Origin of the sequence: Mitsuaria sp. CC2 (genome assembly GCF_048957715.1) — a bacterium.
Lineage (GTDB): Bacteria > Pseudomonadota > Gammaproteobacteria > Burkholderiales > Burkholderiaceae_C > Roseateles.
The window spans coordinates 114,504-171,341 of the sequence record NZ_JARVXN010000007.1 but is presented as its reverse complement, the minus strand read 5'-3'; the positions used below and the strand labels follow the sequence as shown (position 1 = coordinate 171,341).

The following is a 56,838-nucleotide window of genomic DNA, read 5'->3' as shown; positions in this document are numbered from 1 at the left end:
GAGTTCCTGGAGGTCTCGATCGATGACGGCCGGTACGACGCGGGCATCGGCGCGGGCGTCGGCGACTTCGCCTCGCGCGGCGCGCACCGGCCGCTGCGCCTGGTGATCCAGGGCCGGCTGCGCCACGACCCGGTGCCGCTGACGCTGTGGATGGCGGCGGAGCTGGACCTGGCCACCGGCCAGGCGCGGCTGCGCGACCTGCGCGGCTGAGGCGGCCGACGAGGCCCTTCCAGGAGACCCACGTGCATCCCCGACTGCTGCAGTACTACAACCAGGAGCTGCGCTACCTGCGCGACCTCGGCCAGGAGTTCGCCGAGGCGCATCCCAAGGTCGCCGGCCAGCTCGGCCTGGGCGCCGCCGCCCAGGATCCCTACATCGAGCGCCTGCTGGAAGGCAGCGCCTTCCTGGCCGCGCGCGTGCAGCTCAAGCTGGACGCCGAATTCCCGCGCCTGTCCCACCGCCTGCTGGACATGGTCTATCCGGGCTTCAACGCGCCGCTGCCGGCGATGCTGGTCGCCCGCATGCAACCGGCGCCCGACCCGCAGCTGCTGGCCGGTCACCGATTGCCGCGCGGCTCGGCGCTGCACGGCGCGGCGCCCGCGCTGACCGGCACGCGCTGCGAGTTCCGCACCGCGCAGGACACCGTGCTCACGCCGGTGTCGGTCGCCGAGGCGCGGCTGGTCCGCGAGCACGCCGCGCTGGACGCCCTCGGCGGTCTGCCCGGGGAACGCCCTCGCGCCGCACTCGTGCTCAGCCTGCGGCTGCCGGACGGTCAACGCTTCGATCAACTCGGCGTCGACCGTCTGCGCTTCTTCCTGACCGGCGCGCCCGACGTCGCGGCCTCGCTGGTGGAACTGACGCTGTCGCGCTGCGCCGCCGTGCTGGCGGGCGCGTCCGGCCGCGTGCAGCGCCTGCCGACGTCCTCCGTCGCCCCCGTCGGATATGCCGACGACGAGGCCCTGCTGCCGGCGCTGCCGCGCGGCTTCGGCGGTCTGCGCCTCCTGCAGGAGACGCTGGCCTTCCCCGAGCGCTTCCAGTTCTTCGAGGTGGACGCGCTGTCGGCGGCGTTCTCGCGCACGGCGGGATCCTCGATGGAGCTGGTGCTCGCGCTGACGCAGGCCGACGACGCGTCCCTGGGCGCCGTGTCCGCCGCGAACGTGCTGACCAACTGCGTTCCCGCGATCAACCTTTTCCCCTGCCGCGCCGACCGGCTGCTGCCGGGGCCCGACCGGCACGAGTTCCACATCGTCGTCGACCGCAGCCGGCCGCTGGACCACGAGGTCTACGCGGTCACCGGCATGACCGCCCACGACGCGGACGGCGGATCGCGGCGCTTCGAGCCGCTGCACGGCACCGCGCGCACGGGGTCGGGGCCGGTCCGGCGCGTCTACTCGACGCGCCGCGAGCCGCGCCGGCCCAGCGAGCGGGTGCGGCGGGAAGGCGCGCGATCGTCGTACGCAGGCACGGAGGTCTTCCTCTCGTGGTCCGACGGCTGGGAGGCCGAGGCCGGCAGCGAGCTCCGCGGCGAGGGCGACGGCACGGCCGGCGCCTCGGCATCCGCGGCATCCTCGGCATCGGCGGTGTCCTCCGCCTCCACCGTCTCCGCGGTCGCCGTTCAACCCTTGCCGGACCAGGTGGCGCTGGAGGTGCTCTGCACCAACCGCGACCTGCCGCTGTTCCTGCGCGGCGGCAACGCGCCGCTGACGCTGGACGCGGGCATCGCGCTCACCGACGTGCGCGCCGTGGCCGGGCCTTCGCGCCCCCTGCCGGCGCCGGCGGAGAGTTCGGCCGCATGGCGGCTGCTGAACCTGCTGTCCTTGAACTACCTGTCGCTGATCGACGCCGGCGCGGACGCGTTGCGCGAACTGCTGTCGCAGTTGCCGCAGGCCGGCGACGCCGACGTGAGCCGCCAGATCGGCGCGCTCACCGGGCTGAGCGCCGCCGTCGTGCACCGCCGCCATCCGGCGCCGGGCCCCATCGCGTACGCACGCGGCGTGGAGATCTCGATCACCCTGGACGAGCAGCGGCTGGGGGCCGGCAGCGGCCACAGCGCCTACCTGCTCGGGGCTGCGCTGCACCACTTCCTGTCGCGGCATGTCTCGCTGAACAGCTTCGTCGAGACGGTGCTGCTCTCGACGACGCGCGGCGAGATCGGCCGCTGGGCGCCGCGCGCCGGCGCGCGTCCGCTGCTGTGAGGAGGCTGTCGTGACGAATGCCGCCCCAGCAGCCACCGCCGCCTCCTTGCCGGACTGGCTGCTCGATGCCGTCGCCCATCCGAAGCGGCAGGACCTCTTCGCGCTGCTGAGGCGCTGGGAATCGGCCCATCCGTCGCTGCCGCGACTGGGCGACGCCGCCCGCCCCGCGCAAGAGCCGATCCGCGTCGGCCAGCCGGCGGAGCTGGACTTCGCCCCCGCGCCGGTGCAGGCGGTCACGGTGCAAGACCCGACCCCGCGCGTGCGGCAACGCGTGTTCGGCCTGACCGGGCCCAACGGTCCGCTGCCGCTGCACCTCACCGAACTGGCCCGCGAGCGCGAGCGCCATCACGGCGATCCGGCGATGCAGGACTTCCTGGACCTGCTGACGCACCGCTTCGCGCTGCTGTTCCATCGCGCGTGGGCGCAGGCCCAGCCGGTGCAGGCGATGGACCGCCCCGACGACGCCGGCCAGGGCGGGCGCCTGGGCGCGCTGGCCGGCCTGGGTCTGCCGGCCTTGCGCGAGCGCGACGCGCTCGGCGACGCACCGAAGCTCGCCTTCCTGGGACGCCTGTCGCGGCAGGTGCACGACGCGGACGGCCTCGCGGCCTGGTGCGGCGAAGCCTTCGACGTGCCCGCGCGCGTCGAGCCGTGGACCGGTCACTGGCTGCCGCTGGCGCCCGAGCTGCGCGCCCGCGCCGGCGGCCTGCCGGCCCGCGCAGGCGAACAGGTCGGCCTCGGCCAGGGGCTGGCGCTCGGCGCCGCCACCTGGGACGTGCAGCACAAGTTCCGCGTGGTGCTCGGTCCGATGAGCTGGGATCGCTATCGCGAGTTCCTGCCGGACGGCGCCGCCCTGCCCCGTCTGCGCGCGCTGGTGCGGCAGTGGGTCGGGCTGGAGCTGGACTGGGAAGTGCGCCTGGTGCTCGACCGCCGAGAGCTGCCGCCGCCCCGCGTGGGCGCGGACGCGCCCGCCGCGCTGGGCCGGGGCCTGTGGATCGGCACCGCCCCGCGCGAGCGCGACGGCGACGACCTGCTGCTGCCCGCCGAGGCCAGCGCCACCCTGTAACCGCTGCTTGCATCTGCGCCTGCATCCGGATCGCCCCCCGCTTCCGTATCTCCTTCAACGACCCATGACTTCCACGGCGTCGATCCCGACGACGACTTCCGCATGACCACGATCCGCCGCGCCGACCTGTTCGGCAAGCTTCATCCGCTCCCCTACGGCGCCATCGAGAGCGCGACCGTGCTGTGCAAGATGCGCGGCAATCCCTACGTCGAGCTGTCGCACTGGTTCGCGCAGCTGATCCCCGACGCGCGCAGCGACCTCGCCGTCATCCTCCACCACTACGGCATCGACGCCGCGCAGCTCGCGCGCGACGTGACCCAGGCCATGGACCGGCTGCCGCGCGGATCGACCGCGGTGTCCGACTTCTCCGAGCACATCGAGGCCGCCATCGAGCGCGGCTGGGTGCAGGCCTCGCTGCGCTTCGGCCAGGACCGCGTGCGCACCGGCGCGCTGCTGCTGGGCCTGCTCGAATCCAACACCTTGCGCCACGCGCTGCTGGCCGTGTCGCGCCAGTTCGAGCGCATCCGCGCCGACGACCTGGCGGAGCGCCTGCCCGCGCTGTGCCGGCGCACCGGCGAGGCGCCCGCGCAAGACGCGTCGCCGGGTGCGGACGCGGCATCGGCGGGATTGACTGCCGGGACCACCTCGGGCGCGACGGACGCCGCCACCGCCCTGATGGGCCGTCGTCAGGCCATCGCCGCCTACTGCGTGGACCTGACGGCCAAGGCCCGCGCGGGCGAGTTCGATCCGGTCACCGGTCGCGACGACGAGATCCGCCAGCTGGTCGACATCCTGATGCGTCGCCGCCAGAACAACCCGCTGCTGGCCGGCGAGGCCGGCGTGGGCAAGACCGCCGTGGTCGAGGGCCTGGCGCAGCGCATCGTGTCGGGCGACGTGCCGCCGGCGCTGCGCGACATCGAATTGCTGGGGCTGGACCTCAGCCTGCTGCAGGCCGGCGCCGCGATGAAGGGCGAATTCGAGCAGCGCCTGCGCGCGCTCATCGACGAGGTGCAGGCCGCCGAGCGCCCGGTGGTGCTCTTCATCGACGAGGTGCACACGCTGATCGGCGCGGGCGGCACGGCCGGCACCGGCGACGCGGCCAACCTGCTCAAGCCGGCGCTGGCGCGCGGCCAGCTGCGCACCATCGGCGCCACGACCTGGGCCGAGTACAAGCGCTTCATCGAACCCGACCCGGCGCTGACGCGCCGCTTCCAGGCCGTCACCGTGGCCGAGCCGGACACGGACACCGCGCTGGCCATGCTGCGCGGCCTGGTGGCCGGGCTGGAGGCGCATCACCGCGTCGAACTGACCGACGAGGCGCTGCAGGCGGCGGTGCGGCTGTCGCAGCGCTACATCCCCGCGCGGCACCTGCCCGACAAGGCGGTCGCGCTGCTGGACACGGCCTGCGCGCGCGTCGCGGTCAGCCAGCACGCAACGCCGGCGGCCGTCGAGGACGCGCGACGCCGCCTGGAGGTCATGGCCCTGGAGACCGACATCCTGGAGCGCGAAGCCGCCCTGGGCGGCGAGGTCGCCGAGCGCCTCGAAACACTCGCCCGACGGCGCGAGGAGACCTCGTCCGAACTCATGTCGCTGAGCATGCGCTGGGACGAGGAACGCGTGGCCGTCACCCGCCTGCTCGCGATGCGCGAGGACCTGAGGTCCCCGTCGCGCAGCCCAGAGGCGATCGCCGATCTGCGCCAGGCGCAGGCCGCGCTGTCGACGCTGCAGGGCGAGTCGCCGCTGGTGCTGCCGGTGGTGGACGCGCAGGCGGTGGCGGCGGTCGTGGCCGCGTGGACCGGCGTGCCGGTCGGGCGCATGGTCGCCGACGAGCGCGACGGCGTGCTGCGCCTGGGCGAGACCCTGGGCAGCCGCGTGCTGGGCCAGCAGCCGGCGCTGGACATGATCGCGCGCCGCCTGCAGACCGCGCGGGCCGGCCTGCAGGATCCGGACAAGCCGCTGGGCGTCTTCCTGCTGTGCGGCACCTCCGGCGTGGGCAAGACCGAGACGGCGCTCGCGCTGGCCGAGGCGATGTACGGCGGCGAGCAGAACGTCATCACCATCAACATGAGCGAGTTCCAGGAGGCGCACACCGTCTCCACGCTCAAGGGCGCGCCGCCCGGCTACGTCGGCTACGGCCAGGGCGGCGTGCTGACCGAGGCGGTGCGCCGCCGGCCGTATTCGATCGTGCTGCTCGACGAGATCGAGAAGGCCCACCCCGACGTGCACGAGCTGTTCTTCCAGGTCTTCGACAAGGGCCGGATGGAGGACGGCGAAGGCCGGTCCGTCGACTTCCGCAACACGGTGATCCTGCTGACCTCCAACGTCGGCAGCGAGCTGCTCATGCGCCTGTGCGCGGACGAGGCGCTCACGCCCGAGCCCGACGCGCTGGCGCAGGCGCTGCAGGCGCCGCTGCTGCGCGTGTTCCCGGCGGCCCTGCTGGGCCGCATGGTGACGGTGCCCTACCGCCCGCTGTCGCCCGAGCTGATGGGGCGCATCGCCCGCCAGCGGCTGGCGCGCATCCAGCACCGCGTGATGGAGCGCCACGGCGTTGCGGTGAACTTCGATCCCGACTTCGTCGCGGCGCTGATGGCGCGCTGCGACCAGCCGGAGTCGGGCGGCCGCGTCATCGACCGCGTGCTCTCCGACACCGTGCTGCCGCGCATCTCGCTGGAACTGCTGAGCCGGCTCGCGGACGGCGCGACGTCGACGCCTGCGCTGAGCGCGATCCGCGTGGGCGCCGCCCAGGGCGCCTTCACCTACGCCTTCGACTGAGGAGCTTGCCGTGACCCTTGCCGCGCCCATCGAGCCCGCGCTTCACGTGCCGTCCCCGACCGCCACGCCGTCCGCCGCCAGCGGCGCGCCGACCGCGGCCACGCCGCTGTCCACCGCGCCGAACGAGGCGCGCTTCCTCGGCCCGCTCGCCGGCGAGGAACTGCTCTTCCGCCGCCTGCAATGGCGCGAGGAACTCGGCCGGCTGCCCGAGCTGCGCCTGGAGCTGCTGCGGTCCAGCCAGAAGGCGCCGCTGGCCGCGGACAAGCTGCTCGGCCAGCCGGCGGCGGTGGGCCTGCGCCAGGACGACGACACGGAGCGTTTCCTGCACGGGCTGGTCACCCACGTCGAGCGCGGCGGCTACCTCGGACGCTTCGACATCTACCGCGTGCACCTGCGACCGTGGCTGTGGCAGCTCACGCTGGGCGCGGACTGCCGCATCTTCCAGGACCGCACGGTGCTGGAGATCCTGGACGAGGTCTTCGCCGCCTACCCCGGCGCCGGACCGGTCGAGAAGCGGTTGCGCAACGCCAGCTTCGCGCGCCGGCCCTGCACGGTCCAGTACAACGAGAGCGACTTCAACTTCGTCGCCCGGCTGATGGAGGACGAAGGCCTCTACTTCTTCTTCCGCCATGAGCGCGAGCGTCACGTGCTGGTGCTGTGCGACTCGCCGTCCAGCCATCGCCCGGCACCGGTGCCGCTGCGCTGGAACGAGGCGCAGGGCGAAACGATGCTGCGCGAGGACGTGATCCTGCAATGGACCCGCGCGCAGTCGCTGCAGCCGCTGAGCGCGACGGCCACGGACTTCGCGGCCGAGCTGCCCAACGCCGACCTCCGGCGCGACGCGACGCGCCGGCCCGTCGGCCTCACCGCGGGGCGCCTCGAGCGCCACGTCTATCCGGGCGGGCACGACGACCTGGCCATGGCGGGGGACCTCGGGCCCAAGCGCACGGCCGGGACGGCGCGCATGCGCCGGCAGGTCGACCGCTTCGAGAGCCAGGCGGTGGTGGCGCAGGGCACGACGCCGTACCGCTCGCTGAGCGTGGGCCAGACCTTCGACTTCGCCGGCCATGACGACGCCGGGAAATGGCTGGTGACCGGCGCGATCGCCGACATGGAGTTCGCCGGCTACGAGGCCAACGGCGACGCGCGCAGCACCAGCTATGTGTGCCGGTTCGCCGCCGTGCCCGCGACCGTCGACTACCAGCCGCCGCCGGCGGCGTGGCTGCCGCGCGTGCAAGGCCCGCAGACGGCCGTGGTCACCGGCCCGGCGGGCGAGGAGATCCACGTCGACCGCCACGGCCGCGTGAAGGTGCAGTTCCACTGGGACCGGCTCGGACGACGCGACGAGCGCAGCTCCTGCTGGGTGCGGGTCAGCCATCCGTGGGCCGGCAAGGGCTTCGGCATGGTGGCGCTGCCGCGCGTCGGGGACGAGGTCATCGTCGAGTTCCTCGACGGCTGGCCGGATCGGCCCGTCGTCACCGGCCGGGTCTACAACGGCGCGCAGCCGGCGCCGTATGCGCTGCCCGCGCACGCCACGGTGAGCGGCGTGCGCACGCGGTCCAGCAGGAACGGCGCGCCCGACAGCGGCAACGAACTGCGCTTCGAGGACGCGCGCGGCGCCGAGCACCTGTGGATGAAGGCGGAGCGCGACCTGCATCACTGGGTCGGCCGGGACCAGGTCGACACGGTCAAGCGCGATGCGCGCACGGACATCGGACGCGATGCGGGCCTGCAGGTCGGCGGCGGACTGTCGGTCGCGGTGGAGAAGGACACGCGGCTGAAACTGGCGGGCGACACGCACGCGACGCTGGGCGCGGACCTCCGGGTCGGCGTCGGCGGCAAGGTGGACGCCTCGATCGCGGGGGGTCTGACGCTGAAGGCCGGCGGGCCCGTGTCCATCGACGCCGACGGGCCGGTGCAGGTCGCGCTCGGCCAGGGCGCGCGCGTGACGGCGACCGGCCAGGTCAGCGTCCAGGCGATGGCGTTGACGCTGGAAGCGCAGGCGACCCTCAGCCTGCGCGTGGGCCTGTCCTTCATCACCATCGGGATGGAGGGCGTCTCGATCTTCGGGCCGCAGATCAAGCTGTTCTCGGGCACGCCGCCCCTGCCCGCGATTCCAGCCGTGCCCGGCGTGCCCGCCACGCCCACGGCGCCGGACGCGATGCCGGCGCACGTGGATCCGCTCGGACCGAACGGCGGTGCGCGATGAGCGAGACCCCCGAGGTGCGCGTGGGGCTGAGCCGCCCCGCGGCCGCGCGCGCGCCGCGGCGTTACGTCCACGACGCCGACGGTTGGCGCATCGTGTCGGGCTCGCAGGACGAGGACCCGCTCTGGCGCTCCACGGACGGGGTCGCCCTGCCGGAGCGGCTCCACGCGCTGGCACCGTCCGACGGCGCCGCCGTGGCGAGCTGGCGCGCGCAGGTGCAGGGACCGCAGGTGCAGGGACCGCAGGTGCAGGAGACGCAGGACAAGGCCTCCACCACCCTCACCCTGATGGGCATGACCGGGCCGACGCGACGCGAGCGCGGCGCGACGCTCGACATCGAGCATCCGCTGGCGGTGCCCGCCTTGCTGCCGCCGGGCATCGCGGCATCCGCGCCGCAACAGTTCGCGCGGCTGTCGATCGATTGGACGGCCGACGACCGGAGCGCCGATGGTCACAACAGAAGCAACGGCAACGGCAACGGCAACGGCGGCGATGGCAAGGCCGACAGCTGGCTCATCACCTTGCCCGACGAGCAGCGGTTGCTGGTCTGGGCCCGCTCCGGACAGGACGGCGGTGCCGCACCGACACCGGCACCCTTGCAGACCCGGGTGCGGGTCGAGTCCGACGGCCGGGTGCTGGATCCTGGTTCGTGGCGGGCGGGCTTCGCGGCGCTGGACCGTGGGATCGCCGAGGCGATCGACCGGCTCGGCGAGCGCTGGCGGTCGGCCGAGGCCGTCTCGTCGACGCGTATCGCCGCGCGCCCCGCGCTGCTGGCCGCGGAGAGCGGCGTCGCCTGGGGCTATCGCGCGGGCGCCTCGCTGGACCTCGCCCCGACGATGCACATGACCGGTCACCTGCAGGGAATCCTGTGCCGCTGGGACCTGTCGTGGCACGGTGTCGTCGACATCGCCGGAGCGCGTGCGCGTGTCCGCATCGACGTCGTCGACGATCCGGCGCTGGCGGATTTCCACCGTGACTGGGATCTGCCGTGGTCCCACGACGCCGACCCCGCCGTGCTCCCCTGGGTGCCGATGCGCCTGCCGCTGCGCCTGACGTTCGAGCCGCTGGCGAGCGCCACGGGCGCATTCGTCTCCGACATCGACTGGGCGGGCAAGCCGCCGGCTCTGGTCGGCGGCGTCGGCCTTCGACCTTCGGCGCGGGGCAACGGCCTCGAATGGGCGTTCACCGCAGCGCTCGAACCCGTCGTCGTCCGGGTCGGGCTCAGCGCCCCCTGGTCCGGCCGACGCGAGCAGATGCTGGACTGGCTGCCCGCGCTGACCCTCTTCGACTGGCGGTGCGACGCATGAAGCGCCTGCTGACCCTGCATCTGCGGACGAACGACTGCGCGGCGGAAGCCGCGTTGAACGGCGTCGCACTCGCGCGAGTGACCGCGTCCGGCGCGACCGCCCTCCCCGTGCACGAGTTCCTGCTGCGCGGCGTCAATCGGCTGACGTTGCGCGTCGACCCAGCCTCGCTGAACGGCGTCGACGGTGACACGGAAGCTGCCATCGACGCCACACCGGCGAGCGCCGTCGTGGAACTCCGCCTTGCCGGCACCGGCGACCGGGTGCTCGCCCGCGCCGACTGGACGATGCAGACGCCCGTCGACATCGATGTCGACGTGGACCTGCCGATCGACTTCCCGCGCTGGCGCTGGCTCGACGCGCCGTCTCTGCCCGTGGCATCGCAGGACGCCATGCGCGCCCGCGCGCTGCAGTGCGCGCGGGAGCGCGTGCTCGAGTTCCGCCGCGGCGTCGCCGACGGCTGGTTCGCGCTGACGTGCCTGGCGATCGAGGAGTGCGCCGTGGCCTACGGCGGCGACGTGCGCACGGCGCAGGCCGCGTTCCTCGACCACCTCCGCGCCGCGCCGGACGGCCGCCCCTGGTCCTGGGCCTGGCCCTCGGACGAGGACTTCGTCCTGTGGCCCGACGCCGACGGCCGGCTGCTGAGCTGCCTGCGCCGCGCGGGCGGTCCCGCGCTCGAGGCGCGCTCGCGCGACGGCCGCCACGCGTGGTCCCTGCCGCTGCGGCTGGCCTGGATCGACGACCGACTGCACGGACTGCGCTGACCCGCGTTCGCTCCGGACCCCTCCACTTCCCACAGAAGGACCTCCCCATGCTGACCTTGACCGTCGTCAACGGCCCCGGCGCGCCGGCCCTGTCCGCCCGCTTCGACGAGCTGGGCGGCACCATCGGCCGCGCCGACTCCAACCTGCTGGTCCTGCCGGACCCGGGCCGCACCATCTCGCGCGTGCACGCGCAAGTGGTCTTCCGTCGCGGCGCCTATGTGCTGCTGGATCGCGGCAGCAACCCCGTGCTGCTCAACGGCGAGCCGCTGGTCGACGGCCCCTCCCGGGAACTCGCGAACGACGACCGCGTGCAACTCGGCGCCTACACGCTGCGCGTCGACCTGCGCGCGCTGCAGGGAACCAGTCCGGACGCCGACGCGCCGACGGTGCTGGACCTGCGCGGACGTGTCGGCGGTCCCGGCCGCACCGGGCTGGCGGGCACCGGCGGTCTTGCCGGTCACGCTGGCGTCGACGAGGTCGACCGCATCATCCGCCCGGCGATCCCCGCGCACGTGCCTCGCGAACCGCAGCCCTCCCCCGCCATCGATCCCTTCGCCGCGTTCGGCGATCTCGACGCCTGGAACGACGCGGGGAACGACCCGCTCGGCCTGGGTCCGGCTCCCCCACCCTCGCGGGCCGCTGCGCCGGCGACTCTCCCCATGCCCGCCGCGGACCTCGATGTCCGACCGGAGCGTCGGGCGCTCGAATCCATGTTCGGCATCGACGAGGGCGGCCCCTTGGGCGACCCGCTCGGCGATGCGTTCGGCGATCCGCTGGGTGATCCGCTCGGCAGCGTCACCAGAGCGGACGCGCACGCCGACGACTGGCGCCAGGCCTTTCATCCCAAGGCCGCGCCGACGGACGCGCTCGACGAACTGACGTTGGAACGGCCGGTCCCGCCGACCCGGCCCACCCCGACGGCCTCACCTGTTGCGCTCGCGCCTCCTTTTTCGCCAGTCTCCTCGTCGGCTTCGCCGCCCGGCGCTGCACCTGCACCTGCTCCTGCCACCTCGCAGCAACCGCCCCTCGCCGCCACGGACGAGGTGGCCGCCGCGCTCGCGCAGGGCCTCGGCCTGCCGCGCGACCAGTTGCCGGCGCTGACGCCGGACCTGGCGCTGCTGATCGGCGAGCTGCTGCGCGACGCCGTCGCCGGCACCGTGGACATGCTCCACGCCCGCGCCACGCTCAAGCGCGAGGTGCAGGCCGCCGCCACCATGATCGCCACGCGGGACAACAACCCGCTGAAGTTCTCGCCCAACGTGGACGTCGCCCTGCGCCACTTGCTGCAGCCCACCGTGTCCGGTTTCCTGGCGCCCCGCGCCGCGATGCGCGACGCGGTCGACGACCTGCGCGCGCACCAGGTCGGCCTGGTCGCGGGCATGCAGGGCGCGTCATCCCGCGTGCTGCGCCGCCTGGCCCCCGAGCGCATGGCCGAACGGCTGCGCGCGCCCTCGCTGCTCGACAAGGCGCTCCCGATGAACCGCAAGGCCGCCCTGTGGGAACGCTTCGTCGACGAGTACGAGCGCCTCGGCCAGGAGGCGGACGAGGCCTTCCAGGCGGCCTTCGCCCAGGCCTTCCGCGCCGCCTACGAGGAACATTTCGAAACGCTTCGGCAGGCCGGGCGCTGAGTTCCGGCGCCCGCGGCCGCATCCGTCCGGACGCGGCCCCCGTATGTCCTGGCATCTCCCGCGATGTCCGTCCCGTCATCTTCGCCCCGTGACGGTCGTCCCGGCCACCCCGTCCACCTCACACCGCTCATGACCTGGCACCACAAAGTCATCTGGACGGAGGGCATGTTCCTCCAGCCGCAACACTTCCAGCAGCACGACCGCCACCAGGCCGCGCAACACCTGGCCCGCCTGACGGCCGTGACGCCGCACGCCCGCGGCTGGCTGTCGCTGCAGCTCGACGGCGGCGCGCTGGCGCTGGGCAAGATCGCGCTGCAGTCGGGTCACGGCCTGCTGCCCGACGGCCTGGCCATCGACCTGCCCGGCGACGATCCGGCCCCGGCCGCGCTCGACGTGCCGGCGGACGCGCGCGACGAGCTGGTGGTGCTGGCGGTCTCGCTGCCGCGTCCCGGCGTCGCGCAGACCGACGCCGAGGGCGCGGCCGGCGCGATGGCGCCGCGCTACCGGGCCCACGAGGCGGACGTGCCCGACGACAACGCCCATGCGCCGCGCGCGGCGCGGCTGCAGCTGGGCCGGCCCCATCTGCGGCTGATGCTGGCGCGCGACTGCGGCGAGGGTCAGGCCGTGCTGGGCGTGTGCCGCGTCGCCGAGCGTCGCGTCGACCAGCAGGTGGTGCTGGATGCCAGCTACGTGCCGCCGACGCTGGACGCCTTGCGCAGCGAGCCGCTGCTGCGCTGGATGCGGGAACTGCACGGGCTGCTCAAGCAGCGCGGTGACGCCCTCGCCGCCCGGCTGACGGAGCCCGGCCGCGCCGGCGTCGGCGAGATCGCCGACTACCTGCTGCTGGGCGCGATCAACCGCCACGAGCCGCTGCTCGCGCAGCGCCTGTCCGGCGGGCTGCTGCATCCGCGCGAGGTCCACGCGGCGATGGTCGCGCTGGCGGGCGACCTGGCTGTGTTCGGCGATTCGCGCCGCCCCCAGCCGCTGCCGGCCTACGACCACGACGAGCCCGCCCTGTGCTTCCCGCCGCTGATGGCCATCCTGCGCCAGGCGCTGTCCATCGTGCTGGAACAGGGCGCCATCCCCATCGCGCTGCAGGAACGCAAGCACGGCGTGCGCGTCGCGCTGGTGCCCGATGTGGAACTCCAGCGCAGCGCCCAGTTCGTGCTGGCGGCCTCCGCGCGCATGGCGGCCGAGTCGCTGCGCGCGCGCCTGCCGTCGCAGGCCAAGATCGGCACCGTCGAGCACATCCGCGACCTGGTGAACCTGCAGCTGCCCGGCGTGGCGCTGCGCGCGCTGCCGGTGGCGCCGCGCCAGATCCCCTTCCACGCGGGCTTCCATTACTTCGAGCTGGACACCCGCGACAGCGACCAATGGCGTCAGCTCGCCCAGTCCGGCGGACTGGCCGTGCACATCGGGGGCGAGTTCCCCGGTCTCGAACTCGAGCTCTGGGCGGTGCGCGCATGAACCGAGATCTCGACATCGGCCTCGGCCCCCACCTCGACCTTGACGGCCGCGACCCCTTCGCGGCGCTCGATGCGGCACGGCAGCCGTCGGCGGACGGCCGCGGGGCGTCGTCCGCGCCGCCGGCCGCAGGACCGGGCGTCTGGCGCGACGCGGAACCCCTGAGCTTCGACGCGCGGCCCGACGCCGGCCTCGAGCCGCTGATCGCGGCGGCGCAGCCGCTGCTGGCCGCCGCGCCGCGGCTGCGTCAATCGGCGCGGCAGGAGGATCCGGCCGCGCTCAAGAGCGCGCTGGCCGACGGCCTGCGCCGCTTCGAGCAGACCGCCGCGCGCCTGGGCGTGACGCGCGACCGCGTGCTCGCCGCGCGCTACGTGCTCTGCACGGTGCTGGACGAAGCCGCCGCCTCGACGCCCTGGGGCGGCAACGGCGTCTGGGCGGGCAACAACCTGCTGGTCCAGTTCCACGACGAGACCTGGGGCGGCGAGAAGGTCTTCCGCCTGATGCAGAAGCTGGCGACCGACGTCGCCGCCAACCGCGATCTGCTGCAGCTGATGTACCTGGCGCTGGCGCTCGGTTTCGAGGGCCGCTATCGCGTGGCCGACCAGGGCGCGGCGCAGGTGCGCCATCTGCGCCACCGGATTCACGAGCTGCTCACCAGTCGCGCCGAAGCGGTGCCGACGGCGCTGTCGCCCGTCGGCGTGCCGCGCGCCGAGGCCGGCAACGCCGCCTCGCGGTTGCGGGACGGCGTCTCCGTCTGGCTGGTCGCCGCCGTGACCGTCGCGGTGCTCGCACTGAGTTTCGGCGGACTGCGGCTGGCGCTGTCGGACCGCACCCAGCCGGTGTTCGCGACGCTGGCCGCGCTGGACGCGCCGGCGCTGGCCCGCGCCGCCCCGCCCGCGGCCGAGGCGCCGCGCCTGGCCGGATTCCTCCAGCCGGAGATCGCCGCCGGCCTGGTGACCGTCACCGACCTGGCCGACCGCTCCGTGATCGTCATGACCGGCGACCGCTTCTTCGACGCCGGCAGCGCCAGCCTGGATCCCTCGCTGCGCCCGCTGCTGACGCGCATCGCCGAGGCGCTGCGCCCGCTGCCGGGCCAGGTGCTGATCACCGGCCACACGGACAGCGCGCCCATCCGCACGGCGCGTTTCCCCTCCAACTGGCACCTGTCGCAGGCGCGCGCGGAGTCGGTCCGCGACGGCCTGGCCGAACGCGTGCCGGCGACGCGCCTGCGCGCCGAAGGCCGCGCGGAGGCCGAGCCCGTGGCCGACAACGCCACGCCCGCCGGGCGCGCCCGCAACCGCCGCGTCGTGATCACCCTCTGGGTGAAACAGCCGACCCCCTGACCCCGTAGCCGCCATGAACCGAGAAGAGAAATTCCTGGCCGTGCTGCTGCACGGCCGCACGCAAGCCCTGATCGCGCTGGCCGCGCTGAGCGCGCTGATCTGGTGGGCCGGCCCGCTGGTCGGCATCGGCGACGCGCGTCCGCTGGACACGCCGGCCGCGCGCGTCGCCGCGATCGCCGCGATGCTCGTCGCCGCGGCCCTGGTCTTCGGATGGCAGGCCTGGCGCCGCCGCCGGGCCGAGCGTTCGCTGCTGAACGGCCTGCGCGAAGGCGAGGCCGGCGCGGCCGAACGCAGATCCGCAAGCGAAACGCAAGCGCTGACCCAACGCTTCGCGCAGGCGCTGCAGCTGATGGACCAGAGCGCGCGGCGCGGCCGGCGCTGGCCCTGGTCGCGGCGCCGCAACCTGTATGCGCTGCCCTGGTACCTGTTCATCGGCGCGCCGGGCTCCGGCAAGACGACCGCGCTGACCAACGCCGGGCTGAACTTCCCGCTCGCGGGCCAGCTCGGCCAGGGCACGGTGCGCGGCGTCGGCGGCACGCGGCATTGCGACTGGTGGTTCACCGACCAGGCCATCCTGATCGACACCGCGGGCCGCTACGCGCTGCAGCAGTCGGACGCGGCGGCGGACGCGCAGGGCTGGGGCAAGTTCCTCGCGCTGCTGCGCGCCACGCGCCCGCGCCGTCCCATCAACGGCGTGCTGCTGACCGTCAACGTGCAGGACCTGCTGCTGCAGGACGCCGAGGAACGCGCCGACCATGCGCGGCGGCTGCGCGCGCGGCTGGAGGAACTGCACGACCGGCTCGGCGTGCAGGCGCCGGTCTACGTGCTGGTGACCAAGTGCGACCTGCTGGCCGGCTTCGACGACAGCTTCGCGGCCATGGGGCGCGAGGAGCGCGAACAGATCTGGGGCTTCCCGTTCCCGGCCGCCGACGGCGGCCAGAGCGGTGCTCATGGCGGTCACGCGCACGGGCAATCCGCGGGCACCGACGCGGGGCTTCCGGCCGCGTTCCTCGCCGGCTTCGACGCCCTGTCCGAACGGCTGCGGGCGCAGTTGCCCACGCGCCTGGAGCAGCAGCCCGACCTCGCGCGTCGGGCCGCGATGTTCGCGTTCCCGACGCAGTTCGCCGGACTGCGCGACCTGCTGGGACATTTCCTCGGCGAGGTCTTCGCCACGCCGGCGGGCGAGCGCGCGACGACGCTGCCGCGCGGCGTCTACTTCACCAGCGCGACGCAGGAAGGCACGCCCATCGACCGCGTGCTGGGCACGCTGTCGCGCCGCTTCGGCATCGCGACGGCGTCGCCCCGCGCGGACGTCGCGGGCGGCGCAGGCGGCTCAGCGACTGGAGCCCCGGGCAAGGGCCGCAGCTACTTCCTGACCGGCGTGCTGCGCGACGTGGTCTTCGCCGAGCAGGACCTGGTCGGCGCCAGTCCCCGCGCCGCGGCGGCCCGACGTCGCCTGCGCCGGCTCGCCTTCGCCGCGTTGGGGCTGGGCGCGGTCGCGGTGCTGGCCGGCTGGACGGTGTCGACGATGCGCAACCGCGCCTACGTCGACGAGGTGGCGGCGCGCCTGCCCGCGTTGAGCGCCGACGTGAAGGCCTTGGCCGCGGACGACGCCGCCGCCGGCACGCGTCGCCTGCTCCCGGTGCTCGACAGCGTCGAGGCGGCGCCGAGACCGGCGGACTTCGAGATCGGCGATCCGCCGACGCTCAACACGCTGGGGCTGTACCAGGGCGACCTGCTGCAGGCCGGCATGCGCATCGGCTACGGCCACCTGCTGGAGCACGCGCTGCTGCCGCGCGTGGCGCGCCGGCTGGAGGAACGCCTGCGGGCCGCCGATCCCGCGCGCCCGGCGCAGCAGTACGACGCGCTCAAGGGCTACCTGATGCTGCACGCGCCGCAGCGCTTCGACGGACCCTGGCTCATCGACTGGGTGCTGCAGGACGAGGACGAGGCTCTGGCCGGGCCCGCCGGCTCCACGCAGCGCGCTTCCTTCGAGCACCACCTGCGCGCCGCGCTGGCGCAGGGCGTGCCCGCGCCCGTCGCGCCGCGCGACGACGCGCTGGTGGCGCGGGTGCGCGAGCAGCTCGCGGCCTTCCCGCTGGAGCAGCGCGTGCTGTCGCGCATGCAGCGCCAGCCGGCGGTCGCGGACGTGCCGGAGTTCACCGTCGCCTCCGCCGTGGGCCCCGCCGTCGCGCAGGTATTCCAGCGCGCCAGCGGCCAGCCCTTCACGCGCGGCGTGCCGGCGCTGTACACGCGTTCCGGATACGGCCGGCTCTTCCTGGCCGACGCGCCCCGGCAGACGCGCCTGCTGCTCGAAGAAGAGCGCTGGGTGCTGACGCCTGCGCCGACCACGACCACGACCACGACCGCAAACGCAAATGCGAGCGTCCCTTCGGGCTCGACGTCAGCGCCCGCAAGGACCGACGTGTCCGACGCCGCCTTCCTCGATGCGCTGCGCCGCGTGGGCGTGCTGTACGGACAGAACTACATCCGGAACTGGGACAGCCTGATCGGCGATCTGAAGCCGGTCCGCGTGGATTCGCTGGACCGCGGACTGGCGGTGGCGCGCGTGCTGGCCTCGCCGGACTCGCCGCTGCCGACGCTGATGCGCGCCGCCTCGCGCGAGACCCGCCTGGGTCCCGATGCCGCGGAGGCCGCAAAAGCGGCCAAGCGTTCCCCGGCGGAGCTCGCCCTCGCGGGCAGCGCCGAGGCCGCCGTCAACGGGCACTTCGCCGCGCTGCAGCGGCTGGTCGCCGGCCAGCCCGCGCCCATCGACGAGGCCGGTCGCCTGTTCAACGAACTGCTGCTGCAACTGGCCGCGATCGACGCCGCGCAGAAGAGCCGCAGCGCGCCGCCCCCGGTGGGCCCGGCGGTCGGCGCGGCCCGCGCCGCGGCCGGCCTGCAGCCGGAGCCGGTGCGCGGCCTGCTGGAGGCGCTGTCCGACGTCGGCGCCAGCCAGGGGCGCGTGGCCGAGCGCTTGGGCCTGTCCAGCGACCTGCGCCCGGTGACGGACTTCTGCGCCCGCACCGTGGCCGGTCGTTTCCCCTTCACCTCGACGGCGCGCGCCGACGTGCTGCCCGACGACCTGGGCCAGCTGATGGGCCCGGGCGGACTGATGGACGACTTCTTCCAGCGTCGCCTGGCTTCGCTGGTGGACACCGGCAGCTCGCCGTGGAGCTTCCGCCCGCTGCCGGACGGCCGCAAGCCGGGCGGCGGCGCGGGACTGGTCGAGTTCCAGCGCGCCGCGCGCGTGCGCGACGCCTTCTTCAAGGGCGGCGCCCGCGCGCCGGCGGCCAGCGTCACGGTGCGGGTCGCGGAGCTGACCGGATCGCGCGAACTGCGCCTGGAGGTCGACGGCCAGCCGTTGCGGTTCAAGGGCCCCGAGTCCGCACCGCAGACGCTGACGGTGCCGGGCCGCACCGGCTCGCAGATCAAGCTGTCCTTCAACAACTCCGCGACGCAGACCTTCGACGGCCCCTGGGCGCTGCTGCGCCTGATCCAGCAGCACGAGGTCGCCGCGGACGGCAGTCCCGAGCGCATGAGCGTCACCGTGACCATCGACGGCCGCAAGGCCCGCCTGGAACTGATCGCCGGCAGCGCGGTGCATCCGCTGCGCCTGCGCGAGTTCGGCGCCTTCCGATGCCCGGAGGGCCTCTGATGTCGATCGCGTGGTTCGGCAAGCTGCCCGCGATCGGCGACTTCGCGCACCGTCGACTGGACCTCGACACGGTCGAGCGCCTGGACGCCTGGCTCTCGGGGGGACTCGCGCAGCGCATCGAGGAGGCGCCCGATGCCTGGCTGACCGCTTACGACCATGCGCCGCGTTGGCGCTTCGCATGGGCCGCCGGTGTGCTGGCCGACCAGGGTCCCTGGAGCGGCCCCCTGTGCGGCGTGCTGCTGGCCTCGCGCGACCGCGTCGGGCGGCGCTTCCCGCTGATCGCGCTGCGGGCGATGGCGTCGCCGATGGCACCCGCCGCGCACGAGTGGCTGTCCGGCCTCGAATCCGTGCTCTGCCTCGCGGTGACCGAGGCCTGGTCGATCGCGCAGTTGGAGGAGTCGCTGAGCCTGCTCGACGACATCGCGCCGCTGCATGCGGACCTCGCCGCCGTCACACCAGGCCGTCTGCCGCCGGGGCGCACCTGCTGGGCCGCGTCGCCGGTGTCGGCCGGCGACGCGACGGCCTGGCGCCGACATCCCGGACTGCCCGTCGGCAGCGCCTTCGCACGACTGATCGCCGCGCCCTCCCGCCTTACCAACGATTCCGGAGATTCCGATGACCGCCCCCTTGAATGACGATGTGATCGGCGCCGAGCTCGATGCCGGACGCCTGGACGCCACCGTCCCCACCTGGAACGCGCGTCGGCCGCTGCGCATCGCGCTGATCGGCGACTTCGGCGACGGCGACGGCGGTGGCGCGCTGTCCGCGCGTCGCCCTCGCCGGATCGATTTCGACACCTTCGACGACGTGATCGCACAGGCCGACTTGAGGGTGGACGTCGCGCTGCCGGACGGCAAGACCGTCGCGCTGAGCATCACCGCGCTCGACGACCTGCATCCCGACGAGCTGCTCCGCCAGTTCCCGCGCGGCAGCGCGACGCCCGACGCGCTGCGCGCGGTGATGATGCATCCCGAGCTGCGGCGGCTGGAATCCGCCTGGCGGGGCGTCGACCTGGTCGTGCGCGAGCTCGGCCCCGGCGCGGCGCTCGAGGCCCATCTGTTCGACCTGGGCGCCGAAGCGCTCGCGGCCGACCTGGAGGGCGCCGGGGACCTCGCGCAGACCGCGCTGTATGCGTGGCTGGTCCAACGCCCGTCGGAGGACGCGGACGGCGGCTATGCCGCGATCGCCTGCCTGCACGACCACGACGCGACGCCGGCGGATCTGGCCCGGCTGGCGCGCCTGGCCCGGATCGCCGCGCACGCCGGCGCGCCGCTGTTCACCGCGATGTCGACCGATGCGCTGGCGGATCGCCGGCACCCGCCGGAGAAGCCCGTGCGCGCAGCCTTCGCCGCACTGCAGGCGCGACCGGAAGCCGGCTTCCTGTGCCTGGCCGGGCCGCGCTTCCAGCTGCGCCACGTCTACGGGCGAGCGACCGAACGGATCGCCGCGTTCGACTTCGAGGAATTCGATCCGCGCCTGGGGCTGCGCTCGATGTGCTGGGGCCATCCGGCGCTGGTGGCGCTGCTGGCCTGGCACCGCGGCGGCGACCTGATGCTGCGCGACCGGCCGCTGCACGTCGTGCGGGACGCCGACGGCGACCAGGTCGCCCTGCCCTGCACGGACCGCCTGATCCGCGCCGACATGGCGGTCACCCTGCGCGACTACGGCGTGCAGGCGTTGATGGCCGCGCGCAACGAGCCGGCGCTGCGGGTACTCGGTCTCGCCGCCGTCGACGGCACGGCCTTGTCGCGGACCGGGCCCAAGCCGGTCTTGAAGACGGGCGTCGACACGGCGCAAGCCGATGCGCAAGGCGCGACGCAAAGCACGGATCAAGGCCTGGCACCGCAGGGCGCGACGAGTCCGTCGCCTGAGTCGTCGCCAGAGGCCGCCGAGGGTGGCGCGCTCGGCACCGACGACGCCCTGGAGGCGCTGCTGGACCGCCTGCATGCCGAGTCTGCGGCGGGAGACGCTTCGGCGGTCGACGCGGACACGAGCGCCACGCCGTCCGAGGAACCGGCGCCTGCCGCGGCCGAGGACGAGATGGACGCGGAGCTGGCCGCGTTGCTGAAGTCGCTGGAGTAAGCGCCGGCGAGCGTTCGCCGGGCGATGCCCCGGCGGCGTTACAAAAGTTTCCATCGCGGCTGCGTCCATGCGGCGGCCGTCTCCGTAGGTCTTCATGAATGCGATTGCATCGGCCGCCACGGTCGGCGCAATCGCCATGACCCCCTGCCGAGACAGCACCCATGAGCCGCATCGACACATCGTCCGGACGCACCGGAACCCGCCCGGGCACACGTTCCGGATCACGGACCCAGCCGGGAACGCGTGCCCTGCCCTGGTACCGACTGCCCCACCTGAGCCTGCTGCTGAAGTTCAACGTGATCTTCCTGGCGGTGTTCGTCGTGGGCCTGATCGTGACGGGCGTCCTGGCACGCCAGTGGCTGCAGGCCAGCGCGCAGGAGCAGGTCGCCGACCGCGCGCGTCTGCTGATGCAGAGCGCCAGCGCGGTCAACCGCTACACCGCGGAGCACGTCCGCCCGCTGCTGGAGGGCCAGCTGCGCGAGCGCTTCGTGCCCGAGGCGGTGCCGGCGTTCTCGGCCCACGAGGTGCTGGCCACGTTGTCCAAGGCCTACGAGGACTACAGCTACAAGGCCGCGATGCTCAACCCCACCAACCCGCGCAACCGCGCGGTGGGCTGGGAGGAGGACGTGATCGCGCAATTCGCCCGCCGGCCCACGCTCACCGAATTCGTCGGCCGCCGCGAGATCCCCGGCGGCGAGGCGCTCTACATCGCCAAGCCGATCCGCATCTCCAACGCGGCCTGCCTGGGCTGCCACGCCTCGCCGCAGACCGCGCCGGCGACGCTGGTGGCGCGCTACGGCCCGTCCAACGGCTTCGGCTGGCGCCTCAACGAGACGCTGGGCGCGGAGGTCGTCACCGTGCCGATGGTGCTGCCGCTGAAGCAGGCCTCGCAGACCTTCTGGCTGGTGATGGGCGCGCTGACGGCGGCCTTCGTGCTGACCGGCGCGGCGCTCAACCTGATGCTGTGGCACCTGGTGATCCGGCCGGTGACGCGCCTGGCGCAGATCGCCGACCGCGTCTCGCTGGGCGAGGACGCGCCCGACTTCGAGGTCCGCTCGGACGACGAGATCGGCGTGCTGGCCGCGTCCTTCGGCCGCATGCGCCGCAGCCTGGACCAGGCCATGGCGATGCTGGAGCGCGGCGCATGACGGACCACCACGGCGCGCCCGCGCCCGCCGCAACTCCCGCAGGAACTCCCGCCGGGCCTGCGGCGGGCCCGGCGACCGGCGCGACGGCGGGACTGCCGTCGCGCATCGGCAAGTACCTCGTCCGCGGACGGCTGGGCGAAGGCGCGATGGGCGTGGTGTACCGCGCCTTCGATCCGCACATCCAGCGCGAGGTGGCGGTGAAGGTCATCCGCCGTCATGTCGAGGACATCGCCGAGGACGCGTCCCGCGAGGACTCCCTCGCCGCGCGCTTCCGCAACGAGGCGCGCGCCGTCGGCCGCATCGCCCATCCGGGCGTCGTCACCATCCACGATTTCGGCGAGGTCGCGCCGGCGCAGGTCGCCATCGCGGGTCCGCGCGGCAGCCTCGGCGCGAGCCTGGGGGGCTACGCCTTCCTCGTCATGGAGCTTGTCGACGGGCGCGGGCTCGACCAGGTGCTCAAGCGCGAGATGCCCACGCCGCCGCTGGCGTGGTCGCTGGGCGTGATGGACCAGTTGCTGGACGCGCTGGCCTGCGCGCACGGCCAAGGCGTCTGGCACCGCGACATCAAGCCGGGCAACCTGCTCATCACGCGCGACGGCCGCGTCAAGCTGACCGACTTCGGCATCGCGCGCATCGCCGACCGCCACCTGACGCAGGCGGCCTCGCAGATCGGCACGCCGGGCTACATGGCGCCGGAGCAGTACCTCGGCGGCCCCATCGATCAACGCGCCGACCTCTTCGCCTGCGGCGTGCTGCTGTACCGGCTCGCGTCCGGCCGCATGCCCTTCAGCGGCGCGCCCGAGGCGGTGATGTACCAGACGCTCCACCAGGAGCCGCCGACGCCGAGTGCGCTGCGTCCGGGCGAGCTGCCGACCGGCATCGACGCGATCGTGCGCCGCGCGATGGCCCGCGAGCCGCGGGACCGGTTCGCCGATGCGGCGGCGATGCGCGCGGCGCTGGCGGAGCTCGCGGCGCCTTCGCAGGCGGCCGCGGACGGCGCCGACGATCGCACGCTGCTGCTGACGCGTCCCGCGGGCACCGCCTTCGCGCCGACCCTGGCGATGCCCTCGCGCGCGGGACCGGGCGGTGCGGTGACAGGCTCGACGGGATCCACCGGATCCACCGGCTCGTCGGCCGCCCGCCCGGCCGGCGTGCTCGATGCCACGATGGTGTCCCGGGTCGAGCGCGCGCTGGCGACCCACATCGGCCCGCTGGCGAAGCACCTCGTGTCCAGGGACCTCGCGCGCAGCGGCAGCGTCGAGGACCTGTCGCGCTCGCTCGCGCGGCACATCGCGGACGCGCCGGAGCGCGAGCAGTTCATCGCCACCACCGCGGCGCTCGCCGCGGCGGCGGCCAGCGGCGCCCTCGTCGACGCCGACCGCGGTTCCTCCGCATCGGGCACCGTGCGTCGCACGATCCTGGTCGATGCGTTTCCGGCGCAGCAGGCGCCGGCTTCGGCTTCGGCCGCCACGCCGGTCGATGCCGCTCGCAGCGAGGACGCGGCCGACGCGCTCAGCGACACCTATCTGCGCGCGATCACCGAAGCGCTCGCCGTGCAGCTCGGCCCGATCGCGCGGCTGATGGTGCAGCAGGCCGCGCGCGGCGCGGTCGATCGTCCGACCTTCCTCGACCGTCTCCAGGACACCGTCCCCGAGGCGGGCCCGCTCGTCGCCGAGTTGCGCGACGGACATTCCCTTCCCTCCAGGACGTCCCCATGAAATACAAGGTCAGCTTCTCCTACGCATTCCCGGACAAGGTCAAGCCCAAGCGCTTCCAGCGCGACGTCGACATCGCCGCGGACCTGGAGTTTCCTTTCCCCAAGCAGATCGACGAGGCGGTGATCGCCCTGAAGGCTGCCGATCCCGAGGCCTACAAGCACCTCAAGGAGCAGCAGTTCGAGACCTACACCGGCGTCGCGCCGGCGAAGTTTCAATCCGCCTTCGACGCGCAGATCCGCAAGAAGATCGACGCCAACTTCGTCGACTACGCGAGGAAGGTCGCGCGGCCCGATTTCGACGAGCGGCAATGGGACAAGCTGCTGGCGCTCTTCGAGACCCGCCAGGTCGCCTTCCTCAAGGAGTCCTTCGCCCAGGACCTGTCGGCGCTCGTCACGGACACCTACGAGAAGCTGGAGCGGTTGAAGGCGAAAGCCCCGAAACCCGATGAGTCCCGGCAGCTCGACGCGGACCAGGCCTTCCTGCTCTGGTGCGGCCGCAGGCCGGTCAGGTTCAGGAAGGTCGAGGACAAGTTCTACGACGACCACATCAAGCAGAACGTGAGTCGGCAGTTCGCCTTCGACTGGGCCGTGGAGCGATTCAAGAGCAACCGCGTCACGACCAGTTCCGTGGTGGACATGTCGCCCGCGGCGCTGCTCAACAAGGCCAACGGCGGCAAGGCCTATCCGACCGTCTATCGAGGCGTCCAGCAGATCGCCGTCAAGGTGAGCTGCGACGTGTGGACGGTCAAGCTGCAGGCGCACGACGACGTCGTCGGCAAGAAGGCGCTCGAGCTGTTCAAGAAGGACAACAAGCTGAACGCGCAGGCGCGCGACGTCTGGTTGTCCGCCGCGGAGATCAAGACGAAGACGCAGGACTTCTACGTGATGGGCCGCTGGGACCCGGAATCCGGCGAGGCCGAGCTCTATCACTACCAGGATGCCGGCGCCAAGCCGGCGCTGAGCATGCTCAAGGAGTACCTGCGCTGGACCTATTCGCACAAGGAGGGCCGGTTCGTCGGACCGTCGCGGGACGGACGTTGAATCTCCGCCACTCGCTTCCACTTCGCTGCCCGCTCGCCCGGCACCACTCTCTCAACGCCCGGCCCCCACTCTCTCAACGCCCGATCACCATGCTCCACACGAAAGTCACCGATACCGCCAAGACCAAGGTCTATCTGTTCTCCTACGACCTGGGCGCCAGACTCGCCGGCGCCCGCAAGCTCGAGGCCATCCACCTCCCGGACGAGCTGCCGCTGGAAGTTGCGCTCGAGCTCGACAAGAAGCAGGTGGAGACCTTCAAGAATCCGCTGAACCTGGCACTGCTGGACCGCAAGCTCGACGCTTTGAAAGAGAAGTACGTCGACGAGATCCATCAGGCCTTGCTGGACGCCAACACCAAGGTCCTGGAGTACGTCGAGGAAGGTCTCGCCAACGAGATCGCCGGTCAGTTGCCCGTTTGGAACGCAGAGTTCCTGAACGAGCTCAAGACCCTAGAGACGCGATTCGAGAAGAAGGCCGCGGACGCCGTCCTGGCCTTCCTGTCAACCATCGCCATGGACAAGAAGGCGCTCCGCAGTTTCCACTGGAGGGAACGCTTCTCGATCCTCGTCCCGGCGAGCGGGCTCATCATCGGCGTGGCGATGCTGGCGACCGCGCCGTTCGCCGGTCCCATCGCCATCCCCGCGATCTACGGTGCCATCAAGTCCGGCGTCAAGCTCATCAACAACACGGCGCTGATCTTCGAGGAGATGGAGAAGACGATCGAGGAAGCGCAGACCTCCGCGGAGGCATTGATGGAGAAGTACCGACAAGCCGGGGCCTTGCGCGGCGGGCAGGCTGCGGGAGAAGCCGCGAAGGTCGCACTGAATTCCTTGACCGGACTCGAAGGCGGAAAGTTCGGCGCCACCACGATCAAGCGTGCCATCGAGCTTCTGCAGGCGGCCAAGGGAAAACGACTGGACATCAACCGCGATGCGACCCGTCTGGCGCAGCGGATGGAAGGCGGGCTGCGGGAGCTCCCCCAACTGGGTGCCGAGATCCTCCAGTACGCGGCCAAGCGGAAATCCGGCGATGTGGAGCGCCGCCGGGTCGAGGCGAATCTGAAATTCGAGGAAAAGCTCCTGGAGCGGCAGATCCATCTGCTGCTCACCTCCGCCATCGGCCTCCAGGAGCGCAGCGATGCCGCCGCGACGCACATCGCCAGACTCCAGGAACTGATCTTGAGCCTGCAGCCGCTCACGGATGGCAAGCGATGGGTGGCGTTGGATGTCACGCTCAAGTCAGTCGAGATCGGCCTGGCATTCGCGGACCCTAAACCCATCGAGATCGCGAAAAACCTGACCCCCGCCGCAGAACTGCTTGTGACCGAGGAGATCGTCGCCCGGGTGTTCAAGGGCACCCCGCTCGTGGATGCGAAGGCCGTGGCGCCTGCGGAGCAGCTCTGACGGGACTTCTCCGCGCTCCCACCGAGGCGTTTCATCCTGTTGCGGGTTCGCCGACATCCGTCCGCACCGGTTCGGCGTAAGTCTCCAGGTCTCGATGCGCCACCCCGGTGCCGCATGCCCCGACCCGGGGCTCACGAGACGACAAGTGCCAGTCAACGGGCACCACCACGTCAAGGAGACCCCGATGAACCTCAACCCGCCCCTCGCCCCGATCGCCCCCGCGCTGCGCCTGCATGCGCCTCATTCCTTCAAGGCGCTGCTCGTCGCCGCCGCCACCGCGTCCGCCCTGTTCATCGGCATCGCGTCCGCCCACGGGCTGCGTCAGGAGCGCCTGGACCGGCAGGATCGCGCCGCCGTCGTCACGCTGGCTCCGGTCGTCATCCACGCCACGCGCGAACAGCTGCCGACCGTCTTCATCCACGGCCGGCGCGACCGCTCCGTCGACGCCGCCCAGATCGCGGAGCTCTGAGATCCCCATGGCCACCGTGATCTTCGCCAGCACGCCGGCCGTTTCGGCCGTGCGTCCGCTGCTCGCCGTCGCCGCGTCGCTGGCCCGTCGCGGCCGGCGCGTCTACTTCCTGGCCGCCCCCGACTTCCGCGATCTTGTCGAACGCGCGGGCGTCGTGTTCGTGCCGATGGGCTGCACCGGTTCACCCGGCGGGCCGGACGCGCGGCTCGCCGCGGAGGTCGTCGACCGCCGGCCGTCCGACGACGACCTGCCATCCCTGTGCGCCGGACTCCGTGAGCGCCACATCGATCCGATCGCCGATCAGCACGCGGCGCTGCAGGCGCTGCTGACCCGCATCGCCGGCATGGCGCCCGAGCCCGAACTTCCCGTGCTCGTGCACGACACGATGTTCCTGGGCGCATGGCCGCTGCACCTCGGAGCCGAAGGCCGTCGCTTCGGCAGCGAGCTGGCCTTGGGCGTGACGCCGCTGCCCTGGCCGACCGTCGACGCCGCATCGCTGGTCGATCTGCAGGCCGATCTCGACCGCGTGCTGTCGCAGTGCGGCGCCACGACGGCCGCGCCGCTGCTGCTCAGCGGCGTGACCACCCTGCCGGACTGCTTCCTGCAACTGAGCATCAGCGCCATGGAGCGTCCCGCCCGCGGCACGGCGCACGGCGTGACCTTCGTCGGACACATCCCGCCGACCTGCGGCGACCGGGGCGACGACGGCCTGCCGCCCTGGTGGCCGGACCTGGACACGGCCCGCCCCGTGGTGCTGGTGACGCCGGGACCGACGGTGGGCGGCGATCTGGACAGGCTCACGCGCGCCAGCCTGCACGCGCTCAGGCACGTCCCGGTGCTGATCGTCGTGGCGGTGGACTGGGACGCGGCACGCTTCGGTCCGCTGCCCGATCACGCCCGCGCCGCAGCGAACCTGCCGCTGGCGGCCCTGCTCCCCTTCGTCGACGTCGTGATCAGCAACGGCGATTTCGACGACGTGCAGCACACGCTCGCGCACGGCGTTCCCGTGATCGTGGCCGCGGACAGCGGTCCGGCGCACGAGGTCGGCCGCTACGTGGCCCAGGCGCAGGCGGGGGCGCACCTGACCTCCAGCCTGCCCAGCAGCGACGCGCTGCGGGAGACCGTGCGATCGGTCGTCGACTCGGCGACCGCCCTGGCGGGCGCGCGCGCGCTGCGCAACGCCTACGCCAATCACGATGCAATCGACACCGTGACGGGACTGCTCACGCCGCGCCACGCGCATCGAGGGGTCGTGCTCTGATCGACGCCAGCAAGCTGCTCGATGCCGCCGCGACCGCGGCGCCGCCCGACAAGGCCGCGCCGTCGCTGCCGATGCTGGTGATAGGCGCCGACGGCTTCGTCTTCAGTCCGGCCGGTCTGATCGCCCCCACAGCGCCAGCACCGCGCTCGCTTCCAGCCATGCGGCGTAGCGCTCCTGGGACCAGCCCGCGTTCTGCGTCAGACGGATCCACTGATCCGGAATCGTCAGCAGCCACAGGAAGTCGATGAGCTCGTCGCGATCGGTGCCGGCGGGCAGCAACCGACGCAGCGCCAGATCCTGGCGCTGGCCTATGTCCGTGACATGCCGCAGACCGCCATCGCTCAGGCGCTCGCCATGCCGTTGGGTTCGGTCAAGGGACAGGTGCGACGCGCGCAGCATCAGTTACGAGTCTGCCTCGAAGAACGGACGCCGCGCGACGGCATCGCCTTCTGGCCGGCACCCGTCACCTGCAAGGCGTGCAGCGGCGGCCACCTCAAGCCGCTGGGAACGCCACTTTCAAGCGAGCAATCAGATCGTCCAGCGCCAAGGGCTTGTGCACGACGTCGAGCTTGGCGTCGAGCGCAGCCTGCACATTCTCGGCGTAGCCGGTGATCACCGTCACCGGCAGCCCCGGTCGTTCGGCGCGCATCGTCATGGCCAGTTCAACCCCGCCCATCGCGCCGGGCATGACGGCGTCGGTCAGCAAGAAGCCGATGTCGTCTCCCAACTGGGGCGTCCTCAACACGCGCAACGCATCATCGGAGTTGACCGCCCTGGTGACCTTCAGCCCCAGACTCGCCATGAGCGCGATCGTCACGGCCGCGACGTCGTCGTTATCTTCTGCCACCAGGACATGGCCGTTGAATTTGTGCGCGGGTGCCACCACGGACACAAGCTTCGAATCGTCAACCCCGCTAGCGACGTCAGTTCCGACAGATCCCTCGGCTCCGTCAGAGTCGCCACCGCCGACCTTGGCTACAGGCAAGATCAGTTTGACCATCGTGCCCTGCCCGACCTCGCTCTCGATATGCAGCTGCCCACCGGCGGCTTCCGCGACGCCCCGAACCTGGTTCAAGCCCAGGCCGGATCCTGAGCCAGGCTCCTTGGTCGTGAAGAACGGCTCGCTCACACGGCCCAGGATGTCCGCGGGAATGCCGTGGCCCTCGTCGCGCGCGCACAAAGTGACGAGCTTTTCGCCGTCCTTGAGGATCCAGTCAGCGTTGACGGCGAAAACACCTCCGTGAGGCTGCGCATGCTTCGCGTTCACCGCCAAGTTGACCAGAGCCAACTCCAGCTCAGCCGCATCCACCAAGACCGGCGGCACAAGGGGCGCGACGTTCACGCTCAGCGCGATGCCGCGTCCCAGGGTGGTGCGTAGCAGCTCCTCCATCTCCGGCAGCCACGTCCGCAAGTCGATGATCTCGGGCCGCAGCGTCTGGCGCCGCGTGAGAGACAGCAACTGGCGTGTCAGACGGGTGCCGCTCTGAACGGCCCGCCGCATCGCGGCGTTCTGCGACTCCGCAGCGTGCTCGGGATGTCTGACATTCTGAATGTGGAGACTGTTGCTCAGGATCGCGAGCAGGTTGTTGAAATCGTGAGCGACACCGGCCGTCAACGTCGACAGCGTCTCGCGCCGGTGAGCCTCGAGCACGCTCTTCTCGCTGGCGGCGCGCAGCCGGGTCTGCTCATGGAGTTCGAGTTGGGCCTGCTGCTCCAGTTGCACACGCCGGCGTGCAATCGCCGTGACAGCGATCAGCAAGAGCGTGATGGGCAGCGCCATCGCGCCGACGATCCCCATGGTCCGTACCCAGCCCGACATCAGGGCAGCCTGACTGAAACTCACCACCACGTAGACGGGCAGTTCCTCGATGCGACGAAAGGCCGCCACGCGGTGTTCGCCGTCCACGCTGCCGTAGACCACGCCCGCCGACTCCCCCTGCCGAATGCGATCCAGCGACGGAGAATCCGACGCCACGTGCGTGGTCCCTTGCGCGGGAAGTGGCCAGCGCGCCAAGAACGCGCCGTCCGTGCGCACCAGGCCGATGGCCTCCACGTCCGAGTTCTGGGCCACGATGGCACGGTAGTACTCTCGGAAATACTCGGGATTCAAGGAGACAGCCACGATGCCCTTGAAGCTTCCATCGGGAGCCGGCCGACGGTGCGTGAGGTTGAACAGCTCCCTCCCCGTCTGACGGCCCTTCAACACCTCACTGAGGTCGAATCCGCGATCCTGCGTGGACTGCCTGATGAAGTAGCTGCGATCGACGACCGTGACGCCAGGGTCGATGGCGCGGTCGCTCCGCACCACGGGTACCGCCTCGGCGTCCCACACGTTGAGGTTCACCACGGACGGCACCCCGAGCAGCATGTCACTCAACCGCTGTCGCGCATCGCCCTCGTGTCGACGAATCCTGTCGTCGTCCCCCGAGGTCAGCGAAGCAGCCTCCAGCGTCAGCTTTTCCGCAACATCGAAGGTGCGCCGCGCATGCTCGTACACCAGGTCTGCACGTCGCAGGACGGTCTCGTGGGACGCCTGCAGGGCTTTTTCATAGGTTCACCAGCCCACGAGCACGAATGCTGTCGCCGGCAGCAGCACTGCACCGAACAGTGCTGCGTTGAGCCAGCGGACCAGCGGCATATCCGGCACCGCTCCGCCACTGACCGTCAGGCGCCGCAGAGCATTCACCCGAGCCACGAGGACACAGGACAGGCCCAGGATCAGCGTGAAGCCGACCACCTTGACTGCGCCATCGCGGTTCAGTACGTCCGGGGGAATCGTGGGAAGCAACGTGCCCACCAGACAGAGCAGCGCCGCCAGGGCCCCTGGGCCAGCGCCCCACATGAGCGCACAGAACAAGGAGACCGGCGCAGCGATGATGAAGGGCAGTTCGTCGCCCAGCGTGGGCTGCAGAAATGCGCGCAGTGCGATGGCGATGATCGCTGCCAGCACTGCGCCCAGCCATCGGGCCTTATCCGCGATAGTCAGTTGGCGAAAGCGGTAAAGGGACATGGGGGCTGGCGCTGGAAAGACCCGCGACTATGCCCTGATTTCACGGGGCTCAGCCGGGCGACGTCTCCCCCCGGCTACCGAGCGCACTCGCCGGCTGCGTAGCGGCGGATGACGTCGCGATCGCTGTCGCAACCGCATCGCACGATGACGCCATCAGATTTCCCTGTGCGCACCGAGCTCAGCAGACGCTTCTGGCACGAGCGGTGCCATGAATCGATACGATGCGCCGGAGGTCGCCAGCTACCACCCAAGCTACCGTTTTGTACCGTTTCAACTTCAATAAAATCAATCGGTTAAAAAATCATGAAATTCGCCACCTGGAACGTCAACTCCCTGGCCGTGCGCCTGCCGCAGCTGCTGGAGTGGCTGGCCGCCCATCCGGTCGACGCGCTCGTGCTGCAGGAGACCAAACTCACCGACGACAAGTTCCCGACGCTGGAGATCGGCGAGGCCGGTTATCAGGTGCAGTGGTTCGGTCAGAAGACCTACAACGGCGTGGCCCTGCTCAGCAAGACGCCCGCCAAGGACGTGGTGAAGAACATCACCGGCTACGCCGACGAGCAGGCGCGGCTGATCGCCGGGACGGTCGGCGACGTCCGCGTGATCGGCGGCTATTTCCCGAACGGTCAGGCGCTGGACAGCGACAAGTTCGTCTACAAGATGGCTTGGCTGGACGGACTGCGCGCCTGGCTCGCCACCGAGCTGCAGCAGCACGAGAACCTGGTGCTGATGGGCGACTTCAACATCGCCCCCGAGGACCGCGACTGCTACGACCCGGCCGCCTTCGTCGGGCAGACGCACACCTCGCCGCAGGAACGCGCCCACTTCCAGGCGCTGCTCGACCTGGGACTGACCGACGCCTACCGCATGTTCGAGCAGCCGCCCAAGAGCTACAGCTGGTGGGACTACCGGATGCTGGGCTTCCAGAAAAACAAGGGGCTGCGCATCGATCACATCCTCGTGAGCGCGGCGCTGAAGGCCCGGGTCACGGGCTGCACGATCGACCGCGCGATGCGCAAGCTGCCCAAGCCCAGCGACCACGCGCCGGTGATCGTCACCATCGACTGAACGATCGACGCAGCGACCGGACCGGTCAGTCCGGCGCGACCTCGCCGCGCATCAGCACGGCACATTCGTCCAGCAACGCGTGCAGACGCTGCACGCGCTCGTCGCCCAGACGCGCATTGAGCGAGAGCTGGGCACGCTTCCAGGTCGACTTCATCTGCTGTCGCCGCGCATGGCCCTGCTCCGTCGCCTGCAGCTGACGGCTGCGCGCGTCCGCGCCCGGCAGCGTCTCCACCAGACCCTGCGCCTGTAGCGGCTGCACATTGCGAGACAAGGTCGAGAGATCGATGTCCATGCGCCGCGCAAGCTCGCTCGGCTGGATCGGCCCCAGTACCACGATGTGCGACAGCAGCGCGTACTGCGTCGTCGTCAGGCCGGATTCGGCGAACTGCGCCTCGCAGTGGTTGGACACCAGCCGCGTCACCTGACGCAGCTTGAAATTGGTGCAGCCCCTGGGCGAGATCGGCTCCGCCTGCGCCAGGGTCTGGCCCCGCGCGGACGCGGTCTTCGACGCAGAACCGGAAGCACTCATCTGGAATGGTCTCTCAAGGTGTCGCCAGTAGGCTTGACAGCAAATGATTGTAGCTGCAACCATTGCAGCCACAAGCATTCACGGCGATCGGGCCGGATTCACCCGCACAGGACATTCTGATGAGCGCAGCACTGACCCCTTCGCCCACCCTCTCGTCTTCCGTTTCGCATGACGAGGCGCTGGCTCAATGGCAGGCGGAGGAGCGGGAGGTCCGCGCAAGGATCCGTCCGGAACCCGGCGTGGCCACGATGGCGGAAATCGCCGGCATGACCGGACTCGAACAGATGGTGGCGATGCTGGACGGCCGGCTCCCGCCGCCGCCGATCGCGCAGACGCTGGACTTCACGCTGCTGCGCGCCGCCAGGGGCGAGGTGATCTTCCAGGGCACGCCCAAGTTCCGGCACTACAACCCGATGGGCTCGGTGCACGGCGGCTGGTACGCGACGCTGCTGGATTCGGCGCTGGGTTGCGCCGTCCACACGACGATGGACGTCGGCCGCGCCTACACGACGCTCGAACTGAAAATCAACCTCGTCCGCGCGCTCAACGACAAGGTGCCGGTCGTGCGCGCCATCGGGCGCGTGCGGCACGTCGGCCGCCAGATGGCCACCGCCGAAGCCGATCTGGTCGGCCATGACGGCAAGCTGTATGCGCACGCCAGCACGACCTGCCTGGTGTTCGACCCGCCGAAGCGCTGAACGCCCCGGTCCGGGGATCGTTCAGCGGCTCATTCAGCGGCGCAGCGCGCCGGCTTCCTTGGCGAGTTGCGTGATGCGGGCCCAATCCCCCGCCTTCACGGCATCCGCGGGCGTCAGCCAGGAGCCCCCGCAGACCTTCACGTTCGGAAGCGACAGGAAGTCCGGCGCCGTCTGCACCGTGATGCCGCCAGTCGGACAGAACACGACGTCCGGGAACGGCCCCGCCAGCGCCTTCAGGAGGTTGGTGCCGCCGACCGCCGTGGCCGGGAACAGCTTGAGGAAGCGATAACCGGCGTCGCTGGCCATCATCACTTCGCTGGCCGTCGACACGCCCGGCAGCAGCGGCAGGAAATGCGCCGCGCAGGCGCCCGCCACGTCCATCGTGAAGCCGGGGCTGACGGCGAAGCTCGCGCCGGCCTTCTTGGCGGCGATGGCGTCGGCCGAGGTGCGCAGCGTGCCCGCGCCGACCAGCGCCTCCGGGACCTCGCGCGCGATGGCGGCGATCGCTTCCAGCGCCACCGGCGTGCGCAGCGTCACCTCCAGCACCTTCACGCCGCCCGCCAACAGCGCGCGGGCCAGCGGCACCGCGTCCTCGACGCGCTCGATGACGATGACCGGAATGACCGGGCCGTGTTCGGCCAGGCTCAGGGTGTCCTTGATGGCAGTCATGTGAATGTCCTCTCAGTCCAAATCGGTGGGCGCCAGCGCAGCCTCACAGCCAGCTGATCGCGCCCTCTTCCGCCGTGGTGACGTTGCGCCGCATGCCGGCGAACAGCTCCCGGCCCATGCCGGCGCCGTTCTCGATCACCGCATCGGCGGTGATCTGCGCCAGTTCGCGGCGATCCCATTCGTCGGCCGGCACCAGCGCGCTCAGCACACCGGTGTTCGCGCACACGCGCACCAGGTCGCCGTCGCGCAGTCTGGCCAGCGGACCGCCGGCCAGCGCCTCGGGACTGACGTGGATCGCCGCCGGCACCTTGCCCGACGCGCCGCTCATGCGGCCGTCCGTCACCAGCGCCACCTTGAAGCCCTTGCCCTGCAGCACCGCCAGCGGCGGCGTCAGCTTGTGCAACTCCGGCATGCCGTTGGCCTGCGGCCCCTGGAAGCGGACCACGACGACCACGTCGCGTTCCAGCTCGCCGGCCTTGAATGCGGCCTGCATCGCTTCCTGGCTGTCGAAGATGCGTGCCGGCGCCTCGACCGTATGGCGGTCCTCCGGCACCGCGGACACCTTGATCACCGCGCGGCCCAGGTTGCCCGCCAGCAGCTTGAGCCCGCCGGTCGGCGAGAACGGCGCCGCGACCGTGCGCACCACGCTGTCGTCGTTGCTCTTCGCGGGCAGGTCCGTCCAGCTGACGCTGCCGTCTTCCGCGCGATGCGGCAGGCGGCCGAAGGCGCTCAGGTTCTGGCCCGACACCGAGGTCAGCACGTCGCCGTGCATCAGTCCCGCGCCGACCAGTTCCTTGATCACGAAGCCCGGGCCGCCCGCGGCCTGGAACTGGTTCACGTCGGCGCTGCCGTTCGGGTACACGCGCGCCAGCAGCGGCACCACGCCCGAGAGCTCGGAGAAGTCGCTCCAGTCGATCAGGATGCCCGCCGCACGTGCCACCGCGACCCAGTGGATCAGGTGGTTGGTCGAGCCGCCCGTGGCCAGCAGCGCGGCCATCGCGTTGACGATGCTGCGCTCGTCGACCATGCGGCCGATCGGCGTGTAGTCGCGCTGCGGGATGATCCTCAGCGCCTGGCGCACCGCCTCGCGGGTGAGCGCCTCGCGCAGGCCGTCGTGCGGATGCACGAAGGCCGCCCCGGGCACGTGCAGGCCCATCGCCTCCAGCAGCATCTGGTTGCTGTTGGCCGTGCCGTAGAACGTGCAGGTGCCCGCACCGTGGTAGGCCTGGGATTCGGCCTGCAGCAGCTCGTCGCGGCCGACCTTGCCCTGCGCGTAGAGCTCGCGCACCTTGGCCTTGTCGTTGTTGGACAGGCCCGAGCTCATCGGCCCCGCCGGCACGAACACGCAGGGCAGATGCCCGAAGTGCAGCGCGCCGATCAGCAGGCCCGGCACGATCTTGTCGCAGATGCCCAGCAGCAGCGCCGCGTCGAACACGTCGTGCGACAGCGCCACCGCCGTGCCCATCGCGATCGTGTCGCGCGAGAACAGGCTGAGCTCCATGCCCGGCGTGCCCTGCGTGACGCCGTCGCACATCGCCGGCACGCCGCCGGCGACCTGCGCGGTCGCGCCCAGGCGGTGCACCTCGTCGCGGATGAGCGCGGGGTAGCCCTCGTAGGGCTGGTGCGCCGACAACATGTCGTTGTAGGCCGTCACGATGCCCAGATGGGGCGCCTTCTCGGCCACGATGCGCAGCTTGTCGTTGGCCGGCATCGCGGCCACCGCGTGCGCCACGTTCGCGCAGCCCAGGCGTTGCACGCCGCGCTGCCGGCCCGCCATGCGCTCGATCAGGTCCAGATAGCGCTCGCGCGACGCGGCGCTGCGCGCCTTGATCCGCGCGGTGACCTCCAGAATGGTCTTGTTCATGCCGACTGCCGATGTAACTCGGCCAGGGTTAGATTGGTAACCATATTACACGCCCGGGAGGTCCAATGGCTCTCCAACAAGCCTTTCCCGGGTACAAGCTGGTTACAGAAACGTCCCGGGAGCCACCATGTGGCGGCATGCCACGTTCCCACGCTATGGCAGCATCTGTCCCATGATCGCCGACCCCCTCGCCGAAGCCCGATTGGAAGACCTCCCCGCCCACAGCCAGCGCCTGCTGGAGGTGGCCGAACGCACGTGGGACCGCGAGCACGGCCTGATGATGTTCGCTTATGGCTCACTGATGTGGAACCCTGGTTTTGACCCTGCGCAGACCTTGGTGGCGAGGGTCCAGGGGTATCACCGCGCGCTGCGGCTGCGCTCGCTGGTGAATCGCGGCAGCAACGAGCAGCCGGGGCTCGTGATGACGCTGTTGTCCGGCGGGAGCTGCCGGGGACTGGTCTATCGCGTCGAGCCCAAGGACAGCGAAGCGACGCTGCGCCGGTTGTGGCTGCGGGAGATGGTGGTCGGGACCTACGTGCCGCGGTGGCTGGACTGCCAGTGCGCCGACGGCCTGGGCACGCGCAAGGCGCTGGCCTTCACGCTGTCGCGACGCAGTCCGGGCTGGGCGGGCGACCTCGCGGACGACCGGCTGCTGCACATCCTGCGGCACGCGCGCGGTCGCTACGGCACGACGCTCGATTACCTGCAGCGTGCGGTGACCTGTCTGCGGGAGCACGGTATCCATGACCGCGCGTTGGAGCGCCAGCTGGCGCTGGCCCGGTCGAACGGGCTCTGAACGGGCTCTGAACGGGCTCTGAACGGGCGCTGGACGGGCGCTGAACGGGCCGGCTTCAGCCCAGCGTGCGCAGTCCTTCGCCGCTGGGACGCGGCTTGAGCGGGTCGTGGGCGAGCCGCTCCAGGTCCTCGACGGTGTCGACGTCGATGAGCACGCCCGGATCGTCGACCTCCACGGCCTGGGCCGGATAACGCGCCAGCAGGCGCCGCGCGCCCTCGTCGCCCTGCAGGCTGGCGAGTTCGGAGAAGAGCTCCGCGTTGAAGCCCACCGGATGCCCGCGGCGTCCGCGGTGCTGCGCGTAGGCGATCGGATCGTGCGCGATGGCCTGCGCGACCGCGGCCAAGGTGCTGGAGCGCACCATCGGCATGTCGGCCGGCAGGATCAGCCAGCCGGGCGCATCCCCGGTCGCGGCGACGCCGGCCGCGATCGAATGCCCCATGCCCAGCGGCGCGGGGCGCCCGAGGCGGTCCTGGTCGGGCAGCACCAGCATGTCGCGCGAGGCCACATGGCGTCGGACCAGAGGCGCCAACGCGGTCGAGGTCACCACGAGCATCGGCAGGCCTGACGCCATCGTCTGGCGCAAGGTCAGCGCCAGCACGGTGTCTCCATTCACGACCTGTTCCAGCTTGTGGCCCTCGCCGCGAAAGCGCTGGCCGCGCCCTGCCGCGAGCACGACGACGGCGGGTCGTCGCTGATTCATGCGAACTTCCTTCTGGTTGGGTCCCGATCCTCCCGGGCCGGCTCTGCGGCGCGGCTCGACGGGACCAAGCATGCCTGCGGCTCGAAAGCGCTCCCACCCGGAGTTTCCAGGGTGGGAGCTTTACTTAAGGATTCGCCCGATACTCCCGGGGATGGACAAACTTTCCGACCTTCGAAAGAGCTACGAGCGCGCCGAGCTCGATGAACAGCACGCCGCGGGCGAACCGATGCGGCAGTTCCGCGAATGGTTCCAGCAGGCGCTGGATGCCCAGGTGCCCGAACCCAATGCGATGACGCTGGCGACCGTCGGCGCGGACGGCCGGCCGTCCACGCGGATCGTGCTGATCAAGGACATCGAGGATCGCGGCCTGGTCTGGTACACCAACTACGACAGCCGCAAGGGCCGCGAGCTGGCGGTGCATCCGTTCGCCGCCCTGCAGTTCCATTGGGTGGAGCTGGAACGGGTGGTCCGCATCGAAGGCGTCGTCGAGCAGGTCGACGCGGCGCAGTCCGATGCCTACTTCGCGTCGCGGCCGCTGGACTCGCGCCTGGGCGCGTGGGCCTCGCCGCAGAGCCAGGTGATCTCCTCGCGCGCCGTGCTGGTGGCCAACGCCGCGAAGGCGGCCGCCCAGCACGGGCTCAGCCCGAGCCGGCCGCCGCACTGGGGCGGCTACCGGCTCGTGCCCGAGCGGTGGGAGTTCTGGCAGGGGCGCAGGTCGCGGCTCCACGACCGGCTCGTCTATCGTCGCGAAGGCCGCGACGGCGCCGAGTGGATCCGCGAGCGGCTCGCGCCCTGAAGGTCGCTCAGACTGCCAGCAGTTCCACTTCGAACAGCAGCGTGGCGTGCGGCGGGATCACGCCGCCGGCGCCGTAGGCGCCGTAGCCCAGTTCCGACGGGATGACGAGGAAGCGCGTACCGCCGACCTTCATGCCCTGCACGCCTTCATCCCAGCCCTTGATGACTTCGCCGGCGCCGAGGTGGAAGCGGAACGGATCGCGACGGTCCTTGGACGAGTCGAACTTGCGCCCGCGCTGGCCGTCCTTGTAGAGCCAGCCCGTGTAGTGCACGGTGACACGCTTGCCGGCTTCGGCGACGGCGCCCTCTCCTGCCTTGACGTCCTCGAACTGCAGGCCGCTGGCGGTGGTCGACAGTTGCTTCAACTCGACCGCTTCGGCGCCGCCGGACACGCCCAGCAGTTCCACCTCGAACATCAGCATCGCGTTCGGCGGGATCACGCCGCCGGCGCCGCGCGCGCCGTAGCCGAGCTGCGGGGGGATCACCAGCACGCGCGTGCCGCCGACCTGCATGCCCTGCACGCCTTCATCCCAGCCCTTGATGACCATGCCGCCGTCGAGTTCGAACTCGAACGGTTCGCCGCGGTCCTTGCTGGAGTCGAACTTCGTGCCCTTCTCGCCGTCCTTGAACAGCCAGCCGGTGTAATGCACCTGCACGTCCTGGCCGGCGCGGGCGGTCGCGCCGGTGCCGGCGGTGGTGTCGTCGTATTGCAGGCCGCTGTCGGTCGTCTTCATCGAGTTTTCCTTGAAAGGGGGACGCCGGTCCGCGTCCCTGAAGCAAAAGGCAAAAGCGTGATCATGCCAGCGGCGGAAGGTCCCTACCCCCGCCCTGCCGTACGGACCACGCCGCCGCGGCGCTCGCGAGCCACTCGGGCATGGTGCGCGCCTCCAGCGCCGGCAGCCCGAGGCGGGCGCCGGCGCGCCGCAATGCGGCAAGCGGGTCGCCCAGGTCCAGCGCCCGGGCGCCGTTCTGCTTGGAGAGCTTTTCGCCGTTCCCGCCCAGCACCAGGGGCGTGTGCAGGTAGCGGGGACGCGGCAGGCCGAGCATTTCCTGCAGCCGGATCTGCCGGGGCGTGTTGTCGGCGAGGTCCTCGCCGCGCACGACGTCGGTGACGCCCTGCCAGCCGTCGTCGACCACGACCGCGAGTTGATACGCCCAGAGCCCGTCGGCTCGCAGGAGCACGAAGTCTCCGACCTCGTCGGTCAGGTCCTGCGACTGTTCACCCAGCCGGCGATCCCGCCACGCGATCCGCAGCGCGCCCTCGCCGTCCGCCGTCGACGTGCTGCGCAGCCGCCAGGCGCGCGCCGGCTTGCCGTTCAAGCCATGCCGGCAGGTGCCCGGATAGACGAGTTCCCCATGCCGTTCGCGCTGTCGGCCCCGGGACGCGATCGCCTCGGCGATGTCCTTGCGCGAGCAGCCGCAGGGGTAGGCCCATCCCGAGGCCTGCAACCGGTCCAGCGCGGCCCGATAGGCCGCCTCCCGCTTAGACTGCCAGACCGGCGGCTCGTCCGGCAGCAGCCTCACCCGGGCGAGCTGCGACAGCACCATCGCGTCCGCGCCGGCCGGGCAGCGCGGCCGGTCGACGTCCTCGATCCGGATCAGCCAGCGGCCGCCGTGCGCACGCGCATCGAGCCAGCTCGCCAGCGCGGCGACCAGCGAGCCTTCATGCAGCGGCCCGGTGGGCGACGGCGCGAAGCGGCCGACATACAGGGCGCGCGCGTCAAGGCGGCGCACGTCAAGGCGACCGACGTCAACGCGGCCGACGCCGGCCCGCTCCGGCTGGGTCACAGCAACAGCCCTTCGTGCTGCTCGATCAGCGAGCGCCGGGTCGTCTCGCTCCTCAGCCGCTCCAGCCACCAGGCCAGCGCCTTGGCCGGTCGCTGGCTGGTGTTGCGCCAGGCATAGTGCATGGGCGAAATCCGCTTGCCCTGGAAGGTTTCCTTCTGGACCAGCCGTCCCGCGTCCACATGCCGCCGCACCATCGGCGTCGGCAGCGAGCCCACGCCCAGGCCGCGCAGCATGGCCTCCAGCTTGATCGCCATCGAGGGCACCGTCAGCACCTCCTGCCCGGGCACCACGCCGACGGTCATCGGCGCCAGGTTGCGGGCCGTGTCCGCCACCGCGACGATGCGATGCCGGGCGATCTCGGCCGAAGTCAGCACCCCCTCGAATCCCGCCAACGGGTGGTGCGGCGCCACGCAGAACACCATCTCCATCGGTCCCAGCACCTCGCAGACCACCGAACTCCCCGGCGGCTGCGCGCTGGTGCCGATGGCCAGGTCGGCCTGACCCGAGATCAGCGCCTCCCAGGTGCCGGAGAGCACTTCGGTGCGCAACTTCAGGCGCGTCGGCGGGGGCTTGCCGTCCTCGGCCTGCAGGTAGAAGGCCTCCATCAGATCGAAGATCGCGCGGCGCGCGATCGCGTCGTCGAACGCAATGGTCAGTTCGCTCTCCCACCCGGTCGCGACGCGCCTGACCCGGTTCGCGACCGCGTCCATCTCCTGCAGCAGCCGGCGCCCTTCGGTCAGCAACTCATGGCCCGCCGCGGTCAGCACCGCCTGGCGCGAACTGCGGTCGAACAGCAGCACGTCCAGCGCATCCTCGAGCTGCCGCACCGAATAGGTCAGCGCCGACGGCACCTTGCCCATCTCCCGCGCCGCTGCGGCGAAGCTGCCGCTGCGCGCGATGCTGTCCATCATCGCCAGCGCTTCCGGCGTGAGCACGCGTCGTTTGTCTTGTTGAGCCATCCCTTCATCTTATTTGAACGCTGGCTTCAAGCCCCCTCCGCCTCGGGAGAGGCCTGCTTCCCTACAGTGAGTCCATCGCCAACCAGCAGGCCCTCCACCACACACCGGCGGGCAACACCAGGAGCATCGACATGCGTGAAGTCATCAAGTCCTCGGATCGCGGCTACGCCGACCACGGCTGGCTGAAGAGCTTCCACAGCTTCTCGTTCGCGGACTATCACAACCCGCGCCGGATGGGCTTCGGTCCGCTGCGCGTGATCAACGAGGATCGCATCGCCGGCGGCACGGGCTTCGGCACGCACGGCCACCGCGACATGGAGATCATCAGCTACGTGCTGAGCGGCGAGCTGGCGCACCAGGACAGCATGGGCAACGGCACGCCGGGCGGCGCCCATGCGGGCGTGATCCGTCCGGGCGACGTGCAGCGCATGAGCGCCGGCACCGGCGTGCGCCACAGCGAGTTCAACCACTCGAAGGACGGGCAGACCCACTTCCTGCAGATCTGGATCATGCCGGACCGCCAGGGCGTCGAGCCGGGCTACGAGCAGAAGCATTTCGCCGATGCCGAGAAGCGCGGCCAGCTGCGTCTGGTGGCCTCGCCGGACGGGGCGCAGGGCTCCGTGTCCATTCACCAGGATGCGCGGCTGTACGCTGGACTGTTCAACGGGGATGAACGGGCCGAGCTGCCGATCGCCGCGGACCGGATCGCCTACGTGCATGTCGTGCGCGGCCAGGCCAGCGTCAACGGCGAGGCGCTGGGCACCGGCGACGCGCTCCAGCTCGCCAAGGAGGCGCAGGTGACGATCGAGGCGGGCCAGGACGCCGAGGTGCTGGTCTTCGACCTGCCGGTCTGATCCCCCGGACTGACCGGCTTTGGCGGTCTGCCGGGCGGACGCGAACCCCCACGGCCGGCATCTTCACTTCGCCGCTTCACTCGGGGCGGGCCCCGTCGCATGCCGCGACGGGCCGCCGCCGGATGGAGACTGCGATGAAGCCCGGCCCCTTGACCTTTCCGATGGCCCTGATTGCCCCCGAAGGGGCCGGCGTCGCGCCGTCGGCCGGGCTGACGTCGTTGATCCGACTGCTGATGGGCCTGGACGACTGGCCCGAGGATCACGGGATCCTCGTCCGCAGCACGCGGCATCCCGCCCCCCTGGCCTACGCCCGTCTCGCCACTTCCCGGCATGTGATCGAGATCCTGTTCGACCCCGAGACGGGGCGCTATGACTGCATGAACTGCCAGTCGACCGGCTTCGATCTGCCGACGACGATCGAGGCTGAATCCGAAGGCCGCTTCATCGGCGCCGTCGTCCGCGGCCTGACCGCAACGGCGGCGGCGGCGCTGCTGCAAGGCGCCATGGCGCTGCTGGAGGGGTGGTCCGACTGCGCGCCGACCGTCGACGTGGCCGTCCTGGCGCAGGACGACGACGGCCCCCCGGTCGGGTCTGGCGCGGTGCGCCGCAAGCCCGCCGTCTGAACGGTCGTGCTCCGCGGCCCGTCCCGGCGGCCCGCCTACACTGGCGCGATGCAAACGCTCCGACAACTCCTGGCCGCGTTGCCGCTGCTCGACTGGGCATCGCTGGGCCTGTATTTCGTGGCCTGGATCGGCTACGCGCAGTTCTCCAAGCGCCATGCGGACGGGCGCGGCTCGCTGCTGGCCATCACCAACCGCGTGCGGCGCCACTGGATGCTGCAGCTGACCTACCGCGACATGCGGGTGCTGGACGGCGCGGTCAGCCAGGCGCTGCTGTCGAGCCCGTCGTTCTTCGCCTCCACGACCATCCTGATCATCGGCGGCCTGCTGGCCGCGCTGGGCGCCAGCGAACAGACCAGCGCCATGGTGCTGGGGTTGCCCTTCGCGGTGAAGACCAGCACGCTGGTGTTCGACATCAAGCTGGCGCTGCTGACCGGCATCTTCGTGTACGCCTTCTTCCGCTTCACCTGGAGCATGCGGCAATACACCTTCGGCGCGCTGCTGGTGGCGTCCGCGCCGGAGGCGGCGCAGTTCGCGCAGATGGGGACGGCAGCAGGCGCGGCGCGCGAGCAGTTCGCCGACCGTGCCGGTGCCGTCGTCGGCATGGCGGCCGAGGCCTTCAACGACGGCCTGCGCGGCTACTACCTCGCCTTCCCCGTCGTGGCCTGGTTCTTCTCGCCCTGGGCGCTGGCGCTGTCCACCGCCGGCGTGCTCTACGTGCTGTACCAGCGCGAGTTCCGCTCCGAGGTGCTGGACGCGCTGCGCTTCTGAAAGACTCCTGGCCACGGCGCGCCGGAACTGCGCCGGCACCGGCACGACTGATCGACCTTTCCCAGGACTCCCGGGACCGTCGATGCTGGCTGCAGTACAACGTTTGATCTTTGCCACACAGCTGCGTGACGCCTTCTTCGAGGCGCACGATCCCGCAGCGCGAAAACCGCTGGATGCTCAGGACCGGGGCTCCCTCGAGTCCACGATCGCCGCGCTCACCGAGTCAGGCCCGCCGTCGCGCGAGATGGTGGACATCCAACTCAGCATCCTGACGCGACTTCCGGGGTGGCCCACCGGTCTTCGCGTCGTTCGCCACATGGCGCCTGATTCAGGCCTCCCCCCCGATCCGACCTTGGCCGGCGATCAGAGACAGTTCGGCGTCCAAACATCGCAGCTCGCGCTCGGAGATCCCTTGCTGATCTGTCGGCAATCGGACGGTTCGTGGTTCTACGCCCGCAACGCTACGCCTCCCCAAGACTGGCGTCCCGCCCCGGATCGGCGCCGGCCGCTGCTGAGCGCCTGCATTGCGGCGCTGGTTGAGCGCTACAAGGACGAAGGCTGGCTCATCGTCGCGCGCCTCGCCGCAGACAGTAGTCACAAACCCGGACGCGCCAACGAGGTGGTGCTCCTGGCCAAGCTCCAGTTGCAGATGGCGGAATGGTTGCGGCGTACGTCCGACCATGATGAGAAATATCCGCTGGTGTGGACCGCTCCGGCGACTCCGCGTCGCGATCCGCCGCACGTCGAGGCAGCCCCCACGACTGGCGCCGCGCAGATCATCCACGCTGCGGCCGGGCCCGAGGGTCATGCCACCAAGCGGCAGCGGAGGGACGCCTCGTCCAAACACCCCCCCGCTTCGCCCCCGCCGGCGACCTGCCCTGGCAACAGCTCGGCGCTCACGGAGTGGTTTCCCGATGACCTGCTCCGCGAGTTGCTCATGGCGCCCGTGACACCTTACCCGAACGCCATACTGGGGGATATCTCGCCCATGAAGTCGCAACACGCCGCGTCATCGAACAACGTCGTCGATCTCACGGGCGGGGCCTCGTGCCCGGCGAACTGAAGGGCGCGCTGCGCCCTTCTTCGCCTGGATCAATGCACGACCCGTCCGAAGCTGAACTCGCCGGGCTCCCCGCCCGATGAGGTCTCGACGCTCACCGGGATCACATCCTTCGGGCCGAAGCGGCCCTGCAGGATCAGCTTGGACAGCGGGTTCTCGATCCGCTGCTGGATCGCGCGCTTGAGCGGCCGCGCCCCGAAGACCGGATCGAAACCGACCTTGGCCAGTTCGTCCAGCGCCTCGTCGCTGACGTCGAGCTTCATCTCCAGCTTGTCCAGGCGCTGTTCAAGCTGGCGCAGCTGGATCTTCGCGATCGACTTGATGTGGTCCGCGCCCAGCGCATGGAAGATCACGGTCTCGTCGATGCGGTTGAGGAACTCGGGCCGGAAGTGCGCCTTGACCTCACCCCACACCGCGTCGCGGATGACCTCGTCGGGCTCGCCCTGCAAGGCCATGATGTGCTGCGAACCCAGGTTGGACGTCATCACGATCACGCAGTTCTTGAAGTCGACCGTGCGGCCCTGGCCGTCGGTCAGCCGGCCGTCGTCCAGCACCTGCAGCAGCACGTTGAACACGTCCGGGTGCGCCTTCTCGACCTCGTCGAGCAGCAGCACGCTGTAGGGCTTGCGACGCACCGCCTCGGTCAGGTAACCGCCCTCGTCGTAGCCGACGTAGCCGGGCGGCGCGCCGATCAGCCGGCTGACCGAGTGCTTCTCCATGAACTCGCTCATGTCGATGCGGATCATGTGGTCCTCGCTGTCGAACAGGAAACCCGCCAGCGCCTTGCACAGCTCGGTCTTGCCGACGCCGGTCGGGCCCAGGAACAGGAAGCTGCCCAGCGGCTTGTCCGGATCGGACAGCCCGGCGCGCGAGCGCCGGATCGCATCCGCGACCGCGACGATGGCCTCGTCCTGGCCGACGACGCGCTCATGCAGCTTGTCTTCCATCTGCAGCAGCTTGTCGCGCTCGCCCTGCATCAGCTTGGCCACCGGGATGCCGGTCGCGCGGGCGACCACCTCGGCGATCTCCTCCGCGCCGACCAGGGTGCGCAGCAGCTGCGGCTGGGTCTTGTCCCTGGCCTTGCCCATCTCCTTGGCCTGCGCCTCATTCAGACGTTTCTCCAAGTCGGGCAGCTTGCCGTACTGCAGCTCGGCGACCTTGTTGAAGTCGCCCTTGCGCTTGAGTTCCTCGATCTGGAACTTGATGCGGTCGATCTCTTCCTTGACGTGCGCGGAGCCCTGGGCCTGCGCCTTCTCGGAAGTCCAGATCTCTTCCAGGTCGTTGTACTCGCGCTGGTGCTTGAGCAGCTCCTCCTCGATCAGGGCGAAGCGGCGCTGCGAGCCCTCGTCGGTCTCCTTGCGCACCGCCTCGCGCTCGATCTTGAGCTGGATCATGCGGCGGTCGAGCCGGTCCATCGCCTCGGGCTTGGAGTCGATCTCGATCTTGATCTTGGCGGCGGCCTCGTCGATCAGGTCGATGGCCTTGTCGGGCAGGAAACGGTCGGTGATGTAGCGGTGCGAGAGCTCGGCCGCGGCGACGATGGCCGGGTCGGTGATCTCGACGCCGTGGTGGACCTCGTACTTCTCCTGCAGGCCGCGCAGGATGGCGATGGTGGCCTCGACGGTCGGCTCGTCGACCAGCACCTTCTGGAAGCGGCGCTCCAGCGCGGCGTCCTTCTCGACGTACTTGCGGTACTCCTCCAGCGTGGTCGCGCCGATGCAGTGCAGCTCGCCGCGCGCCAGCGCGGGCTTGAGCATGTTGCCGGCGTCGATGGCGCCCTCGGCCTTGCCGGCCCCCACCATGGTGTGGATCTCGTCGATGAACAGGATGATGCGGCCTTCGTCGGCGGCGACCTCCTTGAGCACGGACTTCAGCCGTTCCTCGAATTCACCGCGGAACTTGGCGCCCGCGAGCAGGCCGGCCATGTCCAGGGACAGCACGCGCTTGCCCTTGAGGCTCTCGGGCACTTCCTCGTTGACGATGCGCTGCGCCAGGCCTTCGACGATGGCGGTCTTGCCGACGCCGGGTTCGCCGATGAGCACGGGGTTGTTCTTGGTGCGGCGCTGCAGCACCTGGATGGCACGGCGGATCTCGTCGTCGCGGCCGATCACGGGATCGAGCTTGCCGGAACGGGCGCGCTCGGTGAGGTCCAGGGTGTACTTCTTGAGCGCCTCGCGCTGGCCTTCGGACTCCTGGCTGTCGACCTTCTGGCCGCCGCGCACGGCTTCCACCGCGGTCTCGAGCGCCTTGCGGGTCAGGCCGTGACCGCGCACGACGCCGGCCAGGTCGCTCTTGGCGTCGGCCAGCGACAGCAGGAACATCTCGCTGGCGATGAAGTGGTCGCCGCGCCTGGACGCTTCCTTCTCCGCGTTCTGCAGCAGGCTGACCAGGTCGCGGCTGGGCTGGACCTGCTGGCCCTCGCCCTGCACCTGCGGCAGGCCGCCGAGGATGCCGTCCAGCGCGCCCTTGAGGGCGGGGACCTTGACGCCGGCGCGCTCCAGCAGCGCCTTCGGGCCGTCGTCCTGCGCCAGCATGGCGGCCAGCACGTGGACGGGCTCGATGTAGGGGTTGTCGCGCGTCACCGCCAGGCTTTGAGCCTCGGCGAGCGCTTCTTGGAATCGGGTGGTGAGCTTGTCGACTCGCATGGAAAAAACCTCCGTTGCGACCCCAAGTGGGAATGTGACCCCAATTTTCAAGAGGAGGCTCCGGCAAGGGACGCGCCCAACTTCGTCAAGTTACCGTGCGCTCCCACCCCATCCCCGCCCTCCAAGCGGGCGGGGCAGCAGTCGCCCCACCCCCACCCGCCCCCACGGGGCGGGAGCCATTCACTTCATGCGAGGAACTGGCTCAAGGTCGCGTGGCCAGGCTGCCAGTCGATGCGGCCAAGCGCCCCTTGGACGATCGCCCACTGGGCGCCGACGTGGCCGATGTCGAGGTCCAGCAGCACCGGGCACGGCAGGTCGCCAAGCGCGCGTTGCAGCGCCTGTTCTTCGGTGAAGTCACCGCCCGAGGCAATCCCCCTGGGCACCGCGCTGCGGCCGAAGATGATGCCGGCTGCGCCGTCGAACCAGCCCGCCAGTCGCAGGCCGTGCAGCGCGCGGGCGAGCTCAAAGGGCGGCAGCTCCGCCACCTCGAAGAACCAGAGCGGCCGTTCATCGTCTCCCAGCACGGAACGCCACGCGGCGACATCGGCCACCCTCGCGCCGGACAGCCGCGACAGCGAGTCCAGGCAGCCACCGATCAGACAGCCTTCGATCGAGAGAGGTTCCACGCCACCGTCCAGCCGTCGCGACACCGTGCCCGGCGCGGAGTCCTGCTCGAACGGCGCGCCGCCCTCGGCGAACCACAGGTCGAGGATCCGCTTCGAGACCGCATCCAACGCCGGATCCCAGAGCTGCATCAGGTTCGGTCCATGGAGCGACGCCCAGCCCGCGCTCAGCAGCAAGGGCACCTGGATCGTCGACAGGTCGGAGAAGCCGCTGAACCACTTGGGCGGCGCGTCCCGGAGCCGATCGAAGTCCAGCTGTCCCAGCACCTCGATCGCGAGCTCCCCACCCCAGGGCGGGATCACGGCGGCGACCTCCGGGTCGAGCAGGACCTCCATCAACTCCGCCGCGCGCTGGTCGGCACTGGCGCTCGCGCCCTGGACCTGCTGCCGCAGCGAGCGCCCTTCGCGCACGATGAAACCCTGGCGACGCAGCATCCACAGCGCCGAATCCAGGCGCTCATGCATGGCCGGCTTCACGCCGGACGACGGCGCGACGACCGCGACGACGTCGCCCGCGCGCAGCGGCCGGGGACATCGGATCGGCGAGTCCGTCCCGGCGTTCATGCCGAGGTCAGCATCTGCATGACCTTGAGGCCGGCCGCGGCGGCCGCCAGCGAGCCGAACACGTGCGCCGCCGAATGCGACAGCGCCATCAGGAACTCACCGCGCTGCAGCAGCGACAGCGACTCGCCGGAGAAGGACGAGAAGGTCGTGAGGCCGCCGAGGAAGCCGGTGACCAGCAGCAGCTTGAGCAGGTCGTCGGGATGACGTCCGAACCACTCCAGCGCCATGCCGATCAGAAGGCCGCCGACGATGTTGACGGCCAGCGTTCCGAGCGGGAATCCCTGCCACTTCGTGTTCAGCATCAGCCCCGCGCCCCAGCGCGCGAGCGCCCCGCCCGAAGCCCCGACGGACACCGCCGCCACCTGCATCCAGCTCATCGCCCATTCCCCTCCACGTTGATCCCCCAGCGCGCGAGCGCCTCATCGTCGGCGACGCGCGCGTCCACCCAGCGGGCGCCGTCCGGTCCGTATTCCTTCTTCCAGAACGGCGCCTGTGTCTTCAAGTAGTCCATCAGGAACTCGCAGGCCTGGAAAGCCTGGCCGCGATGGCGCGAGCTCACGAGCACCAGGACGATCTGCTCGCGCGGCCGCAGTGCGCCCACCCGGTGGATGACGCGCGCGCCACGGAGGTCGAAACGTCTGAAGGCCTCGTCGATCATGGCCTCGATGGCGTCCTCGGTCATGCCCGGGTAGTGCTCCAGCTCCATGAGCGTCACGGGCGTGCCGTCCGCCCCGTCGCGCACCGTGCCGACGAAGCTCACCAGCGCGCCGACGCCGCCGTCGTCGGCGCGCAGCGCCAGCGTCTCGGCGCTGAGGTCGAAATCGGCGGTCTGGACGGAGACGCGCGGCGGGCGCGAAGCGGGCGAGTTCATCTCGTCATTTTGGCATCCGTCCCTGCCGCCTGCGTGCCGCGCGCCTTGATGATTTCTTGATAGTCCGGGGCCGGGTCTTGCCCCGCCCTTGATGCGCGGCTTCCTACGCTGGAGGCCTCGCAACCACGGCGCGCCATCCGCGCCCCTTCGCATGAGACCGGTGTTGATCCTTCAACATGAACCCGCCCAGGGTCCGGGTTTTCTCCTCCAGTGCCTGCGCGCGCACGAGGTGCCCGTGCACCTGCTGCGCCCGGACCTGGGCGACACGATGCCTCGCAGCGCGGGGGCGTTCAGCGGCCTGGTGCTGCTGGGCAGCGACCACGGCGTCCACGACGGCACGCCCTGGATCCGCGCCGAGCAGGCGCTGCTGATCGACGCCTTGCGGCACAGCCGCCCCATCCTGGGCCACTGCTTCGGCGCGCAGCAACTGGCGCGCGCGATGGGCGCGGGCGTGGCGCGCAATCCGCGTCCCGACATCGGTTGGCGCGAGCTCTGGATCACCCCGGCGGCGCGCGGCCTCTTCGGCGGCGAAGACCGGCTGCTCAGCTTCAACTGGCATTACGACAGCTTCCAGATCCCGGCCGGCGCGACACGGACGCTCTTCGGCTCGAACTGCCTGAACAAGGGTTTCTCGCTCGGACCGCACATCGGGCTCCAGAGCCACCTCGAAGTGACCGAGCAAGGCCTGCGCGACTGGTGCGCGCATGGGCGCGAGGAGTTGCGCCGCGGTCGCAGCGTCACCGTGCAGAGCGAGACCGAGATCCTGTCCGCCCTGCCCGAGCGCCTGGCGCGCCTGCGCGGCGCGGCGGCCAGCGTCTACCGGCACTGGATCGGTCAACTCGACCGCCCGCCCGTGTTCGGCGGTGCGCGCGCCGCCTGAGCCAGGGTGCGACTGACGGTCTTTTCATGCCGCATCGCAGGCAATCTGGATCGGCTGTCGAATTTTTTCTGGCAGCTTTCCACTGACACCTTGCGCCTCCGCACGCGAATGGCGCACACGTGTCATTCAACTGCCAGAGATCGTCAATGAAAACCTCCAACCAAGTGTCCAGCGACTACGCCAGCATCGACGCGTTCGCGTCGTCTGCCTCCTCACATGCTGAATCGGGCCGCGCGGATCATTCAGACGCGGCCGGCGACTACGCCGACCCGTGGGAATTCAAGCAGCTCGATCCCCGTGCCCAGCAGGCACTGGAACAGCGCGGCGACCTCCCGCGAGGACTCGCCGCCTTGTCCACCGGCAACGGCAGGCTTCAACGCGAGTCCGGCGTCTACGCGACCGTCACGCCGAGCACCGCGCGCCTCGCCGCCGAACCGCACGGGCTGAGACGCCAAGGGGCGATCCGGCGCGAAGCGGGAGGCGCGCCCAAGCTCCCCGCCCGTCAATACCGTCCCGCCGAAGCGGACGGTGCCGGCGAGGAGTAAGACGGGCATCCGGGAAGTCCCCGCCCCGATCCTCCCCCATCCGACCGATGCGCGCTCCCCGCCCCACCCCCTATGGTGTCCGCAGGAGCGCGCCGCGCTTCGCCACGCCGCGGCGACGCGGCTCAGCTGGGAGCACGCATGTTCGGTCTGACCCTCCTCGGCGCCGTCCACACGGCCTTCGCGCTGGTCGCCCTCGTGGCCGGCTACGCCTTGATCTTCCGCCACGGCCGCATCGACGGCCAATCCACCTTCGGCCGCATCTATGTCTGGTGCACCGTCATCACCTGCCTGACGGCCTTCGGCATCTTCCGCCGCGGCGGCTTCAACATCGCCCACGTGCTGGCGATCGTCACGCTGGTTACGCTGGCCGTCGCGATCGCGGCGCATCGCACGCGCTTCCTCGGCGGCCTCTCGACGTACGCGACGACGCTGGGCTACACCTTCACGCTGTTCTGCCACATGATCCCCGGCCTCAACGAGACCTTCACCCGCGTGCCCGTCGGCGCCCCGCTGTTCACCGGCCCGGACGATCCGGCGCTGCAGAAGGCGATCGGTGTCGTGCTCCTGCTCTTCCTGATCCTCATGGCGGTGCAGGCCTGGCGCATCCGCAGGGGCCCCGCGGCGGGACGGTCGCCGCATCCAGCCTGATCACCTCCTGATCGGGCAGGACGAATGGATGCGTCGCCTGGACGATCGGAGATGGACTGAGCGGCGACGGGCGCGGCGGGCGCAGATACTCCGCGCATCCCCACCCGCTCGTGCGTCCGCCGCGCTCCGTCGATGTCCACGCCCAAGACCGTCCTCGCCGTCCGCCATCTGGCTTTCGAAGACCTCGGCCTGCTGGAGCCCGTGCTGGCCGCACGCGGCTTCGAGCACGTCGTGACGCTGGACGCCGGTGTCGACGACCTGCGCGACGTGGACCTCGACGCAGTCGATCTGCTGGTCGTGCTCGGCGGCCCGATCGGCGCCTACGACGACGCGCTCTTTCCGTATCTGAACGACGAACTCGCGCTCATCCGCCGGCGCCTCGCCGCGCGGCTGCCATTGCTGGGCATCTGCCTCGGCGCGCAGTTGATGGCGCGGGCGCTCGGCGCCGACGTGCGACCGATGGCGCACGGACGCAAGGAGATCGGCTTCGCGCCGCTGACGCTCACTGACGCGGGCCGCGACTCCGCACTTGCGCCGCTTTCAGGCGGACAGCCGGTGCTGCACTGGCACGGCGACCAGTTCGAGATCCCCGCAGGCGCCGCCAGCCTCGCGGCGACACCGCTGTGCCCGAACCAGGCCTTTGCGGTCGAGGACTTTGGACTCGCGTTGCAGTTCCATCTGGAGAGCGATCCTGCCCGCCTGGAGCAGTGGCTGATCGGCCATGCGGGCGAGCTCGCGCAGGCGCGCGTGCCGCTGGACGAGCTGCGACGCGACGCCGCCGCGCACGGCGCGGGATTGCGCGCCGCACTCGGCGAGGTCGTCGATCGCTGGATGGCGGGTTGGCCTCAAACCTCCGGGCGATCCACGGGGCGATCCACCGGACAGTAACGCACCGCGTGCGCCTCCGTCGGCACCGGCAGTTCCCACTTGCGCAGCATCCCCTGCAGCGCGCCGTTGGACAGCGAGGTGTCCCGCCGGTCGTTGCGTCGCAGCAGCTCCGCACGCGGGCGTTCGAGATACACGATCTCCACCTGCGCGCCGTACGCGAAGAGCAGGTCCAGCGTCTTGTCCCGCATCTGCTGGCTCAGGTGGGTCGCGTTCCACACGAACGGCGCGCGCTGGCGCAGCAGCGCCTTCGCCTTGTCCACCGCCGCATGCGCGACCTTGCCGTCGTTCTGCCCGTGCTTGAGGCCGAGCTCCGCGCGCGCGTCGTCGAAGGACACGACCGGCAGACCGCGTCGATGCGCCGCCACCCAGGTGTCCTTGCCGGACGCCGGCAGCCCGCACATCACCGTCACGCGGGCGCCAGGCTCCTGGAACAGCGCGTAGTCCGGATGCACGTCCGCGCCGCGGAAGTAGCTGACCCGCGTGTGCGCATCCGCGAAGGCGCGCGGCTGGCCGTAACAGCCCTCCTCCCGCGCCAGCTCCCGGAACAGCTCGATGTGATCAAGCACGCGTTGACGATCCTCGCAGACGCGTCCGCGCATGTCGGCTTCAGCCAGCGCGGCCAGCAGCGGCAAGCTCAGCCGGCACGACAGCTCGCGCACGATGAACTCGGGCGACAGGCCGCGCTTGGAATCGGCCAGCGCGAAGAACGGCACCTGGTGCACGGCGATCAGGCGGCAGACCGCCTCGCGCTGCTCGAAGGGCATGCCGGCATCCCACAGCAGCACGCGCGCATCGATCGCGCCCATGCGGGAATGGCCCGGCTGACCGATCGCGCCCGTCACCGGATCGATCACGGTCGTCGCGTGCTTGGACACGTCGTGGAGCAGCGCGGCGAGGAACAGCACCTCCTGCTCGTCGCGACCCGCCGCCTGATAGTCGGGCAAGGCGAGCAGTTCCTCGATCACCATCATGGTGTGCGTCCACACGTCGCCTTCGGCGTGGTACCGCAGATCCTGCGGCGTCGTCTTCGCGAGTTCCAGCACCGGGAACGCGGCCAGGCAGGCCGCGAAATCAGCGGACCGGCCGCCTTCAGGCACCAGCGCCTGGATGTCTTTCCAATGGATGTTCATGGTTCTCTCCTCCGTCCCGTTCAGGGACATCGGTGTTCGCGGTGTTCGCGGTGTTCGCGGTGTTCGCGCGACGACGCCGCCGCCTTCAACGCCTTCAACGCCGCCAGCGACGTGATCGTCTCCAGCCCGAGGTCGTGCCACGTCACCGTGGGCCGCTCGGCGAAGAGGTCCGCGCCCGGCGCCAGCGCGTTGGGCAGGATCGGTCGCCTGGCGTGGTGCGTCTCGCTATCGAGGATGGTCTGCGTGAAGGACGGCCTCACCAGCTTGAACCGGCCGAGCACCTGCTCGTCGTCCTCGACCTTGAGGTAGAGGCCTTCGGACTGGTCGGCCTTGTCGGTCTGCTTCCAGCACAGGTCCAGCGGCAGCGATTCGCGCCGCGTCGCGGCTTCGAAAGCGCAACGCCAGTCGGGCGACTTCGCCAGCGAGCGCACCACCAGCGCCCACAGCAGCGCCGGATCGGTCGGCATGGGCCCCGCGTACAGCACAGGGACCGACAGCACCGGCGAGCCCGCGAGCAGCGCCTGCCGACGCGGCGTCGACAGGAAGCGCGAGGTGGCGCGGTCGTAGACGTCGAACTCGTTGAAGTAATGCGGCAGGCGGTCGTACCAGACGCTGTGCTTGGCATAGGCCCATTCGCCATAGAGGACGTAGCGGTCCTCCAGGCGCTCGATCAGCCGATGCTCGTGCGCCAGCGCCCAGATCTTCATCGGGTTGAACTGACGTTCGCCGAAGCCGCCGATCAGGTAGTGGCCGCGCGACTGAAGCAGCAGGTCGCCGCCGTCGCTGAAGGAGATGCCGGCATTGGCGCCGTCGAGTTTTTCCTCGATGACGACGTGACAGCCGTCGAGTGCCGCGAGCGGCATCTGGTCATGGGCGGAGTCGCCCGCCTGCAGGCGGCTGCCCGCGAGGTGCGCCGTGCGCGGATAGCGCAGCAGCGGCAGGGATTGCAAATGCATGAGGTCCGTCACCCGCCGCGTTGTTGGCGCGGGCGGGTCCTGGTGGCGTCAGGGAACCGACGGACGTGTCGCAGGCGCGGTCGAGTCGCCGCCGGTCGGAGGGACCGGGCGGAGTCGCTGGGGGAAGTCGCGGGAGGTGTCGTGCGCCACCGGCCTCATGGCAGGCGTCGGGGCGTCAGGAACCGGTGCCGCAGCCTTCGCGGGCGCAGACGGCGCCGACACGATGCTGCAGGGAAGCAGTCGTCGGCAATCAGCAGGGGATGGACGTACGGGTCTTCATGGGGCACCTCCTGGACAGTGAGAGGTTGGAACGCGCACGGACGGAGCCGTCCGGCGTGGGCGCGATTCTTCAACGCGGGGTCGGTCGCGTCAACCCGCGCGAGCGGCGCTGATGCATCGATCCGACACCGGGATGAGGGACGCCTCCGGTCGTGCTCAGTCGTCAGCGACGAGCGCAGGCAGCACTTCCGCGCCGAGTTCCTCGATCACCTCGCGGGCTGGCCGCCCTCGTCCGAGGTTGAACAGCACATGCGCCACGCCCATCGCGTGCAGCCGGCGCAGATAGGCGATGAGCGCGCGCCTGCCCGTGCGCAGGCCGAGTTCAAGCGGCTCCGGCGCCGCGTCCGGATCGGCGAGCAGCTCCAGCTGCACCGATTGCACGAAGGGCTTGGCGCCGACGCCCTTCTGTTCAAGCGCGCGCTGCCACAGCTCGATGCGGCCTTCCTGCCGCGCTTCCTCGCGGTGGTAGGTGGCCCAGGCGTCCGCGTGCGTCGCGGTCCATTGCAGCGACTGCCGCGCCGAGCCCACGACGATCATCGGGATCCGTCGCGCCGGGGCGGGCAGCACCTCGAAGCCGCCGGTCGCGGCGGTCACAACGGCGCGCTCGTCGGCATCCGTCGACAAGGCCGCGCGCACCGTGGCCCAGCGACTGCGAAACGCCTCCGCGCGATGGTCCAGGTCTTGTCCAAAGGCTGAGAACTCTGCGGGCCGATCTCCCGATCCCATGCCGAGGATGAAGCGTCCACCGCTGAGCCGGTCCAGCGACAACGCGACCTTGGCCACATGCAGCGGATGCCGCAGCGGCAGCACGATGGCGGCCGCGCCGACGGCGATCTCGCGCGTCGCGCCGGCCAGCGCTCCGAGCCACAGGAACGGATCGTCGAGCGCGCTCGCGGTGTTGTCGCTGCCCTGCGGGATCATCAACGGCACGTCGCGCGTCCACAGCGCCGCGAAGCCGAGCCGGTCCGCGAGCGCGGCCAGGTCGAGCGCCTCGCCGACGTCAGCCATGCGATCGGGCCGCGCATCGACCGGGGTCATCAGCCCGACCGTGAGGCGATCGGACTGGAAGACGCGGCGGTGCGCGTCGTTGAACGCTGGATTCAACGGCCCTTCCGGACTCACTTGGTCTTCTGCTGCACCACCTTGGTGTAGTCCGCCTGCAGCTTGGTCATGAACTCGGTGGTGGTGCGGAACTGCTGCTCGTGGAAATCGATCAGCTTCTGGAACTGGTCGGCGGCGACCTCGAAGGGCGCGCCACCGGCGCGCATCGATTCCAGGATCGCCTTCTGCGATGCGAGCACCGTGCTCCACGCGGCGTAGTTCTGTTCGAACGCCTTCTTCGACTGCTCGAAGAAGGTCTTGGCGAGTTCGACCTGGGCCTGTTGGATCATGGGTTGTCTCCTTGTTGAGCGGTGCCGACCGGAAGGGTCGGGCCAGCGCCCCGAGGCGGGCGTGCAGCCTATGCTACGGCATCAGCCGATACCCCACCCCCGTCTCCGTCAACAGGTGCTTCGGGCTCGCCGGCTCCGCCTCGAGCTTCTGCCGCAGGTTGCCCATGTAGACGCGCAGGTAGTGGTTCTGCTCCACCTGCGACGGGCCCCACACCGCCTTGAGCAGCTGGCGGTGCGTCAGCACCTTGCCCGCGTTGCCGATCAGGTGGCTGAGCAGCCGGTACTCGATCGGCGTGAGATGCACGTCCTCGCCGGCGCGTCGCACGCGGCGGGCGGCCAGGTCGACCTCGACCTCGCCGAAGCGGAACACCGGGTCCTGCTGTTCGCTGGATCGCGACTGGTGGCGCCGCAGCGCCACGCGCACGCGCGCCAGCAGCTCGCCGACACCGAAGGGCTTGCTCAGGTAGTCGTCGGCGCCGCGGTCCAGGGCCTCGATCTTGTCGTCCTCGGCACCGCGCGCCGACAGCACGATCACCGGCACCGCGGACCACGCGCGCAGGTCGCGCAGGAAGTCCTGGCCGTCGCCGTCGGGCAGACCCAGGTCCAGGATCACCAGGTCCGGGCGGCGCGTCCCCGCGTCGATCAGGCCCTGGCGCAGCGTGCCGGTCTCGTGCACGGACCAGCCCTCGCCCTCCAGGGCCAGGCGCACGAAGCGGCGGATGTTGGGTTCGTCCTCGACGATCAGCGCCACGGGGGTCACGGTTTGCTGCAGCTCGCTCACGGTCGGTGTTCCCCGTCTTCCTCGAAGGCCGGCAGCGCCGGCGGCTCGCCCAGCGGCAGCGCCAGGCTGAATCGCGCCCCGCCCTGCGGCGTCGCGCGCTCGGCCCAGATCCGGCCGCCGTGGGCCTGCATGATGGCACGGCAGATCGCCAGACCCAGACCCACGCCGGGCAGGGGCGACTCGGCGTGGCCGCGCGTGAACTTCTCGAACAGCGCCTCCTCGCGACCGGGCGGCAGGCCCGGACCGTTGTCCTCGACGCTGAGACGCATCTCTTCGCCTTGCGCGCGCGCGATCACGCGGATCTCGCTTCCGGCCGGCGTGTACTTCGCGGCGTTCTCCAGCAGGTTGGCGAGCACGCGCTCGATCAGCACCGCATCCAGCTCCACCAGCGGCAGCGTCGCCGGCACGTCCAGCACCACGCGATGTCGCGACAGCGCCGGGCCCATCAACTGCAGGCTGCTGCCGATCACCTCGTCCACCGGCTGCCACTGCCGGTTGAGCTTGAGCGCGCCGCTCTGCAGCCGCGCCATGTCCAGCAGGTTGTGCACCATCGCATTGATGCGCAGCGACTGCTGGCGGATCGCCGACGCGGTGTCGGCGGCGCCGGCATCGAGGGTGCCGGAATCGGCAGCGCTTGAGCTCAACCGGTCGGAGAGCGTCTCTGCCAGCCCCTGCAGCGCGGCCAGCGGCGTGCGCAGGTCGTGCGACAGCGCCGACAGCAGCGAGTTGCGCAGCCGTTCCGACTCGATCTGCAGCAGCGCCTGCTGCGCGACCTCGACGTAATGCACCCGCTCCAGCGCCTGCCCCGCGATGCGCGCGGCGGTGTCCAGCTGCGCGCGGCGCTCCGGCAGCATCAAGGTCTGCGGGTCGCCCGGCCGCAGCGCCAGCACGCCGCGCGTGCGCATGGGCGCGCGCAGCGGCAGGTAGAACCAGTGGCT

52 protein-coding genes and 1 pseudogene (2 of these 53 running past the window's edge) are annotated in these 56,838 nt (G+C 71.0%); 32 read left to right on the top strand and 21 right to left on the bottom strand.

Annotation, left to right across the window (positions count from 1 at the left end):
- From PV762_RS05055 to PV762_RS04965, 19 genes are all read left to right on the top strand, one after another.
- Nucleotides 1–210, top strand: the final stretch of a protein-coding gene (locus tag PV762_RS05055; protein ID WP_421033929.1) for a type VI secretion system baseplate subunit TssE. Its footprint begins 342 nt before the window's first position; only the last 210 of its 552 coding nucleotides appear in the window; the start codon falls outside the window, past its left edge; the stop codon is at nt 208–210.
- Nucleotides 211–242: 32 nt separating this feature from the next.
- The gene (gene tssF, locus PV762_RS05050) at nt 243–2,195 is read left to right on the top strand and encodes a type VI secretion system baseplate subunit TssF (RefSeq protein ID WP_421033928.1); all 1,953 of its coding nucleotides are present in this window, start codon (nt 243–245) and stop codon (nt 2,193–2,195) included.
- A gap of 10 nt (nt 2,196–2,205) precedes the next feature.
- Nucleotides 2,206–3,258, top strand: coding sequence for a type VI secretion system baseplate subunit TssG (gene tssG / locus PV762_RS05045; protein ID WP_421033927.1), 1,053 nt, complete (start codon nt 2,206–2,208; stop codon nt 3,256–3,258).
- A 102-nt stretch (nt 3,259–3,360) separates the two neighbouring features.
- Complete coding sequence (gene tssH / locus PV762_RS05040) at nt 3,361–6,030, top strand: type VI secretion system ATPase TssH (RefSeq protein ID WP_421033926.1); 2,670 nt, start codon at nt 3,361–3,363, stop codon at nt 6,028–6,030.
- Nucleotides 6,031–6,040: 10 nt separating this feature from the next.
- Nucleotides 6,041–8,239 (top strand): type VI secretion system Vgr family protein, encoded by a 2,199-nt coding sequence (locus PV762_RS05035; protein ID WP_421033925.1) that lies wholly within the window; start codon nt 6,041–6,043, stop codon nt 8,237–8,239.
- On the top strand, nt 8,236–9,543 hold the full coding sequence (locus PV762_RS05030; RefSeq protein ID WP_421033924.1) for a hypothetical protein: 1,308 nt from the start codon (nt 8,236–8,238) through the stop codon (nt 9,541–9,543). The genes PV762_RS05035 and PV762_RS05030 overlap by 4 nt, the downstream gene beginning before the upstream one ends.
- On the top strand, nt 9,540–10,304 hold the full coding sequence (locus tag PV762_RS05025) for a hypothetical protein (RefSeq protein WP_421033923.1): 765 nt from the start codon (nt 9,540–9,542) through the stop codon (nt 10,302–10,304). The genes PV762_RS05030 and PV762_RS05025 overlap by 4 nt, the downstream gene beginning before the upstream one ends.
- Nucleotides 10,305–10,351: 47 nt before the next feature.
- Nucleotides 10,352–11,932: a type VI secretion system-associated FHA domain protein TagH gene (gene tagH / locus PV762_RS05020; RefSeq protein WP_421033922.1), complete on the top strand. Its 1,581-nt coding sequence runs from the start codon at nt 10,352–10,354 to the stop codon at nt 11,930–11,932.
- A 129-nt stretch (nt 11,933–12,061) separates the two neighbouring features.
- Nucleotides 12,062–13,399 (top strand): type VI secretion system baseplate subunit TssK, encoded by a 1,338-nt coding sequence (tssK, locus tag PV762_RS05015; RefSeq protein WP_421033921.1) that lies wholly within the window; start codon nt 12,062–12,064, stop codon nt 13,397–13,399.
- Nucleotides 13,396–14,739: a type VI secretion system protein TssL, long form gene (tssL, locus tag PV762_RS05010; RefSeq protein WP_421033920.1), complete on the top strand. Its 1,344-nt coding sequence runs from the start codon at nt 13,396–13,398 to the stop codon at nt 14,737–14,739. The genes tssK and tssL overlap by 4 nt, the downstream gene beginning before the upstream one ends.
- Nucleotides 14,740–14,752: 13 nt before the next feature.
- Nucleotides 14,753–18,397 (top strand): type VI secretion system membrane subunit TssM, encoded by a 3,645-nt coding sequence (gene tssM / locus PV762_RS05005; protein WP_421033919.1) that lies wholly within the window; start codon nt 14,753–14,755, stop codon nt 18,395–18,397.
- Complete coding sequence (gene tagF / locus PV762_RS05000; protein WP_421033918.1) at nt 18,397–19,032, top strand: type VI secretion system-associated protein TagF; 636 nt, start codon at nt 18,397–18,399, stop codon at nt 19,030–19,032. The genes tssM and tagF overlap by 1 nt, the downstream gene beginning before the upstream one ends.
- Complete coding sequence (locus PV762_RS04995) at nt 19,013–20,479, top strand: type VI secretion system contractile sheath domain-containing protein (RefSeq protein ID WP_421033917.1); 1,467 nt, start codon at nt 19,013–19,015, stop codon at nt 20,477–20,479. Before tagF ends, PV762_RS04995 begins: the two co-directional genes overlap by 20 nt.
- Nucleotides 20,480–20,640: 161 nt before the next feature.
- Entirely contained in the window at nt 20,641–21,627 is a 987-nt protein-coding gene (locus tag PV762_RS04990; protein ID WP_421033916.1) for a c-type heme family protein, read from the top strand.
- Nucleotides 21,624–23,345: a serine/threonine-protein kinase gene (locus PV762_RS04985; RefSeq protein WP_421033915.1), complete on the top strand. Its 1,722-nt coding sequence runs from the start codon at nt 21,624–21,626 to the stop codon at nt 23,343–23,345. Before PV762_RS04990 ends, PV762_RS04985 begins: the two co-directional genes overlap by 4 nt.
- Nucleotides 23,342–24,385, top strand: coding sequence for a hypothetical protein (locus tag PV762_RS04980; RefSeq protein WP_421033914.1), 1,044 nt, complete (start codon nt 23,342–23,344; stop codon nt 24,383–24,385). The genes PV762_RS04985 and PV762_RS04980 overlap by 4 nt, the downstream gene beginning before the upstream one ends.
- Before the next feature lie 89 nt (nt 24,386–24,474).
- Nucleotides 24,475–25,788 (top strand): hypothetical protein, encoded by a 1,314-nt coding sequence (locus PV762_RS04975; protein ID WP_421033913.1) that lies wholly within the window; start codon nt 24,475–24,477, stop codon nt 25,786–25,788.
- 184 nt (nt 25,789–25,972) lie between these two features.
- Nucleotides 25,973–26,257 (top strand): hypothetical protein, encoded by a 285-nt coding sequence (locus PV762_RS04970; RefSeq protein WP_421033912.1) that lies wholly within the window; start codon nt 25,973–25,975, stop codon nt 26,255–26,257.
- 7 nt (nt 26,258–26,264) lie between these two features.
- Nucleotides 26,265–27,518 carry a glycosyltransferase gene (locus PV762_RS04965; RefSeq protein ID WP_421033911.1) on the top strand — a complete coding sequence of 418 codons (1,254 nt, stop codon included), beginning with the start codon at nt 26,265–26,267 and terminating at the stop codon, nt 27,516–27,518.
- A gap of 102 nt (nt 27,519–27,620) precedes the next feature.
- Here PV762_RS04965 and PV762_RS04960 read toward each other — a convergent pair whose 3' ends face one another.
- The gene (locus PV762_RS04960; protein WP_421033964.1) at nt 27,621–27,917 is read right to left on the bottom strand and encodes a hypothetical protein; all 297 of its coding nucleotides are present in this window, start codon (nt 27,915–27,917) and stop codon (nt 27,621–27,623) included.
- Here PV762_RS04960 and PV762_RS04955 point away from each other — a divergent pair.
- Nucleotides 27,840–28,130, top strand: a complete 291-nt coding sequence (locus PV762_RS04955; RefSeq protein ID WP_421033910.1) for a hypothetical protein — start codon at nt 27,840–27,842, stop codon at nt 28,128–28,130. The genes PV762_RS04960 and PV762_RS04955 overlap by 78 nt on opposite strands.
- On the opposite strand, the gene PV762_RS04950 is transcribed toward PV762_RS04955, so the two are convergent.
- Together PV762_RS04950 and PV762_RS04945 are read right to left on the bottom strand one after the other, a co-directional pair.
- A complete protein-coding gene (locus tag PV762_RS04950) occupies nt 28,012–30,015 on the bottom strand; it encodes an ATP-binding protein (protein WP_421033909.1) in 2,004 nt (667 codons plus the stop codon). The two genes, PV762_RS04955 and PV762_RS04950, sit on opposite strands and share 119 nt — an antisense overlap.
- A gap of 57 nt (nt 30,016–30,072) precedes the next feature.
- The gene (locus PV762_RS04945; RefSeq protein WP_421033908.1) at nt 30,073–30,528 is read right to left on the bottom strand and encodes a hypothetical protein; all 456 of its coding nucleotides are present in this window, start codon (nt 30,526–30,528) and stop codon (nt 30,073–30,075) included.
- A gap of 303 nt (nt 30,529–30,831) precedes the next feature.
- On the opposite strand from PV762_RS04945, the gene PV762_RS04940 reads away from it, so the two are divergent.
- Complete coding sequence (locus tag PV762_RS04940) at nt 30,832–31,596, top strand: exodeoxyribonuclease III (RefSeq protein ID WP_421033907.1); 765 nt, start codon at nt 30,832–30,834, stop codon at nt 31,594–31,596.
- 25 nt (nt 31,597–31,621) lie between these two features.
- On the opposite strand, the gene PV762_RS04935 is transcribed toward PV762_RS04940, so the two are convergent.
- The gene (locus PV762_RS04935) at nt 31,622–32,125 is read right to left on the bottom strand and encodes a MarR family winged helix-turn-helix transcriptional regulator (RefSeq protein ID WP_421033906.1); all 504 of its coding nucleotides are present in this window, start codon (nt 32,123–32,125) and stop codon (nt 31,622–31,624) included.
- A 119-nt stretch (nt 32,126–32,244) separates the two neighbouring features.
- On the opposite strand from PV762_RS04935, the gene PV762_RS04930 reads away from it, so the two are divergent.
- Nucleotides 32,245–32,823, top strand: coding sequence for a PaaI family thioesterase (locus PV762_RS04930; RefSeq protein ID WP_421033905.1), 579 nt, complete (start codon nt 32,245–32,247; stop codon nt 32,821–32,823).
- 33 nt (nt 32,824–32,856) lie between these two features.
- Here PV762_RS04930 and PV762_RS04925 read toward each other — a convergent pair whose 3' ends face one another.
- Both PV762_RS04925 and edd read right to left on the bottom strand, forming a co-directional pair.
- Entirely contained in the window at nt 32,857–33,492 is a 636-nt protein-coding gene (locus tag PV762_RS04925; RefSeq protein ID WP_421033904.1) for a bifunctional 4-hydroxy-2-oxoglutarate aldolase/2-dehydro-3-deoxy-phosphogluconate aldolase, read from the bottom strand.
- Between the two features lie 43 nt (nt 33,493–33,535).
- Nucleotides 33,536–35,356 carry a phosphogluconate dehydratase gene (gene edd / locus PV762_RS04920; RefSeq protein WP_421033903.1) on the bottom strand — a complete coding sequence of 607 codons (1,821 nt, stop codon included), beginning with the start codon at nt 35,354–35,356 and terminating at the stop codon, nt 33,536–33,538.
- Between the two features lie 172 nt (nt 35,357–35,528).
- Between edd and PV762_RS04915 the strand changes: the two genes are divergently transcribed.
- Nucleotides 35,529–36,152, top strand: coding sequence for a gamma-glutamylcyclotransferase (locus PV762_RS04915; RefSeq protein WP_421033902.1), 624 nt, complete (start codon nt 35,529–35,531; stop codon nt 36,150–36,152).
- 55 nt (nt 36,153–36,207) lie between these two features.
- Here the strand turns inward: PV762_RS04915 and PV762_RS04910 are convergent, their stop codons facing one another.
- Nucleotides 36,208–36,852, bottom strand: a complete 645-nt coding sequence (locus PV762_RS04910; protein WP_421033901.1) for a nucleotidyltransferase family protein — start codon at nt 36,850–36,852, stop codon at nt 36,208–36,210.
- Nucleotides 36,853–37,003: 151 nt separating this feature from the next.
- Between PV762_RS04910 and pdxH the strand changes: the two genes are divergently transcribed.
- On the top strand, nt 37,004–37,648 hold the full coding sequence (pdxH, locus tag PV762_RS04905) for a pyridoxamine 5'-phosphate oxidase (RefSeq protein ID WP_421033900.1): 645 nt from the start codon (nt 37,004–37,006) through the stop codon (nt 37,646–37,648).
- A gap of 7 nt (nt 37,649–37,655) precedes the next feature.
- On the opposite strand, the gene PV762_RS04900 is transcribed toward pdxH, so the two are convergent.
- From PV762_RS04900 to PV762_RS04885, 4 genes and pseudogenes are all read right to left on the bottom strand, one after another.
- On the bottom strand, nt 37,656–38,003 hold the full coding sequence (locus PV762_RS04900) for an FKBP-type peptidyl-prolyl cis-trans isomerase (RefSeq protein WP_421033962.1): 348 nt from the start codon (nt 38,001–38,003) through the stop codon (nt 37,656–37,658).
- A 33-nt stretch (nt 38,004–38,036) separates the two neighbouring features.
- Nucleotides 38,037–38,381, bottom strand: a pseudogene (locus PV762_RS04895) (FKBP-type peptidyl-prolyl cis-trans isomerase); the annotation flags it as partial.
- A 61-nt stretch (nt 38,382–38,442) separates the two neighbouring features.
- The gene (gluQRS, locus tag PV762_RS04890) at nt 38,443–39,381 is read right to left on the bottom strand and encodes a tRNA glutamyl-Q(34) synthetase GluQRS (RefSeq protein WP_421033899.1); all 939 of its coding nucleotides are present in this window, start codon (nt 39,379–39,381) and stop codon (nt 38,443–38,445) included.
- Between the two features lie 50 nt (nt 39,382–39,431).
- Nucleotides 39,432–40,394 (bottom strand): LysR family transcriptional regulator, encoded by a 963-nt coding sequence (locus tag PV762_RS04885; protein WP_421033898.1) that lies wholly within the window; start codon nt 40,392–40,394, stop codon nt 39,432–39,434.
- A 131-nt stretch (nt 40,395–40,525) separates the two neighbouring features.
- Between PV762_RS04885 and PV762_RS04880 the strand changes: the two genes are divergently transcribed.
- From PV762_RS04880 to PV762_RS04865, 4 genes are all read left to right on the top strand, one after another.
- Nucleotides 40,526–41,248: a pirin family protein gene (locus PV762_RS04880; RefSeq protein ID WP_421033897.1), complete on the top strand. Its 723-nt coding sequence runs from the start codon at nt 40,526–40,528 to the stop codon at nt 41,246–41,248.
- Between the two features lie 161 nt (nt 41,249–41,409).
- Nucleotides 41,410–41,871, top strand: coding sequence for a hypothetical protein (locus tag PV762_RS04875; protein ID WP_421033896.1), 462 nt, complete (start codon nt 41,410–41,412; stop codon nt 41,869–41,871).
- A gap of 48 nt (nt 41,872–41,919) precedes the next feature.
- Complete coding sequence (locus PV762_RS04870; protein WP_421033895.1) at nt 41,920–42,639, top strand: DUF599 domain-containing protein; 720 nt, start codon at nt 41,920–41,922, stop codon at nt 42,637–42,639.
- A gap of 82 nt (nt 42,640–42,721) precedes the next feature.
- Complete coding sequence (locus PV762_RS04865) at nt 42,722–43,702, top strand: hypothetical protein (RefSeq protein WP_421033894.1); 981 nt, start codon at nt 42,722–42,724, stop codon at nt 43,700–43,702.
- Nucleotides 43,703–43,731: 29 nt separating this feature from the next.
- Here PV762_RS04865 and clpB read toward each other — a convergent pair whose 3' ends face one another.
- The 4 genes from clpB to PV762_RS04845 all read right to left on the bottom strand — a co-directional run bounded on the left by clpB (nt 43,732) and on the right by PV762_RS04845 (nt 48,402).
- Complete coding sequence (clpB, locus tag PV762_RS04860) at nt 43,732–46,344, bottom strand: ATP-dependent chaperone ClpB (RefSeq protein WP_421033893.1); 2,613 nt, start codon at nt 46,342–46,344, stop codon at nt 43,732–43,734.
- A 185-nt stretch (nt 46,345–46,529) separates the two neighbouring features.
- Entirely contained in the window at nt 46,530–47,531 is a 1,002-nt protein-coding gene (locus tag PV762_RS04855; protein WP_421033892.1) for a S66 family peptidase, read from the bottom strand.
- Nucleotides 47,528–47,908, bottom strand: a complete 381-nt coding sequence (gene crcB / locus PV762_RS04850) for a fluoride efflux transporter CrcB (protein WP_421033891.1) — start codon at nt 47,906–47,908, stop codon at nt 47,528–47,530. Before crcB ends, PV762_RS04855 begins: the two co-directional genes overlap by 4 nt.
- A complete protein-coding gene (locus PV762_RS04845) occupies nt 47,905–48,402 on the bottom strand; it encodes a molybdenum cofactor biosynthesis protein MoaE (protein ID WP_421033890.1) in 498 nt (165 codons plus the stop codon). The genes crcB and PV762_RS04845 overlap by 4 nt, the downstream gene beginning before the upstream one ends.
- 160 nt (nt 48,403–48,562) lie before the next feature.
- On the opposite strand from PV762_RS04845, the gene PV762_RS04840 reads away from it, so the two are divergent.
- From PV762_RS04840 to PV762_RS04825, 4 genes are all read left to right on the top strand, one after another.
- Complete coding sequence (locus tag PV762_RS04840; RefSeq protein ID WP_421033889.1) at nt 48,563–49,282, top strand: type 1 glutamine amidotransferase; 720 nt, start codon at nt 48,563–48,565, stop codon at nt 49,280–49,282.
- A 146-nt stretch (nt 49,283–49,428) separates the two neighbouring features.
- Nucleotides 49,429–49,827: a hypothetical protein gene (locus PV762_RS04835; RefSeq protein ID WP_421033888.1), complete on the top strand. Its 399-nt coding sequence runs from the start codon at nt 49,429–49,431 to the stop codon at nt 49,825–49,827.
- Between the two features lie 138 nt (nt 49,828–49,965).
- Nucleotides 49,966–50,475, top strand: coding sequence for a hypothetical protein (locus PV762_RS04830; RefSeq protein WP_421033887.1), 510 nt, complete (start codon nt 49,966–49,968; stop codon nt 50,473–50,475).
- 132 nt (nt 50,476–50,607) lie between these two features.
- Entirely contained in the window at nt 50,608–51,363 is a 756-nt protein-coding gene (locus PV762_RS04825) for a glutamine amidotransferase (RefSeq protein ID WP_421033886.1), read from the top strand.
- On the opposite strand, the gene PV762_RS04820 is transcribed toward PV762_RS04825, so the two are convergent.
- The 6 genes from PV762_RS04820 to PV762_RS04795 form a co-directional block, all read right to left on the bottom strand.
- Nucleotides 51,321–52,493 (bottom strand): AAA family ATPase, encoded by a 1,173-nt coding sequence (locus PV762_RS04820; protein WP_421033885.1) that lies wholly within the window; start codon nt 52,491–52,493, stop codon nt 51,321–51,323. The genes PV762_RS04825 and PV762_RS04820 overlap by 43 nt on opposite strands.
- 20 nt (nt 52,494–52,513) lie before the next feature.
- Nucleotides 52,514–53,449 (bottom strand): RNA ligase family protein, encoded by a 936-nt coding sequence (locus PV762_RS04815; RefSeq protein WP_421033884.1) that lies wholly within the window; start codon nt 53,447–53,449, stop codon nt 52,514–52,516.
- A 435-nt stretch (nt 53,450–53,884) separates the two neighbouring features.
- Entirely contained in the window at nt 53,885–54,832 is a 948-nt protein-coding gene (locus PV762_RS04810) for a TIGR03571 family LLM class oxidoreductase (RefSeq protein WP_421033883.1), read from the bottom strand.
- Between the two features lie 14 nt (nt 54,833–54,846).
- A complete protein-coding gene (locus PV762_RS04805; RefSeq protein ID WP_421033882.1) occupies nt 54,847–55,119 on the bottom strand; it encodes a hypothetical protein in 273 nt (90 codons plus the stop codon).
- Between the two features lie 73 nt (nt 55,120–55,192).
- Nucleotides 55,193–55,900, bottom strand: a complete 708-nt coding sequence (gene kdpE / locus PV762_RS04800; RefSeq protein ID WP_421033881.1) for a two-component system response regulator KdpE — start codon at nt 55,898–55,900, stop codon at nt 55,193–55,195.
- Nucleotides 55,897–56,838 carry the final stretch of a DUF4118 domain-containing protein gene (locus PV762_RS04795; RefSeq protein ID WP_421033880.1) on the bottom strand. Its footprint extends 1,833 nt past the window's final position, so the window shows 942 of its 2,775 coding nt (coding positions 1,834–2,775); its start codon lies off the right edge, out of view; the stop codon is at nt 55,897–55,899. The genes kdpE and PV762_RS04795 overlap by 4 nt, the downstream gene beginning before the upstream one ends.

Coding starts and splice junctions, on each gene's coding strand:
- tssH (WP_421033926.1), top strand. CDS start 3,361: ATGACCACGATCCGCCGCGCCGACCTGTTCGGCAAGCTTCATCCGCTC.
- PV762_RS05030 (WP_421033924.1), top strand. CDS start 8,236: ATGAGCGAGACCCCCGAGGTGCGCGTGGGGCTGAGCCGCCCCGCGGCC.
- PV762_RS05025 (WP_421033923.1), top strand. CDS start 9,540: ATGAAGCGCCTGCTGACCCTGCATCTGCGGACGAACGACTGCGCGGCG.
- tagH (WP_421033922.1), top strand. CDS start 10,352: ATGCTGACCTTGACCGTCGTCAACGGCCCCGGCGCGCCGGCCCTGTCC.
- tssK (WP_421033921.1), top strand. CDS start 12,062: ATGACCTGGCACCACAAAGTCATCTGGACGGAGGGCATGTTCCTCCAG.
- tssL (WP_421033920.1), top strand. CDS start 13,396: ATGAACCGAGATCTCGACATCGGCCTCGGCCCCCACCTCGACCTTGAC.
- tssM (WP_421033919.1), top strand. CDS start 14,753: ATGAACCGAGAAGAGAAATTCCTGGCCGTGCTGCTGCACGGCCGCACG.
- tagF (WP_421033918.1), top strand. CDS start 18,397: ATGTCGATCGCGTGGTTCGGCAAGCTGCCCGCGATCGGCGACTTCGCG.
- PV762_RS04995 (WP_421033917.1), top strand. CDS start 19,013: ATGACCGCCCCCTTGAATGACGATGTGATCGGCGCCGAGCTCGATGCC.
- PV762_RS04990 (WP_421033916.1), top strand. CDS start 20,641: ATGAGCCGCATCGACACATCGTCCGGACGCACCGGAACCCGCCCGGGC.
- PV762_RS04985 (WP_421033915.1), top strand. CDS start 21,624: ATGACGGACCACCACGGCGCGCCCGCGCCCGCCGCAACTCCCGCAGGA.
- PV762_RS04980 (WP_421033914.1), top strand. CDS start 23,342: ATGAAATACAAGGTCAGCTTCTCCTACGCATTCCCGGACAAGGTCAAG.
- PV762_RS04975 (WP_421033913.1), top strand. CDS start 24,475: ATGCTCCACACGAAAGTCACCGATACCGCCAAGACCAAGGTCTATCTG.
- PV762_RS04970 (WP_421033912.1), top strand. CDS start 25,973: ATGAACCTCAACCCGCCCCTCGCCCCGATCGCCCCCGCGCTGCGCCTG.
- PV762_RS04965 (WP_421033911.1), top strand. CDS start 26,265: ATGGCCACCGTGATCTTCGCCAGCACGCCGGCCGTTTCGGCCGTGCGT.
- PV762_RS04955 (WP_421033910.1), top strand. CDS start 27,840: ATGCCGCAGACCGCCATCGCTCAGGCGCTCGCCATGCCGTTGGGTTCG.
- PV762_RS04960 (WP_421033964.1), bottom strand. CDS start 27,917: ATGCTGCGCGCGTCGCACCTGTCCCTTGACCGAACCCAACGGCATGGC.
- PV762_RS04945 (WP_421033908.1), bottom strand. CDS start 30,528: ATGTCCCTTTACCGCTTTCGCCAACTGACTATCGCGGATAAGGCCCGA.
- PV762_RS04940 (WP_421033907.1), top strand. CDS start 30,832: ATGAAATTCGCCACCTGGAACGTCAACTCCCTGGCCGTGCGCCTGCCG.
- PV762_RS04935 (WP_421033906.1), bottom strand. CDS start 32,125: ATGAGTGCTTCCGGTTCTGCGTCGAAGACCGCGTCCGCGCGGGGCCAG.
- PV762_RS04930 (WP_421033905.1), top strand. CDS start 32,245: ATGAGCGCAGCACTGACCCCTTCGCCCACCCTCTCGTCTTCCGTTTCG.
- PV762_RS04925 (WP_421033904.1), bottom strand. CDS start 33,492: ATGACTGCCATCAAGGACACCCTGAGCCTGGCCGAACACGGCCCGGTC.
- edd (WP_421033903.1), bottom strand. CDS start 35,356: ATGAACAAGACCATTCTGGAGGTCACCGCGCGGATCAAGGCGCGCAGC.
- PV762_RS04915 (WP_421033902.1), top strand. CDS start 35,529: ATGATCGCCGACCCCCTCGCCGAAGCCCGATTGGAAGACCTCCCCGCC.
- PV762_RS04910 (WP_421033901.1), bottom strand. CDS start 36,852: ATGAATCAGCGACGACCCGCCGTCGTCGTGCTCGCGGCAGGGCGCGGC.
- pdxH (WP_421033900.1), top strand. CDS start 37,004: ATGGACAAACTTTCCGACCTTCGAAAGAGCTACGAGCGCGCCGAGCTC.
- PV762_RS04885 (WP_421033898.1), bottom strand. CDS start 40,394: ATGGCTCAACAAGACAAACGACGCGTGCTCACGCCGGAAGCGCTGGCG.
- PV762_RS04880 (WP_421033897.1), top strand. CDS start 40,526: ATGCGTGAAGTCATCAAGTCCTCGGATCGCGGCTACGCCGACCACGGC.
- PV762_RS04875 (WP_421033896.1), top strand. CDS start 41,410: ATGGCCCTGATTGCCCCCGAAGGGGCCGGCGTCGCGCCGTCGGCCGGG.
- PV762_RS04870 (WP_421033895.1), top strand. CDS start 41,920: ATGCAAACGCTCCGACAACTCCTGGCCGCGTTGCCGCTGCTCGACTGG.
- PV762_RS04865 (WP_421033894.1), top strand. CDS start 42,722: ATGCTGGCTGCAGTACAACGTTTGATCTTTGCCACACAGCTGCGTGAC.
- clpB (WP_421033893.1), bottom strand. CDS start 46,344: ATGCGAGTCGACAAGCTCACCACCCGATTCCAAGAAGCGCTCGCCGAG.
- PV762_RS04855 (WP_421033892.1), bottom strand. CDS start 47,531: ATGAACGCCGGGACGGACTCGCCGATCCGATGTCCCCGGCCGCTGCGC.
- crcB (WP_421033891.1), bottom strand. CDS start 47,908: ATGAGCTGGATGCAGGTGGCGGCGGTGTCCGTCGGGGCTTCGGGCGGG.
- PV762_RS04845 (WP_421033890.1), bottom strand. CDS start 48,402: ATGAACTCGCCCGCTTCGCGCCCGCCGCGCGTCTCCGTCCAGACCGCC.
- PV762_RS04835 (WP_421033888.1), top strand. CDS start 49,429: ATGAAAACCTCCAACCAAGTGTCCAGCGACTACGCCAGCATCGACGCG.
- PV762_RS04830 (WP_421033887.1), top strand. CDS start 49,966: ATGTTCGGTCTGACCCTCCTCGGCGCCGTCCACACGGCCTTCGCGCTG.
- PV762_RS04825 (WP_421033886.1), top strand. CDS start 50,608: ATGTCCACGCCCAAGACCGTCCTCGCCGTCCGCCATCTGGCTTTCGAA.
- PV762_RS04820 (WP_421033885.1), bottom strand. CDS start 52,493: ATGAACATCCATTGGAAAGACATCCAGGCGCTGGTGCCTGAAGGCGGC.
- PV762_RS04815 (WP_421033884.1), bottom strand. CDS start 53,449: ATGCATTTGCAATCCCTGCCGCTGCTGCGCTATCCGCGCACGGCGCAC.
- PV762_RS04805 (WP_421033882.1), bottom strand. CDS start 55,119: ATGATCCAACAGGCCCAGGTCGAACTCGCCAAGACCTTCTTCGAGCAG.